Source organism: Pseudooceanicola sp. NS-SX8 (assembly GCF_057380755.1).
In genome coordinates, this window is sequence record NZ_CM170819.1 from 1,726,670 (window position 1) to 1,784,203 (window position 57,534).

Genomic DNA, 57,534 nt, shown 5'->3' on the forward strand with positions numbered 1-57,534 from the left:
CGCGCTTCGGCCTGCGTTCAGGAATCGGAGTATTTCAGGACCGCCGCGAAACGGGGGCGGGTGTAGACGAAACTGTGCAGGTTGAGGTCATCCAGGTCGATCTGGGAAAAGCTGATCTCGTAGTCGTACCAGGTTTCCACCAGGATCAGTTCATCCCCCGAGGCCAGCAGAGGCAGCTTGTCGTCCCAGTCCGCGATATCGCTCGTGGTCAGGGCCTCCTTGTCGCCGCGGGCTTCCGACCAGACGATCTCGTAATCCTCGTTGTCGTCATCGTAGCCGATGGAGCTGATGCGGATGGCGTTGTTGCGATCCACCAGCATGAGAAAATCGAACAGGCTCTTGGTGTTGTCGATGTAGGTGGGCGTGATGTAGTCCGTCTCCCGGGAGAGCATGTCGGAGATCACGTAGGCGGCCTTCTGGTGCTGCGCGCCGACGCGCATCATGTCGAAGAACACCCACATCGCCACGTAGGCCCAGACCAGCAGCGGGAAGACGATCAGGAATTCGACCGTGACGGCCCCGCGTTCCTCCCGGCGGAAGCGACGGCATATGCGGTGCAACAGGGTCATCATGGTTCGTTCACGAAGGCAGAGATGGCGTACATGATCGCATCGCCATTGGCGTCGGTGCCGAAGTTGCGGCCAAGCCCGGCGTTCGGGAAAAGCGGCGCGAACTTCAGGCAGGCCCGCAGCAGCATCAGTTCGTTTGCACTGCCGTTGGTGAAGTTGCGCACCGGGTTCACATCTTCGGAGCGGTCAACACAATCGAGGTCGTCGGGCAGGGTGGAGTACTCCCGCAGGTCGACGGGCAGCATCTCCAGCTTCAGCGCGTCTTCGCAGTCGGGCAGGAAGCCACCGGAATAGTCGCAGATCAGATCCTTGATGGTGTCGTGATCCACGTCCTCGGTCTCTCCGATCTGGATGTCACGCACCGTCAGGCTGAGCCCCATTTCAAGCATGGTCTGACGCACGGTGAGCAGGCCCAGTTCCGCCGTCGACATGAAGATCACCACGAAGATCGGGAAGAGAATGACGAATTCGACCGTCGGGTTCCCATCTTCGGCGCGGCAGAACCGCTGGATCAGTCGTGTCAGGCGCAGGGTCATTGAACGAGGTGCAGGGCGTTGAGCTGACGGGCGATGGATGCGAAGGCGTCTTCGATTTCGATCCCTTCGACCCGGTAGAAGTGGGAGGCGGAAGAGGCGCAGTTTTCCATCACCTCCGCCCCATGGTTGGAGACTTCGAACCCGATGGTCCAGACGATCACGCCGCGATCCTTGGCCGCATCGCAGACTTCTTCCAGCAGGTCGTCCCCCTCGGTCGAGGTATAGGCGTTCTCGTAGAAGTAATCGTCGAGGCTCGAATCCATGTAGTTGACGGCATAGGACAGCCCCTTACGCGCCCACATGTAGCGCATGTCAGGCGTTTCGTAGACGGCATCCTTCAGGCGATAGGTACGGACGTTGGCACCATCGGTCATCAGCACGATGGTCTTCAGGGCGCCGGCCCCCCAGGCAACCGGGCGACCGTCGAAGCTTTCGTCGATCAGGCCATCATCGACCATGTCGGCCACGACCGGCTGGAAGGCCGGGTCGAGCAGGGCGACGCCCCACTTCATGCCCAGGTGGATGGAGGTGTTCTGTCGCGCCTGCAGGTCCCCGATCTGTTCCTTCAGCGCGGTTGCGTCCTGGCTGAAGGGGGTGATCCGTTCATAGTCTTCCTGCGGGCAGCCCGGGTTGGTGATCAGCGAGGAGGAAGTGGACGACCCGGTCGAGAAATGCGCGAACTGGCGGTGGAAGGTCGTCGTGTCGAGCGCCGTGGTCGCGAAATCGGAGTCGTCGAATTCCATGCAGTGGGAATAGCCCTGCAGCTGCAGCACGTTGAGGCGGGACAGGATTTCGGGGCCGGCGTTCACCTGGCTGGTGTAGGGCACGATGGAGACGGAGACGGTGCCGGGGTTGTCGTCGGTGATGACGGTGTCGATGAAATCCTGCGCGGCGGTGCGCATGTTCACGATCCGGCTGTTGTTGCCCATCGACCCGGAGATGTCGAGCACGAGCGACACTTCGGCGTCGCCGATGGATTCCTCTGCCGTGCCGGATGCGTTCACGTCCAGGCTGGTGATCCCCAGCATCGAGATGAACTGCGTCTTCATCGGGTTCTGCGCGGTCGCCGACACGGTCCGGTAGCCGGTTCCCGAATCAACCGTGACCGATGTCAGGTAATCGGTCATGTCGGTCTTTTCGAAGTAGTCGCGCACGACGGTTTCCGGGTCCAGGTCGTTGCGGGTGTTCGCGGCGGCCAGGACGGCACGGTCGAGCACCGCCTGCAGCTTGGTCCGCTCCATCTCGTGGTGCATGAAGTCGATGCCCATGCCGCCGATGATGAGGGTGATCACGAAGAAGAAAAGGACCATGGGCATCATTGCCCCGTCCTCGGAACGGCGGAAATGCCGCAGGTGCCCGCGCGTGATCCGCCGGAGACGGGGGGCGCGGGGCGATGTCGATTTCTTGTCCATGTCTTTTCCCTACCCGCGCCTTGTCGGGACAGCGCTTTGAGTCATTCTGACTTCTAGGGGCCGAATCCGGCGGAAATGGGGCGGCTTTGGGGATCCTGTCAGGCGTAAGCGACGGAACCGGCGGGGTTTTCGCGGGCCCTGCGATTGCCGTCTTCAGCCGATGGGAGAGCCGTGAAAACGGTTTCGTGTTCCCGTTGTTAACGGATCTGGGCTAGACCGGGGGATGCACCGCCTGCGCGGCCGCAGACCGGAGGAGGCTGGCGGCGCGGGCTCAGCCAGGGAGGATGCCGTGCAACCGATCAAGGAACCCGGATTTCGCCGCAGTGTCGATCTGATGTTCAACCGCGCCGTGGCGCTGATGGATCTGCCCCCCGGACTGGAAGAGAAGATCCGCGTCTGCAACGCCACCTATACCGTGCGCTTCGGTGTCAGGCTGCGCGGCCAGATCCAGACGTTCACCGGATATCGCTCCGTTCATTCCGAACACATGGAGCCGGTGAAGGGCGGGATCCGTTTCGCCCCCAACGTCGACCAGGACGAGGTGGAGGCGCTGGCGGCGCTGATGACGTTCAAATGCGCGCTGGTGGAGGCGCCTTTCGGTGGCTCCAAGGGCGGGCTTTGCATCGACCCGAGGGATTGGGACGAGCAGGAGCTGGAACTGATCACCCGACGTTTCGCCTATGAGCTGATCAAGCGTGACATGATCAACCCGGCCCAGAACGTTCCGGCGCCCGACATGGGCACCGGGGAACGCGAAATGGCCTGGATCGTTGATCAATACGCCCGGATGAACACGACGGATATCAATGCCCGCGCCTGCGTCACTGGCAAGCCGCTGAATTCCGGAGGAATTGCCGGGCGGGTCGAGGCGACGGGCCGCGGCGTGCAATATGCTCTCAGGGAATTCTTCCGGGAGCCGGAGGACGTCGCCAGGGCCGGCTTGGCGGGGACGCTGGACGGCAAGAGGATCATCGTCCAGGGGCTGGGCAACGTGGGCTACCACGCGGCGCATTTCCTGCAGGACGAAGATGGCGCGCGGATCATCGGGATCATCGAACGCGATGGCGCGCTCTTCAACGAGGAGGGGCTGGATGTCCGTGCCGTCCACGACTGGATCGCCAGTCATGGCGGCGTCTCGGGCTTCCCGGATGCGCATTTTGTCGAAGACGGCGCAACCGTGCTGGAAGAGGATTGCGACATCCTGATCCCGGCGGCGCTGGAAGGTGTCATCAACATGGGCAATGCCGAGAGGATCCGCGCCCCCCTGATCATCGAGGCCGCCAACGGCCCGGTGACCTTCGGCGCCGATGAGGTGCTGCGCCGGCGCGGTACGGTCGTCATTCCCGACCTCTATGCCAACGCCGGCGGCGTGACGGTGTCGTATTTCGAATGGGTGAAGAACCTCAGCCACATCCGCTTCGGCCGCATGCAGCGCCGACAGGAGGAGGCGCGCCACCAGCTGATCGTGGATGAGCTGGAACGCCTTTCGGCCGACAGCGGGATCGGCTGGACCCTGTCGCCGGGGTTCAAGGAGAAATATCTGCGCGGGGCAGGGGAACTGGAGCTGGTTCGCTCCGGTCTCGATGACACGATGCGCATGGCCTACCAATCCATGCGGGAGGTCTGGCACGGACGGTCGGATGTGGAGGATCTGCGAACGGCAGGGTTCCTGGTCTCAATCGACCGGGTCGCCTCCTGCTACCGGGCAAAGGGGCTTTGACCGGCCGGGGCGGCGCGAAAGCGGTCAGGCGGATTGGCGATAGCGCACGACGCATTGGTCGAGGAAATGCTCGACCCGGCCTTTCCAGGTGCCCGCATCGATGTCCCCGTTGCTGACATGCAGCACGGCGACGGGGGCGTGACCGGTCAGCTGGGTCATTTCCTCCACCGCCTCGGCGGGGTAGTCGCCACGGTCCGAGGTCACCAGGAATGCGATGCGGTCGGGCAGGGCGGGCTGGCTTTCCAGCCACTGGCGCAGCGGCCGGGCGGTCTTGCCGTTGCACAGGGGAGTGCCGAGGATCAGCAGATCGCTGCGATCCCAGGGCTGGTCGGGCACCGCGTAGCCGGCTTGTCTGGGCAGCAGGGAAAACAGACCCGTCTTCATGCGGGACCAGAGCCCGGCCTCGTCCCCTGCGGATTCGATTTCATGAAGCTGTGCACCCAATTCCCAGGCAAGCTCTTCGCCAACCGTCTGGGTGTGACCCGCGTCGGAATAGAGCAGGATACGGCACGTCATTCCAATGTCCCCCAACCATTTGACGGTACTGTGTCAACGGGATGACCGTTTGTCATCGTTTCGGTTTCTGCTGTGCAGAAAAACTTGGCAGAGGGGCCGAAAAATGCCGACTTGTGAGGAAAAATTCATCAAAAACGAACCCCGGATTGCGCGAAACGCTCCGAGCGGCTTAGCTCGGGGCGGGTAAGAAGGAGCACGACATGCGGTTTTCCGGGCTTCGGGTTCTCAAAGAGGGACTCACCGGCAACCGGGGCTGGGGCCCCCATTGGCGCGATCCGGCGCCGAAGCCGGCCTATGACATCGTGATCATCGGTGGCGGCGGACATGGGCTCGCCACGGCCTTCTACCTGGCCCGGGAACATGGGCTGACCAACGTCGCGGTGCTGGAAAAAGGTTACCTCGGCGGCGGAAACGTGGGGCGCAACACGACCATCGTGCGGGCCAACTACTTCCTGCCGGGCAATTCGGAGTTCTACTCCCACTCGCTCAAGCTCTGGGAAGGGCTGGAAGGGGCGCTCAACTACAACGTCATGCATTCGCAGCGGGGCCTGATCAACCTGTTCCATTCCGATGGCCAGCGGGATGCGGCGGCGCGGCGCGGCAATGCGATGATCAATCAGGGCGACGATGCGGAGTTGCTGGATCGCGACGGCGTGCGCCGGCTGCTGCCCTACCTGAACTATGATCAGTCCCGGTTCCCGATCTACGGTGGGCTTTATCATCGCAGGGGCGGGACGGCCCGGCATGATGCGGTTGCATGGGGCTTCGCCCGGGGCGCGTCGGAACGCGGTGTCGACCTGATCCAGAATTGCGAGGTCACGGGGATCGACGTGGAAGGGGGCCGGGTGACCGGCGTGCAGACCTCTCGCGGGGCGATCCGTGCGCGCAAGGTGGCAATCGTGACTGCGGGGCGGTCCGGACAGGTGGCAGCCATGGCCGGGATGCGCCTGCCGATCGAGAGCCACATCCTGCAGGCCTTCGTGACCGAGGGGCTGAAACCGGTGATCGACCACGTGGTGACCTTCGGCATGGGGCATTTCTACATCAGCCAGTCCGACAAGGGCGGCCTGGTCTTCGGCGGCGATCTGGACATGTATCCTTCCTACGCACAGCGCGGCAACCTGCCCACGGCCGAACACGTGATGGAGGCGGGGATGGCGCTGATGCCGATGATCGGCAAGGCACGGGTGCTGCGCAGCTGGGGCGGGATCATGGACATGACGCCCGACGGCTCCCCCATCATCGACCGGACGGATATCGGCGGTCTCTACCTCGATTGCGGCTGGTGCTACGGCGGGTTCAAGGCGGTGCCGGGATCTGGATTTGCCTTGGCGCATCTTCTGGCCACCGATCGTCCGCACGACAGCGCTGCGGGCTTCCGGTTGGAGCGGTTCCGCGACGGGGCGGGGCTGATGGATGAGGAGGGCACAGGTGCGCAGCACAATCTTCACTGACCATCCTTCGATGCGATTTTACGGGGGCCATCCATGCGGCTGACTTGTCCGATATGCGGGGCCCGGGACCTGCGGGAATTCACTTATCGCGGGGCGGCCCTGCTGCGTCCTGCCGGTGATGACTGGAACGACGACTGGCACGACTACCTGCACCTGCGCGACAACCCGGCAGGTATCGCGGAGGAATACTGGAGCCATCACGCAGGTTGCCGCGCCGTCCTGCTTGTCCGGCGGGACACGCGCACCCACGAGGTACATTCGGTCACGCGGGCGAAGGGGGGCGGCGCATGAGACGGCTTTCGACGGGCGGCCGGATCGACCGGTCCGCGCCACTGACCTTCACCTTCGATGGTCGGGAATACCGGGGGTTCGCGGGGGACACCCTGGCATCCGCGATGATCGGGGCCGGGTTGAAGGTGGTCGGACGCAGTTTCAAGTACCATCGCCCGCGGGGGATCTTCTCCTGCGGCAGCGAGGAGCCGAATGCCCTGGTGACCCTTGGTGCCGGCGCGCGGTCGGAACCCAACATGCGCGCCACCATGCAGGAGCTTTTCGACGGGCTCGAAGCGCGCAGCCAGAACTGCTGGCCCTCGGTCGATCTGGACCTCCTGGAGGTGAATGATCTCTTCGCCGATTTCCTGGGGGCGGGGTTCTACTACAAGACCTTCATGTGGCCGAAGGCGTTTTGGGAAAAGCTCTACGAGCCGGCGATCCGCCGGGCGGCGGGTCTGGGGGCGCTTTCGGGGCAGCCGGACCCGGATTTCAACGAGAAGGCCTTTGCCCATTGCGACCTTCTGGTGATCGGAGGGGGGGCGGCCGGGATGATGGCGGCCTTGCGCGCTGCACTTGCCGGGGCCCAGGTGATCCTGTGCGAGGAAGGGCCGGAGTTGGGAGGGCGCCTTTTGTCCGAGGTCGAGGAGGTCGGAGGCCTTCCCGCGGCGGACTGGGTGGCGCAGGTGGCGACGCAGCTTTCCGGCATGGCGAACGTGCGCGTGATGACCCGCACCACGGTCACTGGCGCCTATGATCAGGGCACCTTCGGCGCGTTGGAGAGGGTGGGGCGGCACCTGAAGCACCGCTCCGGCGCGCTGCCGGTGGATTGTTTCTGGCGGATCGCGGCGAAGCAGTCCGTGCTTGCGGCGGGCGCCACGGAACGCCCCGTGGCGTTTCGCGACAATGATCGGCCCGGTGTCATGCTGGCAGGCGCCGTCAGGGCCTATGTGAACCGCTACGCCGTGTCGCCGGGGGATAGCGTGACGGTCTTCGGCAACAACGACGACGCGCACCGTACCGCGCGGGACCTTCTGGCGGCGGGCGTTCATGTGGCGGGCCTGGTCGATGCCCGGCCGGAGGCGGTGACGGACCTTGATCTGCCATTCTATCCGGGCAGCCTTGTCAGCCGCGCCCATGGGCGCATGGGGGTCGAGGCGGTGACGATCCGGACGCCGTCCGGTGAAGAAAAGCTGCAAAGCGATTGCCTTGCCGTCTCCGGGGGATGGAACCCCGCCGTGCACCTGACGTGCCATCTCAACGGTCGGCCGGTCTGGGATCAGGCCCTGTCTGCCTTCGTACCGGCGCCTGATGCCGTACCGGGAATGACCGTGGCGGGGGCTGCCGCCGGCGCATTCGCGACGGATGCCTGCCTGGCGTCCGGGGCCGGGGCTGCCGCGACGGCGCTCGATGCGCTTGGCCTGCCGGTTCCGGATCTGCCGCTGCCCGTGGCAGAAGCGCAGGGCTATGCCATTCGCCCGCTGTGGTCGGTGCCGGGCAAGGGACGCGCCTGGCTGGACCTGGCCAACGACGTGACGGTCAAGGACGTGCGCGGCGCCGCGACCGAGAATTTCCGCTCGGTCGAGCATATGAAGCGCTACACCACCCAGGGCATGGCGCCGGACCAGGGCCGGACGTCGAACCTAGGGGCGCTTGCGGTGCTGGCCGATGCGACCGGGCGGGACATTCCCGGCACCGGTATCACCACCTATCGTCCGCCCTTCGCGCCGGTGCCGATCGGGGCCATGGGCGCGGGCGGCAAGGACAAGGGCTTTGCGCCGGAACGGCTGACCACCAGTCACGGCCGCAGCCTGGCAATGAACGCGCCCATGGTGGAAGCGGGCCTTTGGTATCGGCCCAGTTTCTTTCCGCGCGCGGGGGAAAAGGTCTGGCGTCAAAGCTGTGATCGGGAGGTCGGGATGGTGCGGCAGGCCGTCGGTGTCTGCGATGTCTCAACCCTCGGCAAGATCGACATCCAGGGCGCGGATGCGCCGGCCTTTCTCGACTTCGTCTATACCGGCAAGTTCTCCTCCCTGGCGGAAGGGAAGGTGCGCTACGGGCTGATGCTGCGCGAGGACGGCCACGTGATGGACGACGGCACGACCGCCCGGCTTGGCCCCGGCCACTACGTGATGACGACGACGACCGCCGCCGCAGGGCAGGTGATGGACCACCTGGAATTTGCCTCCCAGGTGCTGAAGCCCGATTGGGACGTGCGGATGATCTCGGTCACCGAACAATGGGCCCAGTTCGCCGTTGCCGGCCCGAAATCCCGCGCCCTGCTGGAAGATCTGCTGGATCGGGAGCTTGGCAACGATGTCCTGCCGTTCATGGGCTGCATGCCGGTGCAGTTGGGCGGCGTCGAAGCGCGGCTATTCCGAATCTCCTTCTCCGGTGAACTGGCCTACGAACTGGCGGTGCCTGCGCGGTATGGCGAAAGCCTCTTCGGGCAGCTCGTCACCCGGGCAGAGGACATGGGCGGCGGCGCTTACGGCTTGGAGGCGCTCAACGTGCTGCGCCTTGAAAAGGGGCTGCTGACCCACGCCGAACTGCATGGTCGCACGACCGCCTTCGACCTGGGGCTGGAGCGTATGATGTCCCCGTCGAAGTCCTTCATCGGCAAGGCGGCTGCGGCGCGGCCGGGCCTGCTGGCCGAGGACCGTGAAAGACTGATCGGCCTGCGCCCTCTGGGCGCGGTGCAGATGATCCCGCCCGGCGCCTTCCTGTTCGAGCCGGAGGCAGAGCCGGTACGAGAAAATGCGCAGGGCTACGTCACCTCTTCCTGCTACTCTCCCACGCTGGGGCATACGATCGCCCTCGCGTTCCTGAAAGCGGGGCCGGACAGGATAGGAGAGCACATTCGCATGGTGGATCATCTGCGCGGGGTGGTGACCCTGTGTGAAGTCTGCGAACCCTGTTTCCTGGATCCCGAGGGGGGGAAGCTCCGTGTCTGATGTACGCCTGGTTGCCCGCAATGCCTTGCCCCAGGGAGAGGCGCTCCGTCTTGGCGACACCCGGATCGAGGTCTTGCCGATGCGGCGGATGACCTCCCTGATCCCCGGTGGTGATGGCGCAGCCCTGGCCCGTGCCTTGGCGAAACATCACGGCCTGTCCCTGCCGTCGCCCGGTGAAAGCAGCCGGGAGGGGGAGGCGGAATGCCTCTGGTTCGGCCTGGACCTCTACCTGTTGATCGGGCCGGCGCCTTCGCCCCTGCTTGTCGGGGCGGCCGCGATGACGGATCAGTCCGACGCCTGGGCAACTGTCCTGCTGGAAGGCCCGCTGGCGCAGCAGGTGCTGGCCCGCCTGACGCCGCTCGACCTGGGGGAGGCGGCCTTTCCCGTCGGGCACACGGCTAGGGGCGAGCTTGCGCACATGATGGGGGCGCTGACCCGGATGGGGCCGCAGGCCTATCGTCTGATGGTCTTCCGTTCGATGGCCGAAACACTGCTGCACGAACTGCGAACGGTGCTGGAAAGCGTGGCGGCCCGCGCCGCTCTCTGATAGGCGCTGCGGTCTGGGCTGTCGGGTGCCGCGATGCATGGGGCATCTGGACTCCGGCCGCCTGCAGAGGGATATTCCGTCCATGAAGCTGGACCCTTCGTTTCTCGACGAGCTGCGCAACCGTGTGTCCCTTGCCCAGGTGGCAGGGCGCAAGGTGCTGTGGGACAACCGCAAATCGGTTCCGTCCAAGGGGGACCTGTGGGCGCCGTGCCCGTTCCACCAGGAAAAGACCGCGTCGTTCCACGTCGATGACCGCAAGGGATTCTACTATTGTTTCGGCTGCCACGAGAAGGGCGACGCGATTTCCTTCGTCCGCAAGACCGAGAACGTGGAGTTCATGGAGGCGGTCGAGATCCTGGCGAGAGAGGCCGGCATGCCGTTGCCGGAACGCGATCCCGAGGCCAAGAAGAAGGCGGAAAAACGCGCCTCCCTGACCGAGCTGATGGAAGAGGCGGTGAAGTTCTTCTCGCTCTCGTTGCGGGGTGGGGCCGGGCGTGATGCCTCTGCCTACCTGACCCGGCGGGGCCTGGACGACGCCGCGCGACAGCGCTGGAACCTCGGCTTTGCTCCGGACGCCTGGCAGGGTCTGTGGGACCACCTGATCGGCAAGGGCGCCCGTCCGGAGGAGCTTCTGGCCTGCGGCCTGGCCAAGCCGTCCAACAAGGGCAAGCAGCCCTACGATACCTTCCGGAACCGGATCATGTTCCCGATCCGTGACCCACGGGGGCGCTGCATTGCCTTCGGCGGTCGGGCGATGGATCCCAACGACAACGCCAAGTACCTCAACTCGCCCGAGACACAGCTCTTCGACAAGGGGCGGACGCTTTACAATCACGGTCCCGCGCGGGAGGCCGTCGGCCATGGTCAGCCGCTGATCGTGGCGGAGGGCTACATGGATGTGATCGCCCTGTCCGAGGCAGGGTTCGGCGGCGCGGTGGCGCCGCTTGGCACCGCCGTGACGGAACATCAGCTCGACATGCTCTGGCGGGTGTCGCCGGAGCCGATCATCGCGCTGGATGGCGACAAGGCAGGTATCCGGGCCGCGCGTCGGGTGATGGACCTGGCCCTGCCGAAACTGACGGTCGGCCACAGCCTGCGCTTTGCGCTGATGCCGGAGGGGCAGGACCCCGACGAACTGCTGAAAGCCAAGGGCCGCGAGGGGATGCAGGCCAAGCTGGACGCAGCCCTGCCGTTGGTCGATCTGCTGTGGGAGCGCGAGACGGAGGGCCGGACCTTCGACAGCCCGGATCGCCGCGCGGCGCTGGACAAGGCCCTGCGCGATGCCACCCGCCAGATCCCGGACGAAAGCCTGCGCTATCACTACGACCAGGCGCTGAAGGAAAAGACGCGGGAGTTGTTCCGTCCGGCGCGCGGTGGCGCCCGGGGCGGCAACGGCTTCAGTGGCGGTTTCGGCGGCGGCAAGGGTGGTTTCGGGCGCGGTGGCGCGGGCCGGGGCGGTTTCGGACGCAACCTGCCCGCCGTCCCGATGCCCTCCACCAAGACCAGCCTTCTGGCCGCCCAGGACCTGGAAGCGACAGAGTATCTGCGCGAAGGCGTCATCCTGGCGTCGCTTATCGTCACGCCTTCGGTGGTCGATCAGTTCGAGGGAGCCCTTCTGCGCATGGACTGCAGGGATGCCGGGCACGCCCGGATGAGGGACCTGATTCTGACCCATTTCGACGAAGGCGCGGAAAATCTGTCGCAAAAGGTAACTGATGCGCTCGGTCCGGAAGCCCTTGACGAATTGCTCTCACGGACCCATGTGGCCCTTTGTCCGCCGGTGCGACATCCCGGCGACGAAGAACAGGCCCGCCTGACGCTGTCCGAGGAGTTTGCAAAGCTGCAGGCCTCGCGTGCCCTCAGGGACGAGATCGACGAGGCGTTGCAGGAAATGGATTATATCGAGGACGAGGCGGTCACCTGGCGCCTGGGCGACGCCGCCCGGTCGAGCCAGGCCGCCATTCGGGGGCTGCAGGAGGACACAGCAGAGTATGATGTTGGTGAAAACGGGGCCCAGATCAACCGGGACGAACGCAGCGCGCTGGACGCGTTGATGCAGACGATTCGCTTCGATAAGCCTCATCGGAGCAGCTGATCCTTAAGTCCCGTTGGGATTTCACAGGGATCCTCAAGAAAATCAGGGTAAACGGGTGTGCGAATCGGTGAAAGCAGGTATTGATTCGGTTCATTCGAATCAGACCGGTAGCACCGCCGCATCCAGTGCGCAGGAGTATCGCCATGGCCGCCAAGGACAACGACGAGAACCAGATGGAAGAGCAGGAGGCGGAAGTCTCCCTCGATATGAGCCAGGCGCAGGTGAAGAAGATGATCGCGGAAGCCCGCGAAAAAGGCTTCATCACCTATGATCAGCTGAACCAGGTTCTGCCGCCGGACCAGGTTTCCTCGGAGCAGATCGAGGATGTCATGTCCATGCTCTCCGAGATGGGCATCAACATCATCGAGGACGAGGAAGCCGAGGAAGAAGAGCAGAAGACCACGGCCGTCGCCACGACGAACCAGAACCGTGAAGTCGCGCTCGGCACCACCGGCCAGGAAAAGCTGGACCGCACCGATGACCCGGTGCGCATGTACCTGCGCGAGATGGGCTCGGTCGAGCTGCTGTCGCGCGAGGGCGAGATCGCCATCGCCAAGCGCATCGAGGCCGGCCGCAACACGATGATCGCGGGCCTTTGCGAAAGCCCGCTGACCTTCCAGGCCATCACGATCTGGCGCGACGAACTCCTGTCCGAAGACATCCTGCTGCGCGATGTCATCGACCTGGAAACCACCTTCGGCGACAGCATGGGCGACGACGAGGAAGAGCCGGTGGTGGATGCCTCCGCCGTGTCTTCCGCGCCCAAGAAGGAAACCGGGCCGGAACTGGACGCCGACGGCAACCCGCTTGCGCGCGAGGATGACGACGACGAGGACGACCAGTCCAACATGTCGCTGGCCGCCATGGAAGCCGCGCTGAAGCCGCGCGTCCTGGAAACCCTGGACCGCATCGCCGACGACTACGAGACCCTGTCGGAGATCCAGGACAACCGGATCAGCGCAACGCTGAACGAAGACGGCTCCTTCTCGGAGACGGACGAGGCGACCTATCAGAAGCTGCGGTCGGAAATCGTGCTGCTGGTGAACGAGCTTCACCTGCACAACAACCGTATCGAAGCGCTGATCGACCAGCTTTACGGCATCAACCGCCGGATCATGTCCATCGACTCCAGCATGGTTAAGCTGGCCGACCAGGCCCGTATCAACCGTCGCGAGTTCGTCGAGGAATACCGTGGTCACGAGCTGGACCCGAACTGGATGGACCGCATGGCCGCGAAGCCCGGCCGGGGCTGGCAGATGTTCATCGAGCGGTCTTCCGATAAAGTCGAGGAACTGCGGGCAGATATGGCCCAGGTCGGGACCTATGTGGGCCTCGACATCAGCGAATTCCGCCGCATCGTCCAGCAGGTCCAGAAGGGTGAAAAGGAAGCGCGCCAGGCCAAGAAGGAAATGGTGGAAGCCAACCTTCGCCTCGTGATCTCCATCGCCAAGAAGTACACGAACCGCGGTCTGCAGTTCCTGGACCTGATCCAGGAAGGCAACATCGGCCTGATGAAGGCCGTGGACAAGTTCGAGTATCGCCGCGGCTACAAGTTCTCGACCTATGCGACCTGGTGGATCCGTCAGGCCATCACCCGGTCCATCGCGGACCAGGCCCGCACGATCCGTATCCCGGTCCACATGATCGAGACGATCAACAAGCTGGTCCGGACCGGGCGCCAGATGCTGCACGAGATCGGCCGGGAACCCACCCCGGAAGAACTGGCCGAAAAGCTGCAGATGCCGCTGGAGAAGGTCCGCAAGGTGATGAAGATCGCCAAGGAGCCGATCTCCCTCGAAACGCCGATCGGCGACGAGGAAGACAGCCAGCTGGGCGATTTCATCGAGGACAAGAACGCGATCCTGCCGCTGGATTCCGCCATTCAGGAGAACCTGAAGGAAACCACGACCCGCGTTCTGGCGTCGCTGACGCCGCGTGAGGAGCGGGTGCTGCGGATGCGTTTCGGCATCGGCATGAACACCGACCACACGCTGGAAGAGGTGGGCCAGCAGTTCAGCGTGACCCGCGAACGGATCCGCCAGATCGAGGCCAAGGCGCTGCGCAAGCTGAAGCACCCCTCGCGGAGCCGTAAGCTGCGGAGCTTCCTGGACCAGTAAGGCCCCGGCAGAAATCAGAACGACAGAACCCGGCGTTTCAGGCGCCGGGTTTTTTCGTTTATCCGGGGCAGGGGGGTGGCGGGATAAATCCCGCCCTACCGCGTAGGGTGGATGCCAATCCACCTTTGGCGGCACGGCGCGAGAGGGCGGGGCTTGGGGGCGTCTTGAGGATGGTGTGAGGGGCGTCTGGGGATGATGTGGGGGGATGGCGGGATGAATCCCGCCCTACGTGCGGTGGGGTCAGGGGCTGTTCATCGAAATCGCCGGAAAGCGCGAAGGGCGGAAAAGTCATCCTGTTGAAAAGGCGCGACAAAAACGTCGGTATTACGTCGGTATCCTGTCGGTATCGCGACGGTGCATTTTCCCGATATTTTCCGGTGCGGTCCGTTCACCTGCCTTTCACCTTCCTTTCCCCGGGGGCTCTTCGGGCCGTCATCCGGGGTGGGAGGGATCGGCGGAAGCTCGCCAAAATTTGAATATGCGGTTAAGAATGCGACCGGTGTGGTTGTGCCGGGATATGCGACGGATAGAACCCGGTTCATCGAAGACAGACTACCAAGGACGATCCGATGTCATTTTCCAGCCTCTCCCCCCTTTGCCGTCCCGCCGTGGCGGCCCTGACGCTGCTTCCGGTCCTGGCGCTGAGCGTGGCCGGTCCGGCCCAGGCGAAATCCACCGGGGGCCTGCTGAGCGGTGCCGTCGGATCCGCCCTGCGGCACGCGGGTGGCGATGGTGACGACGGGGTCAGCGCCGCAGAGGGCCTGGTGTCCGCCGCTGCGCCCGAAACCATCGTGGCCGCCCTGCAGGATGCGGGCTACCGCGCCGAGCTGACGACCGATCAGGTGGGCGACCCGATGATCAACTCCGCCGCGGCGGGGGCCAATTTCGCCATCTACTTCTATGGCTGCGTCGACAACGCGGGCTGCGATTCCGTGATGTTCTCTGCCGGGTTCGACATGGATGACGGGCTGCCGCTGGAGGAGATCAACAGCTGGAACCAGCAGGCGGTCATCGCCCAGGGTTACATCGACGACGAGGGCGACCCCTACCTGCAGCAGTACATCCTGACGCGGGAGGGCCTTCCGGCCGGGGTCTTCGACTATGCGCTGACCGAATGGAACCAGGTGCTGGGCGAGTTCCAGGAGTTCATCGACTGGTGATCCGCTGAACGGGCTGTCGGGCGGGCCTCTCCGCCCGGCGGCCCCATCCTGCGACAGCCCCCTTCGGGCGGGCCTGTTTGTGGGCATACCTACAACAAACCGTCACATGGGGCTGCTAGGCACGCGCGAGATCCGCTTCCGAGTTTTCTGGAGAGACAGATGAAACGCGCCCTTCCCCTTGCCGCCGCCCTGACGCTGGCGATTTCCCTTTCCGGCACCGCCGCCCTGGCCGATGTGTCCGGCAAGCTGGTGCTTTACACCAGCCAGCCCAATGCCGATGCCCAGCAGACCGTCGATGCCTTCATGGCCGAGTACCCCGATGTCCAGGTCGAGTGGTTCCGCGATGGCACCACCAAGGTCATGGCCAAGCTGGCGGCCGAGTTCGAAGCGGGGGCGCCGCAGCCCGACGTGCTGCTGATCGCCGACAGCGTGACCATGGAGGGGCTGAAGGCCGAGGACCGGCTGATGGCCTATCCGGGGGCGGATACTTCTGCCTACGAGGCGGGTGTGATGGATCCGGAGCACTACTGGTTCTCCACCAAGCTGATCACCACCGGGATCATGTACAACACCTCTGCCCCGATGGTGCCCACGTCCTACGAGGACCTGCTGAAGCCGGAGGCCAAGGGGATGCTGGCGATGCCCTCTCCGCTGACGTCGGGGGCGGCGACGATCCACATGGATGCGCTGACGGCCAACCCCGACCTGGGCTGGGACTTCTACGCCGGGCTGGCCGATCAGGGCGCCAACCCGCAGGGTGGTAACGGCGGGACCTACAAGGCGATTGCCGGGGGTGAGAAGCTGTACGGTTTCGTCGTCGACTACCTGCCGATCCGGGAGGCCGTGAAGGGCGCGCCGGTGGCCTTCGTCTTCCCCGAGGAGGGCGTTTCGGCCGTGACCGAGCCCGCCGCGATCCTGAAGACCGCGCAGAACCCCGATGCGGCGAAGGCCTTCATCGACTTCCTGATTTCCGAAAAGGGGCAGGAGCTGACCTCCGCCATGGGCTACCTGCCGGCGCTCGGCACCGTGGCTGCGCCCGAGGGCTTCCCGGCCCGCGAGCAGATCAGGCTGATGGACTTCGACCCGGCCAAGGCGCTGGCCGAGGACCAGGCCAACAAGCTCCGCTTCATGGATATCTTCGGCGGCTGATCCCTTGGTGAAACGACTGCTGCGCGGCGAGCCCATGGCGCTCGCCGCGCTTTCTCTTTTCGCGCTGCTGCTTTTCGTGCTGCCGCTGGGGCTGCTGTTCCGGGTCGGACTGGCCCGGGGCGCAGGGGCCCTGGCCGAGGTGCTGGGATCGCGCGCCGTGCTGCGCGCGCTCTGGCATTCGCTGGAAAGCGCGGGCGTTTCGGCCTGTGGCGCGCTGGTGATCGGCACCGGCATGGCGCTGGTCATCGGGCTGACCGACCTGCGCGCCAAGGGCGCCTTCGTCTTTGCCCTGTTGCTGCCGATGATGATCCCGCCCCATGTCACCGCGATTGCCTGGATCCAGGCGCTTGGCCCTGCCTCGCCGGTGCTGCAGGCACTGCACCTGGCGCCGGAGGTGGGCTCGACCCATCCGCTTTACTCCGCGGGCGGTGTCTGGCTGCTGCTGACGCTGCAGCATGCGCCGCTGGTCTTCCTGGTGGTGCTGGCCGCCCTGCGTGCCCTGCCGCGTGAAATGGCGGAGGCCGCCCGGATCGCCGGGGCCCGGCCCGCGCGCCTGCTGGTCCGGGTGCTGCTGCCGCTGCTGGCGCCGTCGCTGCTGGCGGGGTTCGCGCTGGCCTTCGTCTCGGCCCTGGGCAATTTCGGCATTCCGGCGCTGCTGGGGATCCCGGCGCGCTACACCACGCTGCCGGTGCTGATCTGGCGCCGGCTGTCGAGCTTCGGCCCGTCGATCCTGCGCGATGTGGCGATGATGTCGGTGCTGCTGGCGCTGGTCGCGGTGGTGGCGATCTGGCTGCAGTCGGTGCTGCAGCGGCGCGCGCGGTCGCAGGTCATCGGCCCCGCGCAGGAGAGCCTGCGGATCGCCCTGGGGCGCTGGCGCCCGCTGGTGACGGGGGCGATGCTGGCCTATGCGCTGGCGACGCTGGTGCTGCCGCTGGCCTCGCTGGTGGCCACGGCGCTGGTGCCGACCTATGGCGTGCGGCTGACCCTTGAGACCCTGACATGGGAGAACTTCGCCGAGGTGCTGTTGCGCCAGGAGGTGACCCTGCGCGCCTTCGTCAATTCCGGCCTGACGGCGGGGGCGGCGGCGCTGGCACTGGCAGGGGCGGCCTGCCTGCTGGCCTTCTTCCTCAACGCGCGCAGCCGGGCGTCGCGGCGGCTGGCGCAGGGCGTGGCGGTGCTGGCGGAGGTGAGCTATGCCATCCCGGGGCTCGTCATCTCCATCGCCTTCATCCTGGCCTTCCTGCGGCCGGTGCCGGTGCTGGGCGTCTCCCTCTACAACACCATGTGGATCATCGCGCTGGCCTATCTGACGGCCTTCTTCTCCGTCGCGCTGAAGCCGGTGGCGGCGGCCTACGGGCAGCTGGATCCCTCGCTGGATGATGCGGCGCGGGTGTCGGGTGCGGGGTTCGGGCGGCGGATGGGGCGGATCTTCGTGCCGCTGACGGCGCCGGCGGCGGCTTCCGGTGCGATCCTGGTGTTCCTGACGGCCTACAACGAGGTGACGGTGTCGTCGCTTCTGTGGTCGACCGGGCATGAGACCATCGGGACGGTGATCTTCAACTACGAGGATGGGGGCTACACCGTGCTGGCCTCTGCCATGGCGAGCGTCACGGTGGCGGCGACGGTGGTGTTGATGCTGGGGCTGGACCTGGCGGGGCGGCGGTTGCCGAAGGGTGTGGTGCCCTGGCGGATGTGAGGGGGGCGCGCCAGGGGGGCGCCTTGTGGGAGAGCGCCGGGGGCGCTGCCCCCGGACCCCCGGGATATTTGGGAGCCAGAAAATGGGGGGGCGGTGTGCGGGTGGTCTTGGCGGGGGAGCGGGGCGGTGGATTGGCATCCACCCTACAAGCGCAGGGTGCGGCCTTGGGTGTGGGGTGTGTGAAATCCACCGTGGGTGGTGACATGGTGGATTGGCATCCACCCTACGGGTGCGGGGTGCGGGGTGCGGCTTTGGGCGTAGGGTGGATGAAATCCACCGTGGGAGGCGTGGGGTGGATTGGCATCCATCCCGCGAGGGCGCGTGGGCTGTGGCATTGGTCGTGGGGTGGGTGAAATCCACCTTTGGTGCCTTGGCGTGCGGGGGGCGGGGTGAACCCCGCCCTACTTGCGATTTGCGTAGGGCGGGGTTCGCCCCGCCGTCCGGTCCCGATCAGCCCGCGCGGCGGGCCTGTGTTGCGGCCATATCGGCCACGCCATTCGCGAAGATCACGCCGAAAAGCTCTGCGGCCTGCTCCTCGGTATAGCGGCCAAGACGGACGTCCTCGGCCACCGCCTCGACCGGGCGGGTCATCGGGTCGCCGTAGCCGCCGCCGCCGGGGGTGCGGACATGGACCACGTCGCCGGGGGCCATGGGGATGTCCTGTTCCTTGGACAGGTGGGGCGGGATGTGCACCTCTCCGCCGCGGATCACCCGGACCTTGTTGAGCGCCCCGTCGGCGCCGCCGAGCGCGCCCTGCGGGCCGGTGCGGCCATGGTCCATCACGAAGCTGGCCGTGGCCTGACCGCGGCGCAGTTCCACCGCGTAGTCGAGGCCGAAGCCGCCGCGGTGCAGGCCCGCACCGCCCGACCCTTCGTGCAGCGCGTAGTGGTGGTAGAGCACGGGGAACTGGCTTTCCATGATCTCCACCGGGGGTGCCTTGGAGATGCCGATGGTGGAGCAGCCGTTGGACAGCCCGTCGTGGTCCGCATTGCCGCCGTAGCCGCCGCCGGAAATCTGGTACATCACGAAATCGCGGTTCTTTTCCGGGTCGTGGCCGCCAAGGGCGAAGTTGCCGGAGGAGCCGGCGGGGGAGGCCGTCACGCGGTCGGGCAGCGCCGGGGCCAGCGCCGCGAAGACCGCTTCGGCGATCCGCTGGGAGACTTCGGCCGCGCAGCCGGAGACCGGGCGCGGGTACTGGGCGTCGAGGAAGGTGCCCTCGTAGCCCGTGACGTGGATCGGTTCGAACGCCCCGGCGGAGATCGGGACCTCCGGGAAGATGTGGCGCATGGCGAGGTAGACAGAGCTGAGCGTCGTCGCCAGGACCGAGTTCATCGGCCCCATGCAGGGTGCCGAGGAGCCGGAGAGGTCGAAGGTCACGTCGGTGCCCTCGCGGGTCACCGCCAGCCGGATTTCCAGCGGTTCGTCGACGACGCCGTCGCTGTCGATCCAGGCCGAGGCGGTATGGGTGCCTTCGGGGATCTCGGCGAGGTAGGTGCGCATCTGCTGGGCGGCGCGGGTGCGCAGCTCTCCGATGGCATCGGCCACGGTGGCATCGCCGTAGCGGCCCAGCAGTTCGTCCAGCCGTTCGGCGCCGACCTTCAGTGCCGCCGCCTGGGCCTGGACATCACCGATGCGCTGGTCGGCCACGCGGATGTTGGAGCAGATGATCTGGTAGATCTCCGTGTCCAGCACGCCTTCCTTGAAGAGGCGGACCGGGGGCAGGCGGAGGCCTTCCTGTTCGACGGAGGTGGCCGACGCCGAGAAGCCGCCGGGCACGGCGCCGCCGGTGTCGGGCCAGTGGCCGGTGTTGGACAGCCAGCAGAAGATCTTGCCGTCGCGCCAGTAGGGCATGGCGAAGCGCACGTCCATCAGGTGGGTGCCGCCGAGGTAGGGATCGTTGACGATGTAGATGTCACCAGGTTTCGGAGCCGCCGTCAGCCCCTTGGCGATGCCTTCGATCAGCACCCGGGTGGAGTACTGCATGGTGCCCACGAAGACCGGCAGGCCCATGTTGCCCTGGGAGATGAGGGCGCCGTCGACGGCGGAGTAGATCCCGTCGGAGCGGTCGTTCGCTTCTGCAATCACCGGGGAGAAGGCGGCGCGGGAGAAGGAGAGGTCCATCTCGTCGCAGACCTGTTGCAGGCCCGCCTGGATGACGGAGAGGGTGATCGGGTCGATACTCATTGGCGGGTCTCCTGAGCGCAAGGGCAAGCGGCGGCGGCGTGAAGACGGTGGGCCTGTGCCCGGCCGCGGGGGGGCGCATTGCGCCCGCCCGGGGGGGTGAGCCCCGATGGGGAAACGCTCCGGGGGAGCGTTTCAGGGGCGAACGGGCGGAGCCCAGTCGTTGGGCGCAGGCCGGGCCGCTGGCCCGGCCAAGTGCCTGCGGCGCGAGTATTTGGGGCCGTCGAATGGGAGGGGCGGGGCGCTGTCCGGCTCATGCGGCGCCTCCGATCTGGATCAGGATGTTGCCGATGGCATCGGTCGTCACGCGGTCTCCCGGGGGCACGAGGATCGTCGTATCCATCTGTTCAAGGATCGCCGGGCCGTCGAAGGTGGCATCGGCGGGCAGCAGGTCGCGGCGGTAGAGGGGCGTTTCGTAGGTTTCGCCGTCGAAGATGACCGGGCGGGTGGCGCGAAGGGCTTCCTCCATCGTGGCCTTGCGGCCTTCGACCGGGATCAGGCGTGCGGGGTCCAGCGTGTTGCGGGTGCCGATCACGGAGGTGTTGGCATTGACCACCGCCGCGCGGATCGCGGGCAGGCGGACGTGGAAGCGGTTCCAGTAGACCTCTTCGAAGGCCGCCTGAAGCGCCTCGCGGCTGATCTCCGGCCCTTCCAGTTCGACGCGCAGCAGGTGGGTCTGGCCGATGAACTGCATGTCGAGGGAATGGAGGATGCGGGTCTCGGTGATCTCGACCTTTTCGCGACCGATGAGGGCGCGGCCCTCTTCGGCCTGGGCGGTCAGCATGTCGGCCAGAAGCCCCATGTCGAGCGTGTCCAGCGGCTGGCCCACGGTGCGGGTGAAGTCGTGGCGCAGGTCGGCGACGAGGCAGCCGAGCGCATTGGTGATGCCGGGGCGGGCGGGCGTCAGCACCCTGGGCACGCCCAGTTCGCGGGCCAGCGAGGCGGCGTGCAGGGGCCCCGCGCCGCCGAAGGCGAAGAGGGCGAAGTCGCGCGGGTCGGCGCCGAGAGAGACGGAGACCATGCGGATGGCGCCGGCCATCTTGACGTTGGCGAGCTGGATCACGGCCTCTGCCGCCTGTTCCGGGGTCAGGCCCAGCGGATCGCCCAGCTTTTCGGCGAAGATCTGGCGGACGGTTTCCAGGGTGACGCCGCCTTCGACGGACTTCAGGCGCGCCGGGTCGAGGCGGCCCAGCAGGAGGTTGGCGTCGGAGATCGTCGGTTCGGTGCCGCCACGGCCATAGCAGATGGGGCCGGGGGTGGCGCCTGCGGATTCGGGGCCGACTTCGAGAAGGCCCGCCGCGTTCACACGGGCGATGGAACCGCCACCGGCGCCCACCGTGCGCACGTCCACCATGGGGACGTGGATCGGCATGGCGTATTCGACCTCGATTTCATTCGAGACGGCGGGCTGGGCGTTGCGGATCAGGGCCACGTCGGTGGAGGTGCCGCCCATGTCGTAGGTCAGCAGGTCGGGGATACCGGCGGCGCGGCCGGTGAAGGCCGCGGCCATGACGCCCGAGGCGGGGCCGGACATGACGGTGCGCGCGGCTTCCTCGGCCACGCGGCGGGCCGAGACCATGCCGCCGTTGCCGTTCATCACCAGCAGTTCGCCCGCGTAGCCGCCGCTTTCCAGCGAGCCTGCGAGGTTCTGCACGTAGCGGTCGAGGATCGGTTGCACCGAGGCATTGACCGCCGCGGTCACGCCGCGTTCGTATTCGCGGCTTTCCGACAGCAGGGCATGGCCGAGGGTGACGTAGGGGTTGGGCCAGACCTCTTTCAGGATCTCGCCCGCGCGGATTTCATGCGCCGGGTTGCGGTAGGCATGCAGGAAGTGGACCACCACGGCGGAGCAGCCGAGATCCAGCAGCTGCCGGGCTGCGGCGCGCAGGGCGTCTTCATCCAGGGGGGTGATGACGCGGCCTTCGGCATCCATGCGTTCGGGCACTTCGAGGCGCAGGTCGCGGGGGATGAGCGGTTTGAAATCGCCTTTCATCCCATAGGCTTGCGGGCGGGTGCGGCGGCCAAGTTCCAGCACGTCGCGGAAACCTGCGGTGGTGATGATGCCGGTCTTTTCCAGCTTCCGTTCCAGCACCGCGTTGGTCGTCGTCGTGGTGCCGTGCACGATCAGCGCGGTATCGGGCAGGGTCGCTTCGGCCTCTGCCACGGCATTCATCACGCCGCGCGACTGGTCGTCGAGGGTGGAGGGCACCTTGGCGATGCGGACCTCTCCGGTCGCCGGATCCATCAGGATCAAGTCGGTGAAAGTGCCGCCCACGTCGCAGCCGATGACCTGTCCGGATTCCATGTCTTACCCCTGATACTGCCGGTTTCGATATATTTGTGTGCAAATGAATTTCCGAAGCGCCGCACGATGTCAATTCCTCTTTGCATCCGGATCGGGGGAAGTTCTGACTTGCATCGGGAGGTGCTCAGCGCATGATCACGATACTTACGAAAGGCAGGGCAGGGGAGCCTTTGCGGACAGATCCGAAGACCTTTGGGAGCCTTGCGGCGCTGATGCTGCTGGCGGGCTGGCCCGGGATGGCAGCGGCGCATGCCTCCGAGGGGGGATTCGTCCTGCTGCTGCCGACGGATGCCTATATCGCGGGCGGCGTCGCCTCGGTCGTGGCGACCGTGCTGCTGATCGCGCTGATCCCCGAAGGGGCGGCGCGGGCGCTGTTCCGGGCGAAGGTGCTTTGCTCCGCGCGCGCGCCCCGGGGCCATGTGGTGATCTGCTGCCTTTCGGCGCTGCTGCTTCTGTGGGCGGTGTCGCAGGGGCTGGCGGGGACGCAGGACCCGACGCACAACCCCTTGCCGCTGCTGGTCTGGACGGGGTTCTGGCTGTTCCTCGTCACCGGAAGCGGGGTCTTCGGCGATCTGTGGCGCTGGCTGTCGCCCTTCCGGGCGAGCTGGGCCGTGCTGCGGCTGTTCGGGCTGCGGCCGCTGCTGCGCTACCGGCCCGGCTGGGGCTGCTGGCCGGCCTTCGCGGGCTTCCTGGCCTTCGCGGCGGTACTGATGGTCTCGGTCGCGCCGACGGATCCGGACAGGCTTGCCCGGCTGGTGCTGGGCTACTGGGCGGTGCAGGTGGCGGGGCTGGTCCTTTTCGGGCCGCGCTGGTTGCTGCGGGGCGAGGGGCTGGGCCTGCTGATGCATCTTTACGCGGGGCTGGCACCGCTGAAGCGGCGGGGCGCGCGCTGGCGCCTCGGCCTGCCTGGCTGGGACCTGGTGGCGCGGCCGCTGCCGTCGGTCAGCCTGGCCTGTTTCATGCTGATGACCCTGGCGCTCGGCTCCTTCGACGGGCTGAACGAGACCTTCCGCTGGTTCGGCTGGATCGGGATGAACCCGCTGGAGTTCACCGGGCGCAGCACGGTGGTGGGGCCGAACCTGACGGGGCTCCTGCTGGCGGGGCCGGTGCTGGTCGCGCTTTACGCGGTGTCGATCAAGGCAGGGCTGGTGCTGGTCGGGGAGGGGGGATTCGCCGAGAGTTTCCGGGCCCTGGCCCCGGCGATCCTGCCGATCGCCTTCGGCTACCACGCAGGCCACTACCTGACGGCGGCGCTGGTGGAGGGGCAGTATTTCTGGAACATGGTGGCGCATCAGCTGCATCTGCCGGAAACCACTGTCACCACGGGGTTTTTCAATCGGCAGGACAGCGTGCGGGTGATCTGGCTGACCCAGGCGGGGGCGGTGGTGCTGGGGCACATCCTGGCCATCCTGATGAGCCACGGCGCGGCGATTCGCCTTCACGGGAGCCATCGCAAGGCCGCGCTGAGCCAGGCGCCGCTGGCGTTGTTCATGATATTCTACACGCTCTTCGGGCTGTGGCTTCTGGCCTCGCCGAGGGGGGCGTGATGGGGCGCGGGGCCGGAACCGTGCCGCTGCCCGATCCTTGGGCATTGTCCGCCGGGCTTGGGCCGGGCGGCGTCGGGGAAGCGGGCAAAAGGCTGGACAGTTTGTTTGTGTGCCTACAGAGTTTACCGCAGGGTCAGCCGATAATGATCCGGCAATACATTAGTCAACAGGGAAAGTGGAAATGACCGAAACTCCCAGCAAGACCAAGAAAAGCGGGCTGATCCAGCCCACGCGCCGCGGGGCGCTGAAGACGCTGGCCATGGGCGCAGGGGCTGCGGCCACCATGCCGCTCTGGGCCCGTTACACCAGCGCGCAGTCGGCCGAGCCGATCCGCCTGGGCTTTGGCAAGCACGCCACCGGCATCGGCGCCGCCTATGGCCGCTGGTACGAGCGGACCTCCGTCGCTGCCGTGAAGAAGATCAACGACGAGGGTGGCATCAACGGCCGTCCGGTCGAACTGGTGACCGAAGATGACGGCACCGATCCCAAGCGCGCCGCCGAGGTGCTGGAGAAGTTCGCGAACCAGTCCAATTGCGACGTGGCCTTCGGCACGCTGTTCTCCCACGTGGTCGTCGGCGCCGCCCCCCGCGCCGGTGAACTGAAGCTGCCCTACTTCGTCTGCTCCGAAGGTCACCATGTCGCCTCCGGCATGCTGAACCGCTGGACCATGCAGCCGGGCATCACCGACGTGAAGAGCCAGATTTCCGCCATGGCGCCCTTCATCACCAACACCCTGGGCAAGAAGGTCACCATGATCTTCCCCGACTATGCCTTCGGCTACGACCACCGCGACAACCTCGCCCCGGCGATCGAAGCGGCAGGCGGCGAAGTGGTTGCCAAGATCGCGATCCCGCCGACCGAGACCTCCTTCACCAAGTACTTCCCCAAGATCCCGCGGGACACGGACGTCATCTATCACGTGATGATCGGCCCCGCCGTGCTGACCTTCGTGAAGGAAATGGGCGAGTTCTTCGGCCCGTCGCGCCCCGAGATCTTCGGCTTCATCGACTCGCTTGAGGCGACCGACCTCAGCTCGCCGGGCCTCGAATTCCTGGATGGCACCTACTTCTGGGAAGGCATGCCGCGCTACCTGCAGGACGATGCGCCGGACTACGTGAAGGCCTATCGCGATGCCGTGGGGCTGGACGCCAACGGCGCCTCGGTGGCCGATCCTTCGGACGTCTCGACCTCGGCGCACATGTTCTCCTGCTGGGAGACGCTGCATGTGATCAAGGCGGGCATGGAAGCGGCGGGCTACCAGTCCACCGCCGACCGCCAGAAGCTGATCGAGGCCGTGGAAGCCATGACCGACATGCCGGCGGGCCCCGCCCATCCGGGTGGCGCAAAGCTGTTCAACGGCAAGACCCACCAGGTCTTCGGCCCGCAGTACATCTCCAAGGTCGAAAGCTCCAAACTGGTGGTGCAGAAGGTCGTTCCCTACGAGGAGACGATGTACCCCGACGAGGTCGACTACACGACCATGAGCTTCTGATGAGCTGATCCCCGCGCCCGGCGGCCAGATGTCGCTCGGGCGCGGACTGTCCTGAATTTGAGTGTTCGGGGCCAAAGGAGGGGCAGGTCGCCCGGGCGACGTCCTTGGGGCGCGTCTGCTCCATTCGATGGCTGGAAATACTCCGGGGGACCGGGGGCAGCGCCCCCGGCGTCCGCAGCATGCGCCGGATCCCCGGTCATGCCCTGACATATCCAAGAGAGAGAAGATGGAATTCGGACCCTATCTGATGCTGGCCTGCCTGGAGGGCGCCGTGCTGGCGGCTGTCCTCGCGCTGATGGCCAGCGGGTTGAGCCTCGTCTTCGGGGTGATGCGTGTCGTGAACGTCGCCCACGGCGAGTTCTACATGCTTGGCGCGGTGATGGCCTGGGTCGTGACCCAGTTCTTTGCCGGAATGGGTGGGGGGCCGGCGGTCAACTTCATCGCCGCCGCCGTCCTGGCGCCGCTGATCGTCGGATCGATCGCCGCTGCCACCGACGTGGTGATCCTGAAGCGGCTGGACTATGACCCGGAGCGGGTGATCGTGGCGACCATCGGGTTGCTCTACATCATCCAGCAGGCGACCCTGATGGGCTATGGCCCCGATGCGAAGCCCGTGGTTGCGCCCTTCAACGAGCGGATCGCGCTGCCCTGGTTCGAATGGGGCGAGAACGGATTCGAGATCTATTTCCCCTGGGGCCTGTCCACCACCAGCTACAAGCTGTTCGTGATCGTGGCCGCCGTGGTCATCCTGGCCGCGCTGCGCCTGTTCATGACGAAGAGCCGTGCGGGGCTGATCATGCGCGCCACCCAGCTGGATGGCGAGATGGCCACGGCCTTCGGCATTCCGGTCGAGCGGGTCTATGCCATCGTCTTTGGCGCCGGTGCGGCGCTGGCGGCGCTGGCGGGCGTGCTGATCGTGCCGATCCAGCAGGCGCATTACCTGATGGGGGGCGACGCGCTGTTGCTCTCGTTCATCGTTGTCATCATCGGCGGGTTGGGATCGCTGGCGGGCACGGTGGTTGCCGCCGTGCTGATCGGCATGTCGGACGGCATCATTTCCGTCTTCTTCACGCCGACGCTGGCGAAGATCATCGCGACGCTGGCGGTGGCGCTGGTGCTGGTGTTCCGCCCGCAGGGCCTGTTCGGGGTGAAGCAACGATGACCCGGAAAGACCTTATGCTGCACCTCGGCCTGATTGCCGGGCTGTTCGCGCTGAACTTCATCCTGCCGGCCTATCACCATGGCGTCTTTGCCCGGGTGATGGTCATGGCGGTCTATGCCATCGGCTACAACATCGCCTTCGGCTACACCGGCCTGCTGTCGCTGGGCCACGCCATGTTCTTTGGCGCGGGCATGTACGGGGTGGGGCTGGCCAGCTACCACTTCGGCATTCCGGCGCTGCCCGCGTGGTTCATCGGCCTGGCCTGCGGGGCGGTGCTGTCGCTGGTCGTGGGCGTGCTGGCGCTGCGCACGCAGGACGTCAGCTTCATGATCGTGACGCTGATGTTCAGCCAGGCGGCCTACCTCATCATCCTTTACTTCAGCGAGTTCACCCGGGGCGATGACGGGCTTGTCGTGCCCGGCGACACGCGGGTGATCGGATCGCTGGATCTTTCGGAGGAGGGCACCCGCTACCTGGTGGCCTGGGCGCTGTTCTCCATCGTGTTGATGGTGTCGCTGTGGCTGGTGCGCCAGCCCTTCGGGCGGGTCCTGGTGGCGCTGCGCGAGAACGAGGAACGGGCGCGGCTGCTGGGCTATGACACGGGGCGGCGCAAGCTGGCCGCGCTGGTGATCTCCGGCACGATTTCTGCTGCGGCGGGCGGGGCTTACGCGACGATGTTCGGCTATGTGGGCGCCAGTTTCGCGGGCGTGCAGTATTCGATCTTCGCGCTGCTGTGGGTGCTGCTGGGCGGTGCGGGCACGGTGCTGGGGCCGTTCATCGGGGTGCTGTTCATGACCTATCTGAACGACGTGGCGTCCGGCGTGACCGAGGCCTACATGCTGATCGCGGGCGTGGTGCTGGTGCTGCTGACGCTCTTTGCGCCGCAGGGCATCGTGGGCGAGATCCGCCGCCGGTTCTGGAAGGATCTGCCATGAAACACGAAAGCGACGTGATCCTGTCGACCGAGGGGCTGGGCAAGTCCTTCGACGGTCTGCGGGCCAACAACGACATCGACTTCAAGCTGAAGAAGAACCAGGTGCATGCGCTGATCGGGCCGAACGGGGCGGGCAAGACCACCTTCGTGTCGATGCTGATCGGGCGGCTGGAACCGACGGACGGCGCGATCTGGTTCGACGGGAAGAACGTGACCCAGATGCCCGCGCACAGGCGCGTGGCGCTCGGCATGGGGTACACCTTCCAGATCACGAGCGTTTTCGCGCGGCTGACCTGCCACGAGAACGTGGCGCTGGCGGCGCGGCGCAAGCTGGGCCGTGACGTGAAGGCGGTGGATGCTGCCGTGGCAAGCGCGCTTGGCCGCGTCGGCCTGGGTGACCGGGCCTGGGACGTTGCGGGGGATCTGTCATACGGGCACCAGCGGCTGCTGGAGATCGCCATGGGGCTGGCCTCGGCCCCGCGGCTGCTGATCCTGGACGAGCCGACGCAGGGTCTGGCGGAGAGCGAGATCGCGGCCTTCAAGGCGCTGATCCGGGAGCTGTCGGCGGAAACGACGATCCTGCTGATCGAGCACAACATGTCGGTGGTGATGGAACTGGCCGATGCGATCACGGTGCTGAACTTCGGCGAGGTCCTGGCGCGCGGCACGGCGCAGGAGATCCACGACAATCCGGCGGTGCAGGCCGCCTACCTGGGTACGGAGACTGCGTGATGCTGACGATTGAAGGGCTGACCGCGGGCTATGGCCAGGCGACCATCCTGCGCGGGGTGAACCTGACGGCGCAGGCGGGGGAGATCACCGTGCTGATGGGCCGGAACGGCGCGGGCAAGACCACGCTGATGAAGGCGATCATGGGGCTGGTGAAGGCCGAGGAAGGCCGGATCGAGCTGGATGGCACCGACCTGGCGCAGCTGCCGCCGCACAAGGTGCCGGGCACCGGCGTGGGCTATGTCCCGCAGGGCCGCCGGCTGTTTTCCGAGCTGACCATCGCCCAGAACATCGAGATCGGGCTGGGTGCCGGGCCGAAGGACGCGAAGCTGCGGAAGGAGACCCGCGACGAGATGCTGGAGCTGTTCCCGCGCCTGGGCGAGCGGATGAACCAGCGGGCCGGGACGCTTTCGGGCGGCGAGCAACAGATGCTGGCCACCGCGCGGGCGCTGTGCCTCAGGCCGAAGCTGCTGCTGCTGGATGAACCGACCGAAGGTCTGCAGCCCTCGATGATCGAGGCGATCCGGCAGGTGATGATCCAGATGCGCGACAAGGGTCTGGCGGTGCTGCTGGTGGAACAGCGCATCGATGCGGTGCTGGAAATGGCCGACCGCATCAGCGTGATCGAGATGGGCCGCAATGCCGAGGATTTCGAGAAGGCGGAGATCCTCCCGGGCGAAGCACGCCTGCGCGCGCATCTTGGCGTCTGACGACCTGCCAACTGCCCGAAAACAGGCCGACTTCTGGCCGACTTCAGTACGCCCGACAAAAGAAAACCGCCCGGATCCATGGGGATCCGGGCGGGCTCCGTCACCCTCTGCCGGAAATTGGCGGGAGGGCTGACACACCTCGTTTACTCGTTACCAGAACATGTGCCGATGCCTGTCCGTGAGTGGTGGCATTTGCAGGCTGTCCGCAGGCCGGAGGGGGCCCGGGCGGATCAGCCGAGCTTGGCTAGCATCTGCAGGAGGAGCGAACGCTCCTTTTCGGTCAGCGGGGCGAGGGTCTCTTCGCTGATCTGCCGCGCGAGGGGGGCGACCTGTTCATACAGGGCGCGACCGGCATCGGTGGCGATCAGGTAATGGCGGCGGCGATCATCGGGATCGGGTTCGGCGGTGACCAGATCACGGGCGCGCAGGCGGTCGGCCACGCCCTTGATCGTGGCGGCATCCATCGAGGTCGCGCGGCCGAGCGCGTTCTGAGAGGTCGGCCCGAGTTCGCACAGCTTGGCCAGGGCCGCGAACTGGGTCGCGGTGAGTTCCGGCATCTGCTGGGCGAAGATGGACAGGTGACGCTGGCTTGCCCGACGCATCAGGAAACCGACCTGCTCATCAAGGCGGTAGCTGGCCGCGTCCTGGTCGGCGAAGTCGTAATGCATGAAAATCAATCTCTCTGGCGTTTCGGTCTGGCGGCAATTTCGAAAGCCATTGACACTTGGCGGGCTTCCGAGTCAATACCGTTTGTATGCGAATGAAATTCGCGTGACGTAACGGAACGAACAGGGGTGTTCTTCCGGTCTTTCGGATCGCGAGTGGTTGCGAGCAACCCGAACCTGGAAAGGATGTCCCTGATGGCGCCCGTGGACAAGATCAGATGCGATGCCTGCCCCGTCATGTGCTACGTGGCCGAGGGGCGGACCGGCGCATGTGACAGATATGCCAATGAAAACGGCAAGATCGTCCGGTGCGACCCGGTGACCGTGCTGGATCGCAGCCTGGCCGCCGGGCAGGAGGTGCGCCCCTTCCTGGCACCTGCGGGCGACTGGAACGGCGAGATGGTCACTGGCAAGGAACTGTTCGTTTCGGGCGTGGGGGCGGGAACCACCTATCCGGATTTCAAGCCGGCGCCCTTCATCGTCAGCCGGGAGCTGGAAGGCGTGGACACGGTCACCGTGGTGACCGAGGCGATCTATTCCTACTGCGGCGTGAAGGTGAAGATCGACACCGACCGCCACCTGGGCGACGAGGCCGCGGCCGTGCGCGCGGATGGCGAGGTGATCGGCCATGTGACCACCGGCGAATACGGCAGCCAGATGCTGTCCCTGGGTGGGGTGGATCACCTGACGGGCGGATCGAAGGCCGAGGGCCGGGCGACCTGCAACAACCTGATGGCGCTGTGCAACGGCGAGGCGGTGGAGCTGTCGATCGACGGCGGGTCTTCGGTGGTCGTGCAGGCGGGCCGCGCCCCCATCGTCGACGGCAAGCCCGAGACGCGGATGCGGGTCGGCTGCGGATCGGCCACCATCGGCATGTTCGCAACCCAGTGGCAGGGCCATGTGGACGAGGTGGTGGTGGTCGATGACCATATCACCGGCGTCGTCAGCGAACACCAGGCGGGCAAGGTCATCGGCTGGGAAGACACGGGCATCCGCATCAAGGGCCGCCGGTCCACGCCGGGCCGGTATTTCCAGGTCGCGGAGCCGGGGCTCGGCTGGGGCGGGACGGATATCGAGGACCCGCTGACGATCCTCGACAAGTGGCTGGAGAAGAAGGGCGCGCGGCCCGGACTGCGGCTGCTGATGGTCTCCACCACGGGGGAGCATTCGGCCTATTACGTGCTGGACGAGAACCTGGAGCCGCAACCGGCGGAGATGCCGGAGGCGCTGCAGGCAAGCGTCGCGCTGATTGAGGAGAACTGCGAGCCGGCGCTTTGCACGGTGATGTTCTGTGCCGGGGCCGGCGGGTCGCTGCGGTCTGGCGTGACGAAGAACCCGGTGCGGCTGACCCGCGCGGTGCAGTCGGGCGACGTGAAGGTGACGCTGGGCGGGGCGGAGGTGTTCCTGTGGCCGGGCGGCGGCATCACGGTGATGGTCGACGTGCTGGACATGCCCGCGGGCAGCTTCGGCTATGTGCCGACGCCCGCGCTGGTGGCGCCGCTGGAATTCACCATGCCACGCGATCTCTACGTCGGGCTGGGCGGTCATGACGGCGCCATCCGGCCGATCCGGGACGTGCTGGAAAACGGCGGGGAATATCACAACGAGTTCCGTGCCCTGGGTCAGGATGCGGCGGCAGGGCCGAAGATCGCGCCTTTCCCGGGTGAGGCGAAGAAGGCCTGCTGATGCGGATCCAGGCGGGTCTGCTGCCGGACGGGGTGCGGTTGCACCTGAATGCGGGGCCGATCGACCTGATCTGTTTCGCCCCCGAGGCGGGGCGGGAGGCGGCCTACGGGGCCGCCTGTCGCCGTTTCGACGGGCTGCTGGAAGAGCTGGTGGCCGAACTGCCGGAGCTGCGCCGCGAAGGCGGGCTGGGCCGGGGGCCGGTGGCCGCAAGGATGAGCCGGGCGGTGGCGCCCTTTGCGCCGGAGTTCATCACGCCGATGGCCGCCGTGGCCGGATCTGTCGCGGAGGAGATCCTGGGCGCGATGGCGGGGGCGGTGCCGGACGGCAAGCTTTGGGTCAACAACGGTGGCGACATCGCCTGGCGACCCGGGGCGGAGCCGATGCGGCTGGCCCTGCCGGGCGGCGTGCTGGAGGTGCCGGGGACGGCGCCCTACAGGGGCTGCGCCACCTCCGGTCGGGGCGGGCGGAGCCATTCGTTGGGCATCGCGGATGCTGTGACGGTGCTGGCTGCGGGCGCGGCGCAGGCGGATGCGGCGGCGACGATGATCGCCAACCGGGTCGATCTGCCGGGCCACGGGGCGGTCGTGCGGATGCCGGCGGAGGAGCTGTCGCCCGACAGCGACCTGGGCGCGCGGCTGGTCACGGTTGACCTTGGCCCGCTGAGCCGGGATGAGGTGGATGAGGCGCTGGCGCGCGGGGCGGATTATGCCGAGGCGCTGCGCGGGCGGGGCCTGATCGGCGCGGCGCACCTGGCTCTGAACGGGCAGGGCCGCGTGGTGGGCCCGATGACGGATTTGCTGCCGGGGTGATCCCGGGGGCATGGAGCAAGACAGCCGGGGCGGCCCGGCGGAGCTGTGGAACGGAGGGCCCGATGGCCGAATTTACCCTGCGCAAGACGCAAATCATCCTGGAAGAGGTCTATCACGACGGCGGCCCGCTGCGCGACAGCGGCCCGCGCATTCGCGGTGCGGTGCTGGCGCTGGTGAAGAACCCCTATGCGGGGATGTACCAGGAAGATCTGACCCAGGCGCTGGAAGACCTGAAGCCGCTGGGCCTGCTGATGGCGCAGAAGCTGGTCGATGCCATGGGCGGGGTCGAGGGGATCGATGCCTATGGCAAGGGCGGCATCGCCGGCGAGGCGGGCGAGCTGGAACATGCGGCGCTGTGGCATGTCGCGGGGGGCTATTCCATGCGCGAAGTGCTGGGCGAGAGCCTGGCCATCGTGCCCTCGTCCAAGAAGCAGGGCGGCCCGGGCACGCGGCTGGACGTGCCGATGGGGCACACCAACGCGGCCTATGTGCGCAGCCATTTCGACGCCATGGAAGTGGGCCTGCCCGAGGGGCCGCGCGCCGACGAGCTGCTTTATGCGCTGGTCATGGCCAAGGGGCCGCGCGTGCATGCCCGCCTGGGTGGCCTGGCTGCCGATGAGATCAGCAAGTTCGACGGTCTGCGCTGAGCCGCGACGGCCCCGCGCGCGGGGTTTGCAAAGGAAAGACGCCCGGGGCTTTGCAAAGTCCCGGGTGTTCGTTTTTACGGGGTGCGGCACTGTCCCGCAGCGCGGGAGGCGCCCCGCCCCCCGTCCCTTATCTCTGGCCCCAATTCTCAGCCCTGCACGGCGCGGTCGATGGAGCGCAGCAGCGCCGTGGCCAGTTCCAGGTTGGGGCAGGGGATGCCATGGCTTCGGGCCACGGCAATGGTGGCGCCGAAGATCGGTTCGATCTCCATCGGGCGGCCCTTTTCGAGGTCCTGCAGCGTCGAGGGTTTGAAGGGGGCTGCGCCTGCGGCATCGGCGATGCGTTCCGCCGGGGTGATGCCGGTATCCGCCTTTTCGGCGTGGGCGATGGCGAAGACCTCTTCCATGATGGAGCGGGCGAAGACCGAAAGCACCGGATCCTGCGCCATGGTGCAGACCTCTGCCCGGGAAAGGGCGCAGACGGAGTTCAGCGCCGCATTGCCCAGGAGCTTGCCCCAGATCGCGTTCTGGAAGGGCTGCGGCTGCGTCGTTTCGATCCCGGCGGCGGCAAAGATCTGCGCCACGCGTTCCACATCCGCGCGGTCCTGCCCGGGCAGGCGGCCGAGTTCGTAGAAGCCGGGGATCGGGATGTCGACATGGCCGGGCTCGGGCACTGCCGCGCCGACCTTGGCCACGCAGCCGATGGCCCGCTCCGGCCCGATCAGCCGCCAGAGGTCACCGCCCGGGTCGACCTCTTCCGCGCCCTTGAAGCCGCCCTTGCCGTCGCGGATCGGATACCACCAGGGGATGCCGTTCACCACGGCCATCAGGCGCCCGTGCGGCGCCAGCAGGCGGGAGAGCTTTTCCGCCATGGCGGAGACCTGGTGCCCCTTGAGCGCGCAGATCACCAGATCCTGCGGCGGCAGGTCGTCAGGATCTTCCAGGGCGGTGACGCGGGCGGTGATCTCTTCCCCGGCGCTGGTCAGGCGCAGGCCCTTTTCGCGGATTGCGGCCAGGTGCGGCCCGCGGGCGATGACGGAAACGGAGGCCAGCCCGGCTGCGGGGCCGGCGGCGGCCAGGTGGGTCGCGATCATGCCGCCGATGGCGCCCGCGCCCACGATACAGACCGAAAGCGGGCGGTCGGGCAGGGGCGGCAGCGGCGTGGCAGGAGCATGGGTCATGACGGGTCCTTCGGTGTTTTGCCCCTTCGAAGTGGCATGTGGCGGGCAGAGGAGCAAGGCGAGGCTTGACAGCGGCGGATGGAGGGCGGATTTACAGGGGGCTTTCGCCACTGGCACCGGCACCCGCGCATCGGATCGGCATTTGTCGCACCGCTACGCAGGGCAGGGGCCGTCACGGCGACAAGCGGCATTCCGGCCCCTTCGGGCCCAGGAGAGGAAACGGGCAATGCTCGGGAAGCGATGGCAAAACTGGCCGCTTTCCTGGCGATGGTAACTCCATCGTCCCGCTGACCCTTTCCCCATTCCCGGCGGCCCCGGCCCGAGTGCCCTGCGCAAGAGCGTTGCGCGCCGCCCCTGCCAAGAGAAGCTGACATGACCGATCTTACCTTCCGAACCAAGGGGGGCGTGACCGTCACCCGAAAAGAGCTGCCCGGCACCTATCCGACGGATACGGAAGCCCTGGCGCGGCGGCTCGATTCGCGCCGTGGCGTGCTCTTGTCCTCCAACTACGAATACCCGGGCCGCTACACCCGCTGGGACTTCGGCTTTGCCGAGCCGCCGATCGCCATCGAGGCGCGGGGCCGGGCAATGCGCATCGCGGCACTGAACGGGCGTGGCGAGGTCCTGCTGAAGATCATCGCGCCTGCGCTTGAGGGCCTGGACGCGGTGGAGCGGACCGAGATCAGCGCCACCGAGATCACCCTGCAGATCCGCCAGCCCACCCGGGTGGTGAGCGAGGAGGAGCGGTCGCGTGCGCCTTCCGTCTTCTCTGTCCTGCGCGCGCTGGTCGATCTGTTCTTTACCGACGAGGACGGGCACCTGGGTCTTTACGGTGCCTTCGGCTATGACCTGGCCTTCCAGTTCGAGCCGATCGATTTCAGCCTGGACCGTAGCGACGGCCAGCGCGACCTGGTGCTGTTCCTGGCCGACGACATCATCGTCAGCGACCACTATTCCACCGCCACCATGCGCTATCACTACGAGTTCAGCGCCGGGGGGCTGACCACGGAGGGCCTGGCGGGCGGTATCCCGGAGGAGCCCTTCGTGAAGGGGCCCGAGGATCTGCCGCGCGGCGACCATGTGCCGGGGGAATATGCCAAGCTGGTGGTGGCAGCGAAGGAGAGCTTCCGCCGGGGCGACCTGTTCGAGGTGGTGCCCGGCCAGGTCTTCTACGAGCCTTGCAAGGACAGCCCTTCGGCCATCTACGAGCGGCTGAAGAAGATCAACCCGGCGCCCTTCGGCTTCATCATGAACCTGGGCGAGCAGGAGTACCTGGTGGGCGCCAGCCCGGAGATGTTCGTGCGGGTCACCGGCCGCCGGGTGGAGACCTGTCCGATTTCCGGCACCATCAAGCGCGGGCGCGATGCCATCGAGGACAGCGAGCAGATCCTGACGCTGCTGCAGTCCAAGAAGGACGAGAGCGAGCTGACCATGTGTTCCGACGTGGATCGCAACGACAAGAGCCGCGTCTGCGAGCCCGGGTCGGTACGGGTGATCGGCCGGCGCCAGATCGAGATGTACTCGCGCCTGATCCACACGGTCGACCATATCGAGGGGCGCCTGCGGGAGGGGATGGACAGCATGGATGCCTTCCTCAGCCACGCCTGGGCGGTGACGGTGACCGGGGCGCCGAAGCTCTGGGCGATGCGGTTCATTGAAAAGCACGAGAAATCCACCCGCAAATGGTATGGCGGTGCCGTTGGCGCGGTGCAATTCAATGGCGACATGAATACCGGGCTGACGCTGCGGACGATCCGCATCAAGGACGGTATTGCCGAGGTGCGCGCGGGGGCTACGCTGCTGAACGATTCCGACCCGGACGCGGAAGAGGCGGAAACCGAGTTGAAGGCCAGCGCAATGCGTGCCGCGATCCGCGGCGACGTGAAGAGCAATCAGGACGGCGGAGACGGGACGCGCCTGAAACGCGGCGCCGGGCGGCGGATCCTGCTGGTGGATCACGAGGACAGTTTCGTGCATACGCTGGCGAATTATTTCCGCCAGACGGGAGCCACGGTGATGACCACCCGAACCCCCGTGGCCGGGGAATTGCTGGATGAATTCGCACCGGATCTTGTGGTTCTTTCGCCCGGTCCCGGCAGCCCGTCCGATTTCGGAACGGCGGATACGATCGACAAAACGCTGAAGCGCGGGCTGGCGCTATTTGGCGTCTGTCTTGGCCTGCAGTCCATTTGCGAACATGCTGGTGCTGAATTGCGTCAGCTGGAAGAGCCAATGCACGGCAAGCCGAGCCGCATTAAGATTTGCGATCCGGGAACCGTTTTCGATGGCCTTGGTGATGAAGTCACCATCGGGCGCTACCACTCGCTGCACGCGCTAGAGGCGAGCCTGCCGCAGGATCTGAGGGTTACGGCCCGGTCTGATGACGGGATCGTGATGGGCGTGGAGCATCGCAGCCTGCCGATCGCGGCGGTCCAGTTTCACCCGGAATCCATCATGTCCCTTGGCCAGGAAGCGGGGATGCGCATGATTGAAAACGTTGTCGAAAAGCTGGGCGTGCTGAACCGCTGAAAACAGGAATGTCGCGCAATAGCGTCGCTTCGTAAAAATGAACATCGGTTCCATTTCGCCGAGCGCCCCTGGTCGCTCGGCGTTTTTTTGCCTATCGCAGCGTTGTTGAATGGCGAGAAACCTATTCGGGACAGTATGTGAAGCGTATTCTCGGCATTGTTAATTCATTTTTAGATGATGATGTTGCCAATTGAAAAAGTATCAGTGTAAGTAGCCGAATGGACGGAGGGTGACTCCTGCCCGAAACGTAAAGGAAGACAAACGATGCTGGATATTGATTTGGACGCCCTGTCCCTTGGTGATCTGAAGAAGCTCCAATCCCAGGTGAACACGGCAATCAAGACCTACGAGGACCGTCAGCGTAAAACGGCCCTGGCAGAGCTTGAAGCAAAGGCCGCAGAGCTGGGTTTCTCTCTTTCGGAATTGACCGGACAATCCGGCCGCAAGGCCAAGGTCAATCCGCCGAAATACCGCAACCCGGAAGATGCGACCCAGACCTGGTCGGGCCGCGGCCGTCAACCGGCCTGGATCAAGGATGCGCTGGCACGGGGTGAATCCCTGGATGCGTTCCTGATCGTGAAGTGAACCGCAACTGATCCGATCGCGTGGCGCAGGGACCTGGCAACAGGCCGCGCCCGGAGACGTCCGGCCTGATGGCCGGTAAGGGGCCTTCGGGCCTCTTTTGCGTTTTCAGGGGAGGTGGTCCGGGGATGGCGGATCCGTGGCGGTGACCTGCGGGCAGATTGATGGGCAGATTGATGGGTAGATTTCTGGGCGGATCGGCGGTCATCAGCGGCCGGACGCAAGATGTGATCGCTTGATTGCTTAAAATTTGAACAAAATTCTGGACCAGACGGTCGAAAAGCAATTTTATACCGTTTGGTAAACAATTTACCATTTGATAAAAATCAACCTGTGTCAGCCTGAGTTCAGACAGGAACAACGGGACGAAAGGCGTGACCGAAGCTTCCACGACCTCAGGCAACCGGCCTCTATCCTTCGGCTGGCGCGGGTGCCGGCTTCGGGGCTGGAAGGTCCCGGTGGCGTGAAGGCGCAGCCGGGCAGGAGCCACGCCAACCCGGGGAGACACGGAATTGCCTTCGCGGCCGCAACGGCGGCGGAGCAGGGTTAAACAGGGGCCACCCCACCCATCGGCCCCACGGAAGGCGCCGCCTGAAAGGGCGGCGCCTTTTTTTCGTCTTTGCGGTTGGCGTCCCTGTTGGTGTCCAGGGTCCGCAGGACCGATCACGCGCCCTTTCGTCGGTCCTGAAATGCCCTGGCTCCGGGCCGCAGGAGGCTTGCCAAGCGCGCGGCGCCGGGGCAGGGGTGGGGCATGACGGATTTGCGGATACTGGATGGCGTGCTGAGCGACCGGGGGTCGAAATACGCCGTGGCGGGTGGGCCGGCGAACAGCCGGGCCGAGGCGGAAGCGCTGGTGAAAGCGCTGAAACGGAAAAAGAAATTCGCCAAGGCCACCCATAATACCTGGGCGTTGCTGCTGCCGGGGGACCCGGTGAAGGCCGATGACGGCGAGGCGGGCGCCGGCATGGTCATCCTGCGGATGCTGGAACGCGCCGGGCTGGAGAACCACGTGATCGTGGTGACCCGCTGGTTCGGCGGGACCCACCTGGGCGGCGACCGCTTCCGCCATGTGCAAAGCTGCGTGCGCGCCTACATGGAAGAGATCGGCGTCGATCCCGGCGGCGCGGGGTGAGGGAAGTGTCCCTCAGACCTTGAGCATGCGGGTGAAGAGCAGGGTCAGGTAGGCCTCTGCCTCCGGGAAGGGATCGGGTTTTTCCGGGCCGAGCACCGCTTTCACCTGCACGTCGAAATCCGCGTAGTGCTGGGTCAGCGACCAGATGGAAAAGATCAGGTGGTAGGGATCCGCCGGGGCGAGCTTGCCCGCGTCCATCCAGCCCTGGATGACGGCGGCCTTTTCATCCACCAGTTCCTTCAGCTCCGTCTCCAGCATTTCAATGATGCGGGGGGCGCCCTGGACGATCTCGTTGGCGAAGAGGCGGCTTTCGCGGGGATGGTCGCGGCTCATCTGCAGCTTGCGACGCATATAGGTCAGGATTTCTTCCAGCGGCGTGCCGTCCTGATCCATCTCGCGCAGCGGATCGAGCCAGGTGTCCATCAGGGTGGAGAGAAGGTGGCGGTGGATCGCCTCCTTCGAGGGGAAGTAGTAGAGCAGGTTCGGCTTGGAAAGATTGGCTTCTTTCGCGATCTGATCCACGGTGGAGCCGCGGAACCCATGGGTCGAGAAGACCGAGAGGGCAGCTTCGGAGATGAGGGCGATGTTCTTGCGCTGGATCCGCGTGCGGGCGACCGGTTTCGTCATGCGGTGATTCTGCTCCTTCGGCCCCCCGACACCCGGATCGGGCATCGGAGTCGCTGTCTTCTCAATTGTTTTTCTGGAACATATTTTTTGACCGCATGGACAGCGATGTCCAGCGCTGATCGAATAGGCAGATGCACCTGGCACCCGGGGGTGACGCATGTTTGCGCAGTGGATTTCTTGACTGGGCAAGGCGCGCTGCTAGGCTCGCGTTTGACCAAAAGGTCAAAACGACGACGGCAAGTGACGCAATAGAATACGGAGGCAAGCCATGCCCGCGCCCGGAGAAAACCTTAAGATCAACGGGGAGAGGCTGTGGGACAGCCTGATGGAAATGGCGAAGGTGGGCCCCGGTATCGCGGGTGGCAACAATCGCCAGACGCTGACCGACGAAGATGCCGCTGGCCGTGCCCTGTTCCAGGAATGGTGTGAGGCCGCGGGCTGCACCATGGGTGTCGACAAGATGGGCACCATGTTCATGACCCGCCCCGGGGAAGACCCCGATGCGCTGCCGGTCTACGTGGGTAGCCACCTGGACACCCAGCCGACGGGCGGGAAATACGACGGGGTGCTGGGCGTTCTGGCCGCGCTGGAACTGGTCCGGACGATGAACGACCTGGAAATCAAGACCAAGCACCCGATCGTCATCACCAACTGGGCCAACGAGGAGGGCGCGCGTTTCGCCCCCGCCATGCTGGCCTCGGGCGTCTTTGCCGGTGTCCACACGCTCGACTATGCCTACAATCGCACCGACCTGGAAGGCGACAGCTATGGCGCCGAACTGGAACGGATCGGCTGGAAGGGTGAGGAGGAAGTGGGCGACCGCAAGATGCACGCCTATTTCGAATACCACATCGAACAGGGCCCGATCCTGGAAGCCGAGGAGAAGAGCATCGGCGTGGTCACCCATTGCCAGGGCCTGTGGTGGCTGGAATTCACGCTGACCGGGAAAGAGGCGCATACCGGCTCCACCCCGATGGAAATGCGGGTGAACGCGGGCCTCGCCATGTCGCGGATCCTGGAGATGGTGCAGGAGGTCGCGATGGCGGCCCAGCCCAATGCCGTGGGCGGCGTGGGCCAGATGAAGTTCACCCCCAATTCGCGCAACGTGCTGCCGGGCAAGGTGGTTTTCACCGTCGACATCCGCACCCCCGATCAGGCCAAGCTGGACGGCATGCGGGCCGAGATCGAAAAGCGCGGCGCCGAGATCTGCGAAGAGCTGGGCGTGGGCTGCTCGATCGAGCCGGTGGGCCACTTCGATCCGGTCACCTTCACGCCGGAGCTGGTGGAGAAGGTGCGCAATGCGGCCGAGACCCTGGGCTACAGCCACATGGATATCGTTTCGGGCGCCGGCCACGACGCCTGCTGGGCCGCCAAGGTGGCCCCGACCACGATGATCATGTGCCCCTGCGTCGGCGGGCTGAGCCACAACGAGGCCGAGGAAATCAGCAAGGAATGGGCGACGGCCGGGGCTGATGTGCTCTTGCATGCGGTCGTCGAAACGGCTGAGATCGTGGAATAACAAGAAGGGGGCTCTGCCCCCGCCCGCGCCTTCGGGCGCGGCCTCCCCCGGAGTATTTGAAGCCGTCGAATGGATGGTGCCGGGTGCGAGACAAACAGGGAGACGACCAATGACCAAGGTAATCAAGGGCGGCATCGTGGTGACCGCCGACCGCCAGTGGAAGGCCGATGTCGCCATCGAGGGCGAGACGATCAAGGAGATCGGCGAGAACCTGACGGGCGATGAATATATCGACGCCGAAGGCGCCTATGTGATCCCGGGCGGGATCGATCCGCATACCCACCTGGAAATGCCCTTCATGGGCACCACCGCCGCCGAAACATTCGAGACCGGCACCTGGGCCGCCGCCGCGGGCGGGACGACCATGCTGGTCGATTTCTGCCTGCCGGGCGCCGACGGGTCGATCAAGAACGCGATCAACGAATGGCACCGCAAGTCGGCGCCGCAGATCTGCACCGACATCGGCTATCACATGGCGATCACCGGCTGGAACGAGCTGATCTTCGACGAGATGAAATATGCCGTCGACAATGGTGTGAACAGTTTCAAGCACTTCATGGCCTACAAGGGCGCGCTGATGGTCGAGGACGACGAGATGTTCGCCTCCTTCGCGCGCTGCCGCGAACTGGGCGCGCTGCCGATGGTCCATGCCGAGAATGGCGACCTGGTGGACCTGATGCAGAAGAAGTTCCTGGCAGAGGGCAAGACCGGGCCGGAATGGCACGCGCGGTCCCGCCCGCCGGAGTTCGAGGGCGAGGCCGCCAACCGCGCGATCACCATCGCCGATGCCGCCGGCACGCCGCTCTACATCGTGCACGTCAGTTGCGAACAGGCGCATGAGGCCATCCGCCGTGCGCGCCAGAAGGGCATGCGCGTCTATGGCGAGCCGCTGGCGCAGTTCCTGACCCTGGATGATGACGAGTACCTGAGCGAGGACTGGCTGCATTCGGCCCGTCGCGTGATGTCTCCGCCGTTCCGCGGCAAGGAGCACCAGGAGGGCCTGTGGGCCGGCCTGCAATCCGGGTCGCTGCAGGTCGTCGCCACCGACCACTGCGCCTTCTCTTCGGATCAGAAGAAGATGGGCCTGGAAGACTTCACCAAGATTCCCAATGGCACCAACGGCCTGGAGGAACGTCTTGCAGTGCTTTGGACCTATGGTGTGGAAACCGGCCGCCTGACGCCGGAGGAATTCGTCGCCGTCACGTCCTCCAACATCGCCAAGATCCTGAACATCTACCCCAAGAAGGGCGCGCTGATGCCCGGGGCGGATGCCGATGTGGTGGTCTGGGATCCGAAGATTTCCAAGACGATTTCCGCCGCGAACCACAAGTCGATCATCGATTACAACGTCTTCGAAGGCTACGAGGTGACCGCCCAGGCGCGTTACACCCTGAGCCGGGGCGAGGTGATCTGGGCCTGGGGGCAGAACAGCCAGCCGCAGCCGGGCCGGGGCCGGTTCGTGCCGCGTCCGGCCTTCAGCTCTGCCGCGAAGGCGCTGTCGAAGTGGAAAGAGCTCAACAGCCCGCGCTCCGTGCAGCGTGATCCGCTGAACATTCCCGCCGGGATCTGAGGTAACAACGTGACGCAAGTACCAGTGATCGAGGCAAAACACCTCGATCTGACGTTTCAGACCAACGACGGGCCGGTCCAGGCGCTGAGGGACGTGAACCTGCAGATCTCCAAGGGGGATTTCGTCAGCTTCATCGGCCCTTCGGGCTGCGGCAAGACAACTTTCCTGCGCTGCATCGCGGCGCTGGAAAATCCGACGGCCGGGACGCTGACCGTGAACGGGATGAGCCCGGAAGAGGCGCGCCGGGCGCGGGCCTATGGCTATGTCTTCCAGGCGGCGGGGCTGTATCCCTGGCGCACGATCGCCGGCAACATCAAGCTGCCGCTGGAGATCATGGGCTTTTCGAAGTCGGACCAGGAGGCGCGGGTCGAGAAGGTGCTGGAGCTGGTCGACCTGGCCGGTTTCGGCAAGAAGTTCCCCTGGCAGCTGTCGGGCGGCATGCAGCAGCGGGCCTCCATTGCCCGGGCGCTGGCCTTTGATGCCGATATCCTGCTGATGGACGAACCCTTTGGTGCGCTTGATGAAATCGTGCGCGACCACCTGAACGAAGAGCTTCTGAAGCTCTGGGCCAGGACGGAGAAGACCATCGGTTTCGTCACCCATTCGATCCCGGAGGCCGTCTACCTGTCGACCAAGATCGTGGTGATGAGCCCGCGGCCGGGGCGGATCACCGACGTGATTGAAAGCCCGCTGCCGAAGGAGCGCCCGCTGGACATCCGCGACAGCCCGGAATTCCTGGAGATCGCGCACCGCGTGCGCGAGGGGCTGCGGGCGGGGCATGCCTATGACTGACGCGCCGATCGAGATGCGGCGGGCCACGGAAGCGGATATCCCGGCCTGTGCCGCCGTCGCCAGCGACTGGATCGACGAGACCGGCTGGATGCCCCGGATCCATTCGCGGACCGACCTTGAGGGGCATATCCGCGAGGCCTTTCCCCAGCGTGAAATCTGGGTGATCGGAGAGCCGGTTGCCGCCTATATGTCCGTCGATCCGGAGGCGGGCCATGTCGGCGCGCTCTACTGTCGCGAACGGGGCCGGGGCTGGGGCAAGGCCTTCCTCGACAAGGCCAAGGAAGGGCGGGAGAACCTGTCGCTGAACACCCATGTGCCCAACGTGGATGCGCAGCGGTTCTACGCCCGGGAAGGGTTCGTCGAAGTGGGGCGGCGCATGCCGCAACCGCCTGAGGTCGTGATGGAAATGCGACTGGAGTGGAGCCGATGAAACAGGTGCTGCTTCCCGTCATCACCCCCGTCCTGACCGTGGTCGCGGCGATCATGCTGTTCTGGTATGCCGCCTGCATCCCGATGAACATCAAGTTCGCCCTGATGACCGCAGAGCGGGCAGGGGAACAGGTGACCCCCATGGGCATGCAGGAGCAGCGCACCACGCCGGTGGCCCTGCTGGTGGCCAAGAACCCCGCCCAGTGGGCCGATACCTGGACCCAGGCCAAGCCGCGCCTGCCCGCGCCGCACCAGATCGTGACGGAGCTGTGGAAATCCACCATGGAGGTGAAACCCACCTCGAAACGCAGCCTGGTCTTCCATGGCTGGATCACCCTGTCGGCCACGCTTTTGGGCTTCGTCATCGGGTCGGGGCTGGGCATCCTGCTTGCCGTGGGCATCGTGCACAGCCGTGCCATGGACATGTCGGTGATGCCCTGGGCCATCGCCAGCCAGACCATCCCGATCCTGGCCATCGCGCCGATGATCATCGTGGTGCTAAATTCCATCGGGCTGCAGGGGCTGATCCCCAAGGCCATCATCTCGGCCTACCTGTCGTTCTTCCCGGTCGTGGTGGGCATGGTGAAGGGGCTGCGCAGCCCGTCGCCCATGGACCTGGACCTGGTGAAGACCTGGTCGGCGACCAAGGCGCAGACCTTCTGGAAGCTGCGGCTGCCGGCCTCGGCGCCCTATCTTTTCGCCTCGCTGAAGATCGGCGTGGCGTCTTCGCTGGTGGGCACGATCGTGGGTGAGCTGCCGTCGGGCACGGGGCAGGGGCTGGGCTTCCGCCTGCTGTCGGGCAGCTACTACGGCCAGACCGTGCAGATCTGGTCGGCGCTTTTCGCCACGGCGATCCTAGCGGCCTGCCTGGTGGCGATCATCGGCCTGATGGAGCGCGGTGTGCTGAAACGGATGGGGCTGTCGTGATGAGCGGTTTCATTCTTGAAAACAAGGGCCTGCGCCCTTGGAAGGGGAGGCTCGCATGGCCCTCGTGATCGGAGCTTTCATCCTTTGGGGCGCGCTGTGGTACGCGAATGTACAGCTGGCCAATGGCCGGGGCAGCGACACCCGGGGCGTGCGCCTGGCGGTGCCGGTGATCTTCGGCCTCTGCCTGCTGGCAATGTGGGAGATGATCGTGCGCGGGCTGGACCTGCCGCTGGTCATCCTGCCCGCGCCTTCGGTCATCGCGGCGCGGTTTGCCGCCTCCATCCCGACGCTCTGGACCGACTTCGTGCAGACCTTCGTGAAGGGCGCGCTGTCGGGCTTCGTCATCGGCGGGCTGGCGGCCTTCGTGGTGGCCATCCTGGTCGACCGCAGCGACTTCCTGCGCCGGGGCATCCTGCCCGTGGGCAGCTTCGTCGCGGCCCTGCCCATCGTCGGCACCGCGCCCATCCTGGTGATGTGGTACGGCTTCGACTGGCAGTCCAAGGCCGCCGTCGTCACCGTCATGGTCTTCTTCCCGATGCTGGTGAACATTACCGCCGGCCTGCAGGAGACGACCGCGATGCAGCGCGACCAGATCAAGACCTGGGCCGCAAGCTACTGGCAGGGCTTCTGGAAGCTGCGCCTGCCGGCCGCCATGCCCTTCATCTTCAACGGGCTGAAGATTTCATCGACGCTGGCCCTGATCGGCGCCATCGTGGCGGAGTTCTTCGGGTCACCGATTGCAGGCATGGGCTTTCGTATCTCAACATCGGTCGGGCAGCTCGCCCTGGACATGGTCTGGGCCGAGATCGTCGTGGCCGCTCTGGCGGGATCTCTTTTCTACGGGGCGCTGGCCCTGATAGAACGCTGGGTGACCTTCTGGCACCCGTCACAGCGCTGAAAGGCGCAACCAATAAAATGAAGACCAAACAGGGAGTTAATTGGATGAAAAACTGGATCGCAGGGGCCGTTGCCCTGACCGCGACCGCGGCCGCCGCACAGGCCGCCGACGAAGTGACGCTGCAGCTGAAATGGGTCACCCAGGCGCAGTTCGCAGGCTACTACGTGGCGCTGGAGAAGGGCTTCTACGAGGCCGAGGATCTGGACGTCACCATCAAGCCGGGCGGCCCCGACATCGCGCCCGAACAGGTGATCGCCGCAGGCGGCGCCGACGTCATCACCACCTGGATGGCCGCAGGCCTGGCCGCGCGCGAACGTGGCGTCGAGCTGGTCAACATCGCCCAGCCCTTCAAGACCGGCGGCCTGCAGGTCAACTGCCTGAAATCGGCGGGTATCGAGACCCCGGCCGACTTCCCCGGCCACACCATGGGCGTCTGGTTCTACGGCAACGAATATCCCTTCTACGCCTGGATGGCGAAGCTGGGCATCGAAACCGACGGCGCGGATGAAAACGGCGTGACGGTGATCAAGCAGGCCTTCTCGGCCGATCCGCTGATCAACGGCCAGGCCGACTGCATCTCCACCATGACCTACAACGAATACGGTCAGATCCTGGATGCGGGCATCACCGAGGACGAGCTGGTGACCTTCAACTACCTCGAAGAAGGCGTCGGCATGATGGAAGACGGCCTCTACGTGCTGGAGGACGAGCTGGAAGATCCGGCGTTCAAGGACAAGATGGTCCGCTTCGTGAAGGCCTCCATGGAGGGCTGGAAGTACGCCGAGGCGCATCCGGACGAAGCTGCTGAAATTGTTCTGGAATATGACGAGACCGGCGCCCAGACCCTGGAGCACCAGGAGTACATGATGGGTGAAGTCGCCAAGCTGACCGCGGGCTCCGACGGGACGCTGGACCCGGCCGATTACGAGCAGACCGTGGCCACGCTGCTGAGCGCCGTCAGCCCCGACAACCCCGCCATCACCAAGGAGCCGGAAGGCGCCTGGACGCATGAGATCACCGACCTGGCCCTGCAGTAAGGCCGTCGGACAGAGCTGGAAAAGGGCCGGGCATTGCGTCCCGGCCCTTTTTGCTGCAGCCTGCCTATCCATCATGAGAAATTCGCCCGGAGGCCACCGCGAGGGACGCGGGGCGCGACAGGGCGGGACGGGAAGCGGGGCCTATGAAGGACGGGGAGAAGGACGCGGACAGCAAGGGCAGTGCTGCCGGCAATGCAGCGGGTCCGGCGCGGCCGGCGGCGGGGATCGAGCGGCGCTCTCGCCCGGTGCAGGTGGCCGAGGCGATCAAGGATTACGTGGTCGAAAAGGGCCTGCGCATGGGCGACCGCCTGCCGGCGGAGGCCGAGCTGATCGAACGTTTCGCCATGTCCAAGGGCACCATCCGGGAGGCCACCCGCATCCTGGAGGCACAGGGCCTGGTGAAGACACGCACCGGGCCGGGCGGCGGGGCCTTCGTGCATGAGGTCAGCCGGGAACGTGCCTCCGCCCTGCTGGGAAATTACTTCTATTTCAGGGACCTGACCCTGAAGGATATCTACCAGATGCGCCGCTGGCTGGAGCCGGAGCTGGCCGCCTCGCTGGCGGGCAAGCTGACCGATGCGCAGCTGTCGCGGCTGGATGCGGTGGTGGAAATGTACGATCGCCCCTCCGCCAGCATAGAGGAGGAGCGTGAACAGCACGTCGCCTCCCTGCGGTTCCACCAGCTGCTGGCGGAGTTCGCCCGCAACGAATTGCTGGGCTTCGTCATCGGCTTCATGGCGCAGATCCTGAGCGATCTGACGGTCTACCGCAGGCTTTATGAACCCGCGAACCCAGAGCTGTGGGAGCGCGGGCGCGCCTACCAGCTGGAATTGCTGGAGGCGCTGCGCCGGGGCGATCCGGATCGCGCGCGGCTGGTCATGGCCGATCACATGGCCACCGCCGAAGCCCTGATGGAAGGGCAGGAGGCGGAGATGCTGAAGCGCTTCCTGGTGACCTGAGAGGGGTCACCTGAGGGGGCCGTTTTCGGGGCGGGTGCTACGGGCCCGGGTTAAGGCTTTCCTGCGCCCCCGGTCCAACGTCGGTACTGCACTGCGGCGACTCACCTTGCGAAACCCAGGGTTAACAGGCGTTTCGGGGCGAAATCGGCACGTCGGTATCACGTCGGTATTGCGTCGGTATCGCGGCGGTGCGGCAAGGCCGCATCGGCCGGGGTTAACGCTGCGCGCGGTGGGGACGTAGGAGACGTGCGGGATCCGGGGGGAGTTTGTTTGCGGGTTGGGTTCGGGCCGGGTTTGGGGCGGGGTTGGGCCGGGTTTGGGCTTGCCGCCGGGGTTGGTGGATTTCATCCACCCTACGGGGCGTCGCGCGTCAGCCGGGGGCGTCGCGCGTCGGCCGGGGGCGTTGCGGGTCAGCCGAGGCGGGCGAAGTCCTCTTCCGTCGGGGCACGGAAGGGTGCCTCTTTCGTGGGCACAAGATGGGCCCATTCGGCATAGAGCCCGCCCGTCGCGCGGTCGTGCAGCCGGCGGAGGTCCGCCAGGGGCGAATCGGAGGCGTCGATCCGCAGGGTCAGCGGAGAGATGTCGGCGCCCAGGCAGAGCAGCGCGGCGGAGAGAAGTCCGCGGCTGTCGGAGCCCGCGGCCTCCCCCGCTTCGAGCGCGGTGATCAGCCGCTGGGGCATCGTCCCGCTGGCGGCGAGATAGGCGTCGCGGATCGCGTCCAGCACCGCTTCGGAGGTCAGCATGTTGCCCGCGACGACGATGTTGTCACCCGTGCGCCCGGCGCAGGCGGGGACGGAAGCGGCGCCGGTGAAGCTGGCCGTTCCGCCCATCAGATCAAGGGCCGAAAGCTGCCTGTGGGCGCGGCCGGTGTCCGGCGATGTGACCTGTTCCACCGCCCGGGCGGCGGAGGTTCCGGCCTGCATCCGGTCCAGCACCGCCTCTCCCCAGAGGGTCGATGGCGCGGTGCCCTGGCTGGCGGACATGCCTGCCTCGACCCGGCCGCGCAGGACCCAGCCCCCCACGCAGAGCGAGCCCGTGGCCGCCGCGCCGCCGATCCTGCCTGTTTCCGCGTCACGGACGAGAATGGAAAAGGTCATGTTGCCTCCGGTCGTTTCTTGCCTCTTGAATTTATCATGAGAATTTGAATGACTGCAATTTATCATGATCAATAAGGCCGCTTTGGAAGAGGAGAGGCTCGAAATGAAACAGGGAAGCAAGATGGGACTTCTGAACTGGACCCGCCGGGGGCTGCTGGCCTCGGGCACGGCGCTGACGATGGCGCTGGCATTCGGCGGCAGCATGGCGGAGGCGCAGACCCCGCCGGGCGTCCTGGTTGTCGGTCAGATCGCCGAGCCGAAGGCGCTGGACCCGGCGGCGGTCACCGCGGTGAACGACTTCCGCATCCTGATGAACGTCTACGACGGGCTGGTGCGCTACAAGTCCGGCACGCTGGAGGTCGAGCCCGCGCTGGCGGAGAGCTGGGACATCAGCGAGGACGGCACGACCTATACCTTCCACCTGCGCGAGGGCGTGAAATTCCACGACGGCAGCGATTTCGATGCCGAGGCGGTGAAGTTCAACTTCGACCGCATGCTGAAGGAGGATCACCCCTACCACGACACCGGGCCCTTCCCGCTGGCCTTCTTCTTTTCCTCCGTCGAAGAGGTGACGGTGGTGGATCCGCTGACGGTGGAGTTCAAGCTGAACGCGCCCTTCGCGCCCTTCCTGTCGAACCTGGCCTATCCGACCGGGCTGATCGTCTCCCCCGCCGCGGTGGAGGAATACGGCGCCGATTTCGGCCGGCATCCGTCGGGCACCGGGCCGTTCAAGTTCGCCGAGTGGGCGTCGAACGAGCATGTGATCCTGGAGGCCAACAAGGACTACTGGGATGGCGCGCCGGCGCTGGATACGGTCGTATTCCGGCCGATCACCGATGCCAACACCCGCACGGCGGAAATGCTGGCGGGCGGGATCGACCTGATGGTCGAGGTGCCGCCGGTGTCGCTTTCGAAGTTCGAGGGGGATGATTTCAGCGTGGTGGAACAGGCCGGGCCGCACGTCTGGTTCGCGATCCTGAACGCCAAGGAAGGCCCCTTTGCCGACAAGCTGGTGCGCCAGGCGGCGAACTATGCCGTGAACAAGGAAGCGCTGGTGGACAACGTGCTGGAAGGCACGGCCGCCGTCGCCGCGGGCCCGATCCCGCCCGCGTTCAACTGGGCCTACGACGACAGCCTGTCGCCCTATCCCTACGATCCCGAGAAGGCCAAGGAACTGCTGGCCGAGGCGGGCCAGGAAAACCCCGAGCTGACCTTCTACGTCACCGAGGGCGGTTCCGGCATGCTGGATCCCATCGCCATGGGCACCGCGATCCAGGCGGATCTGGAGGCCGTGGGCTTTGACGTGAAGATCGAGACCTACGAGTGGAACACCTTCCTGGGCGAGGTGAACCCGGGTCTGGAGGGCAAGGCGGACATGGCCGAGATGGCCTGGATGACCAACGATCCCGACACGCTGCCCTACCTGGCGCTGCGCACCGATGCCTGGCCGGACAAGGGCGGGTTCAATTCCGGCTACTATTCCAACCCGGAGGTGGACGAGCTGCTGGAGAAGGCCCGCGTGTCGACCAGCCAGGAGGAGCGTGCCGACCTCTACAAGCAGATGCAGGAGATCGTGCAGGACGATGCGCCCTGGCTCTTCGTGGCGAACTGGAAGCAGAACGCGGTGACGAGCGACAAGGTGGAGAACTTCGCCCTGGAGCCCTCGTTCTTCCTGCTGCTGAAGGACGTGGTGAAGAACTGATCCGGCGCGGGTAATGCGGGGCAGGGCGGAGCGATCCGGCCTGCCCCTTGCCCCCGGCGCATGCCATGGTGATGGTCGTGGGGCGGTCCTTGTCATGGTCGTGAGGACGGTGGATTTCATCCACCCTACGGCCGTGGCGCTGCCTCGTAGGGTGGATGAAATCCACCGATCGCGCACCAGTGAGGCGGCGATGAGCGTCGCAAGATGGGGCAGTCCCGTGCCGGCGTAGGGTGGATGCAATCCACCGATCACACACCAGAGAGGGCGGCGATGAGCGCCGCAAGATGGGGCGGTCCCTTGCCCCGCGTAGGGTGGATGCAATCCACCGATTGCGCACCAGAAAGGCGGCGATGCGCGCCGCGAGAGGGGGCGGGCCCGTGCCCCGCGCAAGGGGATGAAATCCACCGATTGCGCGATGCGGGCGGGAGCGGTCCCGTGGGCGAGGCCCGAACCCGTCCAGCCAGGCAAACCCAGCGGAGTGAGAGATGACCGGATATATCCTCAAGCGACTGTTGTCCGCGATCCCGGTGCTGTTCGGCATCACGGTGATCGTCTTCCTGATCATGGCGATGATCCCCGGCGATCCCGCGCTGGCGATCCTGGGTGCCTATGCCACGCCGGAAAACGTGGCCAAGATCAACAAGGACCTCGGCCTGGATGCGCCGCTGGTGCAGCGGTATTTCATCTGGCTGGGCAACATGCTGAGAGGTGACTTCGGTACCTCCTTCAGCCTCAACCGCCCCGTGATCGACGAGGTGCTGGACCGTTTCAGCGCGACGCTGCTGCTGGCGGGGACCTCCTTCCTGCTGTGTACCCTGCTGGGCATCGCGGCGGGCGTCGTCAGCGCGGCGCGGCAGTACGGCTGGGCCGACAAGGGGATCACCTTCGTGGTCCTTCTGGGCATTTCGATCCCGTCCTTCTTCCTCGGCATGATGATGATCCTCATCTTCGCGGTGGACCTGCGGTGGTTCCCCGTCTCCGGCATGAAGATGGCCTATGGCGGCGGCGGGTTCAGGGACGTGGCCAACCACCTCGTCATGCCCGCGCTGGCGCTGGCCGTTGTGGCCACGGGCGTGGTGGCGCGGCTGTCGCGCTCGGCCATGCTGGAGGTGCTGCGGCAGGACTTCATCCGGACCGCCCGCGCCAAGGGCGTGAAGGAGGGGCGCGTCATCTGGGGGCATGCCCTGCGCGCGGCCATGGTCAGCATCATTCCCGTGCTGGGCATCCAGGCGGGCTTCGTCCTGTCGGGGGCGGTCTACATCGAGATGGTGTTCCAGTGGCCCGGCGTGGGCCGGATGCTGGTGGATGCGATCCTGAAGCGGGACATCCTGCTGGTGCAGGGCGGCGTGGTCTTCGTCGCCGCCTGCTACGTGCTGTTCAACATCGCGGTGGACGTGGCGCAATCGCTGCTCGACCCCCGGATCAAGACCTGAGGAGACGACCGACATGCAATTCCTGAGCCTTCTCCTGCGCAACCGGCTGGCCGCCATCGGCGGGGCGGTTCTGCTGGTCGTGGTCTTCCTGGCGCTGATCACGCCGCTGCTGCCGCTGCCGAACCCCGATACCACCGATACCGCCAACCGCTTCCTGCTGCCCGGCGCGCCGGGGCACCTTCTGGGCACCGACCACCTTGGCCGGGACCTGCTGGCGCGGCTGATGTACGGCACCCGGCTGTCGCTGGCCGTGGGCTTTGCCGCCGCGATCTTTGCTGCCGTCATCGGGGCGGCCATCGGCATCGTCGCCGGCTACTTCGGCGGGCGGACCGACAACCTGATCATGCGCGCCGTCGACATGCTGATGGCCTTTCCCTACATCCTGCTGGCCCTGGCCATCGTTGCGGCGCTGGGCCCCGGCTTGGTGAATGCGCTCATCGCTGTTGCGGCAGTGAACATCCCCTTCTTTGCCCGCAACATCCGCGGCGTCACCGTCGGGCTGGCGCACAAGGAATTCGTCGATGCCGCGCGTCTGGCCGGGCTGGGCCACACCCGGATCATCCTGACGGAGATCCTGCCCAACGTGATCCCGGTCATCGTCATCGCCATGTCCACCACCATCGGCTGGATGATCCTGGAAACCGCGGGCCTGTCCTTCCTGGGCCTGGGCAGCCAGCCGCCGCAGGCGGACCTGGGCTCGATGCTGGGCGAGGCACGCTCGGCGCTGATCACCAACCCGCATACCTCTGTCGTGCCGGGCGCGATGATCCTGGTCATCGTCATGGGCATCAACCTGCTTGGCGACGGGGTGCGCGACGCGCTGGACCCGCGCCTGCGGTCGGGCGCGCTGACCCGGCCGATGCCCGCGACCCGGGTGAAGCGCGAGGCGCCCGCGCCCAAGTCGGCCGATGCCGAGGCGGTGCTGGAGCTGCAGGACCTGCAGACGCAGTTCCACGTCAAGAACCGCGTCTACAAGGCCGTGGGCGGTGTGTCGTTGAAGGTGAACCCGGGCGAATGCCTTGGCATCATCGGGGAAAGCGGATCGGGCAAGTCCGTGACCGCGCTGTCGGTGATGGGGCTGGTCGCCTCGCCTCCGGGCGTGATCACCGGGGGGGCCGCGCGCTACAAGGGCGAGGACCTGGTGGGCGCACCCTATGAGCAGCTTCGCAGCCTGCGCGGCGACCGGGTGGCCTATATCTTCCAGGATCCGCTGGCGACGCTGCACCCGCTCTACAAGGTGGGCGACCAGCTGGCCGAGGCGATCCTTGTGCACCACAGGATCGGCAAGGGCGAGGCGAAGCGCCGGGCCGTCGACCTGCTGAAGCAGGTGCGCATTCCCAATGCCGAGAGCCGGGCCGAGACCTATCCGCACGAGATGTCGGGCGGCATGCGGCAGCGGGTGGGCATCGCCATGGCGCTGGCCAATGACCCCGATGTCATCATCGCGGACGAGCCGACCACGGCGCTGGACGTGACCGTGCAGGCGCAGGTGCTGTCGTTGCTGAACGACCTGCGGCGCGAACGCGGGCTGGCCATCGTCTTCATCACCCATGACTTCGGCGTGGTGGCGCAGCTGTGCGACCGGGTGGCCGTCATGTACGCCGGGCGCATCGTCGAGACCGGCCCGACGGAGGCCGTTCTGGAAGCGCCGGCGCATCCCTATACCGCGCGGCTGATCGCCTGCGTGCCCGAGCTGGGCGGCGGCCGGCGCAAGCTGGAGGCCATTCCGGGTCTGCCCCCGGCGGTGGACCGGCTGGACCCCGGATGCGCCTTCGCGCCGCGCTGCCTGAAGGCCACCGAGGCCTGCCGCGCGGGCGAGATCGCGCTGGAAGGGCAGGGCCTGCGCGCCGTGCGCTGCATTGATCCCGAAGCGGACGTGAAGGAGGCCGTGGCATGACCGAAGTTCTGAAACTCGACGGCCTGAAGAAGAGCTTCCCGGTGGGCAAGCGCCTGCTGGGCGCGCCCAAGGGCATGGTGCATGCGGTGCAGCCCGTCGATCTGGTGGTCGAGCAGGGGGAGACCCTGGGCATCGTGGGCGAGAGCGGCTGCGGCAAGTCCACGCTGGCGCGGATGCTGGTGGGGCTGCTGCCGCCGACGGAAGGAACGATCGAGATCAACGGCGCGCCGCTGGACAATGCCGACCCGTCGGAGTTCGGCAAGAAGATCCAGTACGTCTTCCAGGATCCGATTTCGTCGCTGAACCCCCGCAAGACGATCCGGCAGGTGATGGAGGCGCCGCTGAAGCGGCTGCACGGCATGGACCGCGCCCAGCGGGAGACGCGGATTTCCGAGATCTTCGCCAGCGTCAACCTGCGCGAGGAGTTCCTGGACCGCTACCCGCATGAATTCAGCGGCGGGCAGGCGCAGCGGATCGGCATCGCGCGGGCGCTTGCGGCGGAGGCGAAGATCCTGATCCTGGACGAGCCGGTGTCGGCGCTGGACGTGTCGGTGCAGGCGCAGGTGCTGAACCTGCTGGCGGAGCTGAAGCGGGAGCTGGGCCTGACCTATCTGTTCATCAGTCACGACCTTGCGGTGGTCGAGGCGGTGTCGGACCGGGTGGCAGTGCTCTACTTCGGGTCGGTGGTCGAGGTGGGCCGGGCGGAGGACATCTTCCGCGCGCCGCGCCATCCCTACACCAAGCTGCTGGCCGGATCCGCGCCGGTGGTGGGCCGCCCCCTGACCGCGCCGGAGGGGCGGGAGACCGAGCTGCCCGATCCGCTGAACCCGCCGAAGGGCTGTGCCTTCAAGGCGCGCTGCCCCCATGCGACGGAGATCTGCGGGCAGAGCGTGCCGAAGCTGGAGGGCGGGGCGCAGCACCAGGCGGCCTGTTTCCACCCGCTGGGCTGAAGCCCGCCTTTGCAAATCGCGGGGCCCTGCTTTGCAAAGGGGCCCTGCTTGGCAAGGGGTGGCGGCAGTCGGAGGTCAGCCGGGGAAGCGGCCCTGGGCGTCGGCCAGGGTGACGGCATCGGCCAGCCAGGGATAGGCGCCCGCCTTGGGGGTTTCGCCCATGCTTTGCAGCAGCTCGCGCAGCTCTGCCGCGATGCGCGCGGGCAGGTCCGACAGGATGCCCTTGCGCGCGGTCAGCACGATGGTGCGGGTCAGCGGAGAGAAGGGCAGGGGGTGCACGTCCAGCCGGGGCATCAGCCGCCGCGCCCGCAGCAGCGCCAGCGGCGGCAGGATCGTCCAGCCGGCGCCGGCGCTGACCAGGGCCAGGATGGCGTGGTAGCTGTCCAGTTCGAAGCGGTGATCCAGCTTCAGGTTCTGCTGCGCCAGGTGCGTGGCGATCAGCCGGCCCATGTAGTGCCGTGTGGTGTAGCGGATCATCGGCTGCGCCTTGAGCTGCGCCAGCAGCGGGCGCGCCGGGTCGACGGTGCCGCGCCCGGTGGCCACGACGAAACCTTCGCGCAGGATCGGATGCACCTCTGCCCAGTCTTCGGGTTCGCCCATGGCGGTGGCGATGACCACGTCCAGGGCCTGGGCATCCAGCTGATCATGAAGGTAGTGGGAGGCGCCGGTTTCCAGCAGGAAGCGGCAATCCGACAGGTCCCGTGCCATGCGGGTCAGCAGGTCGGGGGTCACGTCGGCCTCGAAATCCTCGATCACGCCGAGGCGGAGCCGGGTGAGGGAGGGGGCGCCCGCAAGGGCCAGTTCGGCGCGGGCCTGGGCGGCCTCCGTCAGGATCGCCTCTGCCCGGCGGCGGAAGGATTCCCCGGCCGGGGTGAGGGTGACGGGACGGGCCGAGCGCAGCAGGAGCGTGACGTCCAGCGCGGTTTCGAGGTTCGTCAGCTGTTGGGACACGGCGGAGGGAGAGGCGCCGAGCCGCCGGGCGGCGGCGGTGATCGAGCGTTCCTCGGCCGTGGCCACGAAGACCTCTATCCCCCAGAGCGTGATCCGCCCGGGTGAGGCTGTGGAGGATTTCTCGGCCATGGGGCGCCCGCCTTGATTGGCATGCCGGCCCCGGACGCCGCGCCGCCTGCTTCCCTCCTCCGGAAGCGGGCAGGGGACGGGCCCGGGGGGCTTTTCGTCAGCTCAGCTTGGACAGCTTCGACTGCAGGTCCGCCAGCTGCTTCTTGATCGCGTCGAGGTCGTCGGAGGCGGTTTGCTCCTCCTCTCCCTCTGCGGCGGGACCGGACCAGTTGCCGGAGAAGCCGGAGGTCATCGCCTTCAGGAAGGCGGCCTGCTGGGCCTGCATGGCTTCGATGCCCGGCATGTTGGCCATCATCGGGTTCATCTTTTCCATGTTCTCCATCATCTTCGACTGCCCGTCGCGGAGCATTTCGAAGGATGCGGCCAGGAATTGCGGCACCACGGACCCGGCGGAGCTGGTGTAGCTGCGCACCAGATCGGTCAGCACGTTCAGCGGCAGAACATTTTCGCCGCGGCTTTCATGCTCCGCGATGATCTGCAGCAGGTACTGCCGTGTCAGGTCGTCCCCCGACTTGAGATCGACGATCTGGACCTCGCGACCGTCGCGGATGAAGCCCGCGATGTCCTCCAGGGTCACGTAATCGCTGGTCTCCGTGTTGTAGAGCCTTCGCGACGCATAGCGCTTGATGAGAAGCGGAGATGCTTTGTCTGCCACAGGTTATCCCTCCCGTCGTTGCAGTGCTGGCGGAAAGCGTAGAGGGGATCCGTGCAAAAAGGAAGCATTCTCCGCATCTTCGCTGAGGCTTTGACGCCTGCGGGGAAAGGCGGGGGGGCAGCGGCAGGGGCCGGAATGTCCGCGCGGGGTACCAGAGGGGCAGCCCTGGGGCTGCGGGAAGCACCTGTCGCGAAGCCTGGGCGGGGAGGCTGGGCAGGGAGGGTGGGCGGCTTTGCCGGGCGATTTTCCGGGGCGATCGGGGGGGGCGTCACCGGGTTGCCGGGGCTGCCACCGGAGGGGCCGGGATCGCCCGCTGGCCGCCGGAGCAGTGCCAGTGGGGCGCGGTGCGGGGGCCGGAACGGAACAGGGCGGGTCCTTTCGGACCCGCCCTTCTTCATCACGCCCCGCTTCGAGGGGAGGAGCACTGGGGGCGCGAAACGCGCGGGGCAGGGGGGACGCCCCGGCGGGGTCGTTACTTGGCGGCTGCGGCCTTCTTGGCGGCTGCGGTCGCGTCCTTGGTGGCCTTCTGCATGGCAGCGGAGGCTTCCTCGGTCATGTCCTTGCCGGCGGCCATCATCAGCTCGACCGTGTCGGTCTGGACCTTCTTCGCGATCTCGGCGAAGGCGGCCATGTGCTCTGCCGAGGACTCGGCGCAGGCAGAGGCGAAATCGGTCATCGCCTTGGCGTAGTCGGCCGGATCAGCCTTGACCTTGGACAGCTCGGTCATCTTGGTCAGGGTGTCCTTGGTCCACTTGGTGGAGAGGTCGGTCGACTTGGTGGCAGCGTCGATTGCCACGGCGGAGAACTTCTCGCTCAGGGCAGCCTGGGTCTTGAACGCGTCTTCCATGGAAGTCGTGTCGACCGGGAATGCGCCCATGAAGTCCTTCATGATCGCGGTGAAGTCTTGGGTCTTTGCCATTAGTCCATCCTCTTCTGGCGGTGGGGCCAGTGGTCGGCCCCGGGAACTCGTCTTGCCATAGAGTATGAATGCTGCAGTGCAGCAAATCAAGGTTTTTTCTGCGCTGCGGCAAAAACGGGAGGGGCCGTATGGATTAGGAAGCCTTGCCAAGTGCTTGCCGGGCGACGTTACGGAAACGTATTGCCCGCCGCCCGGGGAAGCGTGTCTTTTCAGAAGGGAAGCGGGGCCGCGACATAGGTTCCGGGGGCATCGCAGAGCGCGGGGTGAGTCGCGTCACCGGGGTCGCGCGGGGCGATCATTCTGCCGGAGCGGGCATGCAGCCAGCGTTCCCAGCGGGGCCACCAGGAGCCGGCCGTGAACTCCGCCCCCTGCATGAAGGCCTCCGGCGTGTCGGGCAGTTCGGCGTTGGTGTAATGGCCGTACTTCTTCTTGGACGGCGGGTTCACGATGCCCGCCACATGGCCGGACTGGGACACGATGAAGGTGCGGTCCTTCGAGCCGGTCTTCAGGAAGCCGCGGTAGGCGGGGATCCAGGGGGCGATGTGATCGGTCTCGCAGGT

The 57,534-nt window shown here is 66.2% G+C and carries 48 protein-coding genes (1 of these 48 running past the window's edge); 34 read left to right on the forward strand and 14 right to left on the reverse strand.

From position 1 onward, the window contains the following. Positions 1–17: 17 nt before the first annotated feature. From AC2IR1_RS07880 to AC2IR1_RS07890, 3 genes are read right to left on the reverse strand one after another with little or no spacing between them, the layout of a single operon-like run. Positions 18–572, reverse strand: coding sequence for a TadE/TadG family type IV pilus assembly protein (locus AC2IR1_RS07880; protein ID WP_486475732.1), 555 nt, complete (start codon positions 570–572; stop codon positions 18–20). Next, a complete protein-coding gene (locus AC2IR1_RS07885; protein WP_486475733.1) occupies positions 569–1,105 on the reverse strand; it encodes a TadE/TadG family type IV pilus assembly protein in 537 nt (178 codons plus the stop codon). The genes AC2IR1_RS07880 and AC2IR1_RS07885 overlap by 4 nt, the downstream gene beginning before the upstream one ends. Further along, positions 1,102–2,424: a TadE/TadG family type IV pilus assembly protein gene (locus AC2IR1_RS07890; protein WP_486475734.1), complete on the reverse strand. Its 1,323-nt coding sequence runs from the start codon at positions 2,422–2,424 to the stop codon at positions 1,102–1,104. The genes AC2IR1_RS07885 and AC2IR1_RS07890 overlap by 4 nt, the downstream gene beginning before the upstream one ends. Before the next feature lie 427 nt (positions 2,425–2,851). On the opposite strand from AC2IR1_RS07890, the gene AC2IR1_RS07895 reads away from it, so the two are divergent. Then, entirely contained in the window at positions 2,852–4,237 is a 1,386-nt protein-coding gene (locus tag AC2IR1_RS07895; protein WP_486476382.1) for a Glu/Leu/Phe/Val family dehydrogenase, read from the forward strand. 24 nt (positions 4,238–4,261) lie between these two features. Here the strand turns inward: AC2IR1_RS07895 and AC2IR1_RS07900 are convergent, their stop codons facing one another. Then, a complete protein-coding gene (locus tag AC2IR1_RS07900; RefSeq protein WP_486475735.1) occupies positions 4,262–4,753 on the reverse strand; it encodes a hypothetical protein in 492 nt (163 codons plus the stop codon). A gap of 200 nt (positions 4,754–4,953) precedes the next feature. Here AC2IR1_RS07900 and AC2IR1_RS07905 point away from each other — a divergent pair, with 200 nt between their 5' ends. From AC2IR1_RS07905 to AC2IR1_RS07945, 9 genes are all read left to right on the forward strand, one after another. Continuing rightward, positions 4,954–6,207 carry a sarcosine oxidase subunit beta family protein gene (locus tag AC2IR1_RS07905; RefSeq protein ID WP_486475736.1) on the forward strand — a complete coding sequence of 418 codons (1,254 nt, stop codon included), beginning with the start codon at positions 4,954–4,956 and terminating at the stop codon, positions 6,205–6,207. Between the two features lie 33 nt (positions 6,208–6,240). Then, positions 6,241–6,498, forward strand: coding sequence for a sarcosine oxidase subunit delta (locus tag AC2IR1_RS07910; protein WP_486475737.1), 258 nt, complete (start codon positions 6,241–6,243; stop codon positions 6,496–6,498). After that, positions 6,495–9,431 carry a sarcosine oxidase subunit alpha family protein gene (locus AC2IR1_RS07915; protein WP_486475738.1) on the forward strand — a complete coding sequence of 979 codons (2,937 nt, stop codon included), beginning with the start codon at positions 6,495–6,497 and terminating at the stop codon, positions 9,429–9,431. The genes AC2IR1_RS07910 and AC2IR1_RS07915 overlap by 4 nt, the downstream gene beginning before the upstream one ends. Continuing rightward, positions 9,424–9,978, forward strand: a complete 555-nt coding sequence (locus AC2IR1_RS07920) for a sarcosine oxidase subunit gamma (protein WP_486475739.1) — start codon at positions 9,424–9,426, stop codon at positions 9,976–9,978. The genes AC2IR1_RS07915 and AC2IR1_RS07920 overlap by 8 nt, the downstream gene beginning before the upstream one ends. Positions 9,979–10,060: 82 nt before the next feature. Next, complete coding sequence (dnaG, locus tag AC2IR1_RS07925) at positions 10,061–12,073, forward strand: DNA primase (protein ID WP_486475740.1); 2,013 nt, start codon at positions 10,061–10,063, stop codon at positions 12,071–12,073. Positions 12,074–12,216: 143 nt separating this feature from the next. Further along, positions 12,217–14,190, forward strand: a complete 1,974-nt coding sequence (gene rpoD / locus AC2IR1_RS07930) for an RNA polymerase sigma factor RpoD (protein ID WP_486475741.1) — start codon at positions 12,217–12,219, stop codon at positions 14,188–14,190. Between the two features lie 569 nt (positions 14,191–14,759). Next, positions 14,760–15,350, forward strand: a complete 591-nt coding sequence (locus AC2IR1_RS07935; RefSeq protein ID WP_486475742.1) for a YbjN domain-containing protein — start codon at positions 14,760–14,762, stop codon at positions 15,348–15,350. 159 nt (positions 15,351–15,509) lie between these two features. Next, complete coding sequence (locus AC2IR1_RS07940; protein ID WP_486475743.1) at positions 15,510–16,499, forward strand: ABC transporter substrate-binding protein; 990 nt, start codon at positions 15,510–15,512, stop codon at positions 16,497–16,499. A gap of 7 nt (positions 16,500–16,506) precedes the next feature. Then, positions 16,507–18,195, forward strand: a complete 1,689-nt coding sequence (locus AC2IR1_RS07945) for an ABC transporter permease (protein ID WP_486475744.1) — start codon at positions 16,507–16,509, stop codon at positions 18,193–18,195. Between the two features lie 450 nt (positions 18,196–18,645). On the opposite strand, the gene AC2IR1_RS07950 is transcribed toward AC2IR1_RS07945, so the two are convergent. Further along, entirely contained in the window at positions 18,646–20,379 is a 1,734-nt protein-coding gene (locus tag AC2IR1_RS07950) for a hydantoinase B/oxoprolinase family protein (RefSeq protein ID WP_486475745.1), read from the reverse strand. A gap of 250 nt (positions 20,380–20,629) precedes the next feature. Beyond that, a complete protein-coding gene (locus AC2IR1_RS07955; RefSeq protein ID WP_486475746.1) occupies positions 20,630–22,681 on the reverse strand; it encodes a hydantoinase/oxoprolinase family protein in 2,052 nt (683 codons plus the stop codon). A gap of 131 nt (positions 22,682–22,812) precedes the next feature. Here AC2IR1_RS07955 and AC2IR1_RS07960 point away from each other — a divergent pair, with 131 nt between their 5' ends. The 6 genes from AC2IR1_RS07960 (at position 22,813) to AC2IR1_RS07985 (ending at position 29,255) form a co-directional block, all read left to right on the forward strand. Continuing rightward, the gene (locus AC2IR1_RS07960; RefSeq protein WP_486475747.1) at positions 22,813–24,228 is read left to right on the forward strand and encodes a hypothetical protein; all 1,416 of its coding nucleotides are present in this window, start codon (positions 22,813–22,815) and stop codon (positions 24,226–24,228) included. Positions 24,229–24,409: 181 nt separating this feature from the next. Beyond that, positions 24,410–25,720: an ABC transporter substrate-binding protein gene (locus AC2IR1_RS07965; RefSeq protein ID WP_486475748.1), complete on the forward strand. Its 1,311-nt coding sequence runs from the start codon at positions 24,410–24,412 to the stop codon at positions 25,718–25,720. A 226-nt stretch (positions 25,721–25,946) separates the two neighbouring features. After that, a complete protein-coding gene (locus tag AC2IR1_RS07970) occupies positions 25,947–26,882 on the forward strand; it encodes a branched-chain amino acid ABC transporter permease (protein WP_486475749.1) in 936 nt (311 codons plus the stop codon). Next, on the forward strand, positions 26,879–27,817 hold the full coding sequence (locus AC2IR1_RS07975) for a branched-chain amino acid ABC transporter permease (RefSeq protein ID WP_486475750.1): 939 nt from the start codon (positions 26,879–26,881) through the stop codon (positions 27,815–27,817). The genes AC2IR1_RS07970 and AC2IR1_RS07975 overlap by 4 nt, the downstream gene beginning before the upstream one ends. Next, the gene (locus AC2IR1_RS07980) at positions 27,814–28,548 is read left to right on the forward strand and encodes an ABC transporter ATP-binding protein (protein WP_486475751.1); all 735 of its coding nucleotides are present in this window, start codon (positions 27,814–27,816) and stop codon (positions 28,546–28,548) included. Before AC2IR1_RS07975 ends, AC2IR1_RS07980 begins: the two co-directional genes overlap by 4 nt. Next, positions 28,548–29,255 carry an ABC transporter ATP-binding protein gene (locus AC2IR1_RS07985; protein WP_486475752.1) on the forward strand — a complete coding sequence of 236 codons (708 nt, stop codon included), beginning with the start codon at positions 28,548–28,550 and terminating at the stop codon, positions 29,253–29,255. The genes AC2IR1_RS07980 and AC2IR1_RS07985 overlap by 1 nt, the downstream gene beginning before the upstream one ends. A 230-nt stretch (positions 29,256–29,485) precedes the next feature. Here AC2IR1_RS07985 and AC2IR1_RS07990 read toward each other — a convergent pair whose 3' ends face one another. Then, positions 29,486–29,923 carry a MarR family winged helix-turn-helix transcriptional regulator gene (locus AC2IR1_RS07990; protein WP_486475753.1) on the reverse strand — a complete coding sequence of 146 codons (438 nt, stop codon included), beginning with the start codon at positions 29,921–29,923 and terminating at the stop codon, positions 29,486–29,488. A 192-nt stretch (positions 29,924–30,115) separates the two neighbouring features. On the opposite strand from AC2IR1_RS07990, the gene AC2IR1_RS07995 reads away from it, so the two are divergent. The 3 genes from AC2IR1_RS07995 (at position 30,116) to AC2IR1_RS08005 (ending at position 33,062) form a co-directional block, all read left to right on the forward strand. Beyond that, the gene (locus AC2IR1_RS07995; protein ID WP_486475754.1) at positions 30,116–31,606 is read left to right on the forward strand and encodes a 6-hydroxynicotinate reductase; all 1,491 of its coding nucleotides are present in this window, start codon (positions 30,116–30,118) and stop codon (positions 31,604–31,606) included. Further along, complete coding sequence (locus AC2IR1_RS08000; RefSeq protein ID WP_486475755.1) at positions 31,606–32,415, forward strand: UPF0280 family protein; 810 nt, start codon at positions 31,606–31,608, stop codon at positions 32,413–32,415. The genes AC2IR1_RS07995 and AC2IR1_RS08000 overlap by 1 nt, the downstream gene beginning before the upstream one ends. Before the next feature lie 62 nt (positions 32,416–32,477). Continuing rightward, positions 32,478–33,062 carry an amino acid synthesis family protein gene (locus tag AC2IR1_RS08005; RefSeq protein WP_486475756.1) on the forward strand — a complete coding sequence of 195 codons (585 nt, stop codon included), beginning with the start codon at positions 32,478–32,480 and terminating at the stop codon, positions 33,060–33,062. 146 nt (positions 33,063–33,208) lie between these two features. Here the strand turns inward: AC2IR1_RS08005 and AC2IR1_RS08010 are convergent, their stop codons facing one another. Continuing rightward, positions 33,209–34,240, reverse strand: a complete 1,032-nt coding sequence (locus tag AC2IR1_RS08010) for a ketopantoate reductase family protein (protein ID WP_486475757.1) — start codon at positions 34,238–34,240, stop codon at positions 33,209–33,211. A gap of 372 nt (positions 34,241–34,612) precedes the next feature. Between AC2IR1_RS08010 and AC2IR1_RS08015 the strand changes: the two genes are divergently transcribed. From AC2IR1_RS08015 to AC2IR1_RS08025, 3 genes are all read left to right on the forward strand, one after another. After that, the gene (locus AC2IR1_RS08015) at positions 34,613–36,769 is read left to right on the forward strand and encodes an anthranilate synthase (protein WP_486475758.1); all 2,157 of its coding nucleotides are present in this window, start codon (positions 34,613–34,615) and stop codon (positions 36,767–36,769) included. A 264-nt stretch (positions 36,770–37,033) separates the two neighbouring features. Continuing rightward, the gene (locus AC2IR1_RS08020; protein WP_486475759.1) at positions 37,034–37,354 is read left to right on the forward strand and encodes an H-NS histone family protein; all 321 of its coding nucleotides are present in this window, start codon (positions 37,034–37,036) and stop codon (positions 37,352–37,354) included. 757 nt (positions 37,355–38,111) lie between these two features. After that, on the forward strand, positions 38,112–38,483 hold the full coding sequence (locus AC2IR1_RS08025) for a YigZ family protein (protein ID WP_486476383.1): 372 nt from the start codon (positions 38,112–38,114) through the stop codon (positions 38,481–38,483). 12 nt (positions 38,484–38,495) lie between these two features. On the opposite strand, the gene AC2IR1_RS08030 is transcribed toward AC2IR1_RS08025, so the two are convergent. Next, entirely contained in the window at positions 38,496–39,110 is a 615-nt protein-coding gene (locus AC2IR1_RS08030) for a TetR family transcriptional regulator C-terminal domain-containing protein (protein WP_486475760.1), read from the reverse strand. 268 nt (positions 39,111–39,378) lie between these two features. On the opposite strand from AC2IR1_RS08030, the gene AC2IR1_RS08035 reads away from it, so the two are divergent. The 8 genes from AC2IR1_RS08035 (at position 39,379) to AC2IR1_RS08070 (ending at position 47,241) form a co-directional block, all read left to right on the forward strand. Next, on the forward strand, positions 39,379–40,629 hold the full coding sequence (locus AC2IR1_RS08035; protein WP_486475761.1) for a Zn-dependent hydrolase: 1,251 nt from the start codon (positions 39,379–39,381) through the stop codon (positions 40,627–40,629). 109 nt (positions 40,630–40,738) lie between these two features. Next, positions 40,739–42,199 (forward strand): dihydropyrimidinase, encoded by a 1,461-nt coding sequence (hydA, locus tag AC2IR1_RS08040; protein WP_486475762.1) that lies wholly within the window; start codon positions 40,739–40,741, stop codon positions 42,197–42,199. 9 nt (positions 42,200–42,208) lie between these two features. Then, positions 42,209–42,991 (forward strand): ABC transporter ATP-binding protein, encoded by a 783-nt coding sequence (locus AC2IR1_RS08045; RefSeq protein WP_486475763.1) that lies wholly within the window; start codon positions 42,209–42,211, stop codon positions 42,989–42,991. Further along, positions 42,984–43,421: a GNAT family N-acetyltransferase gene (locus AC2IR1_RS08050; RefSeq protein WP_486475764.1), complete on the forward strand. Its 438-nt coding sequence runs from the start codon at positions 42,984–42,986 to the stop codon at positions 43,419–43,421. The genes AC2IR1_RS08045 and AC2IR1_RS08050 overlap by 8 nt, the downstream gene beginning before the upstream one ends. After that, positions 43,418–44,347: an ABC transporter permease gene (locus AC2IR1_RS08055; protein WP_486475765.1), complete on the forward strand. Its 930-nt coding sequence runs from the start codon at positions 43,418–43,420 to the stop codon at positions 44,345–44,347. Before AC2IR1_RS08050 ends, AC2IR1_RS08055 begins: the two co-directional genes overlap by 4 nt. Before the next feature lie 55 nt (positions 44,348–44,402). After that, a complete protein-coding gene (locus AC2IR1_RS08060) occupies positions 44,403–45,245 on the forward strand; it encodes an ABC transporter permease (protein WP_486475766.1) in 843 nt (280 codons plus the stop codon). 44 nt (positions 45,246–45,289) lie between these two features. Further along, a complete protein-coding gene (locus AC2IR1_RS08065; RefSeq protein WP_486475767.1) occupies positions 45,290–46,282 on the forward strand; it encodes an ABC transporter substrate-binding protein in 993 nt (330 codons plus the stop codon). A gap of 245 nt (positions 46,283–46,527) precedes the next feature. After that, the gene (locus tag AC2IR1_RS08070; RefSeq protein ID WP_486476384.1) at positions 46,528–47,241 is read left to right on the forward strand and encodes a FadR/GntR family transcriptional regulator; all 714 of its coding nucleotides are present in this window, start codon (positions 46,528–46,530) and stop codon (positions 47,239–47,241) included. A 410-nt stretch (positions 47,242–47,651) separates the two neighbouring features. Here the strand turns inward: AC2IR1_RS08070 and AC2IR1_RS08075 are convergent, their stop codons facing one another. After that, positions 47,652–48,338, reverse strand: a complete 687-nt coding sequence (locus AC2IR1_RS08075) for a DUF1028 domain-containing protein (RefSeq protein WP_486475768.1) — start codon at positions 48,336–48,338, stop codon at positions 47,652–47,654. A 121-nt stretch (positions 48,339–48,459) separates the two neighbouring features. Between AC2IR1_RS08075 and AC2IR1_RS08080 the strand changes: the two genes are divergently transcribed. From AC2IR1_RS08080 to AC2IR1_RS08095, 4 genes are all read left to right on the forward strand, one after another. Next, a complete protein-coding gene (locus AC2IR1_RS08080) occupies positions 48,460–50,040 on the forward strand; it encodes an ABC transporter substrate-binding protein (RefSeq protein ID WP_486476385.1) in 1,581 nt (526 codons plus the stop codon). A 485-nt stretch (positions 50,041–50,525) separates the two neighbouring features. Continuing rightward, complete coding sequence (locus AC2IR1_RS08085) at positions 50,526–51,473, forward strand: ABC transporter permease (RefSeq protein WP_486475769.1); 948 nt, start codon at positions 50,526–50,528, stop codon at positions 51,471–51,473. A gap of 13 nt (positions 51,474–51,486) precedes the next feature. Further along, on the forward strand, positions 51,487–53,370 hold the full coding sequence (locus tag AC2IR1_RS08090; RefSeq protein ID WP_486475770.1) for a dipeptide/oligopeptide/nickel ABC transporter permease/ATP-binding protein: 1,884 nt from the start codon (positions 51,487–51,489) through the stop codon (positions 53,368–53,370). Beyond that, positions 53,367–54,320, forward strand: a complete 954-nt coding sequence (locus AC2IR1_RS08095) for an ABC transporter ATP-binding protein (protein ID WP_486475771.1) — start codon at positions 53,367–53,369, stop codon at positions 54,318–54,320. The genes AC2IR1_RS08090 and AC2IR1_RS08095 overlap by 4 nt, the downstream gene beginning before the upstream one ends. 75 nt (positions 54,321–54,395) lie before the next feature. Here the strand turns inward: AC2IR1_RS08095 and AC2IR1_RS08100 are convergent, their stop codons facing one another. The 4 genes from AC2IR1_RS08100 to AC2IR1_RS08115 all read right to left on the reverse strand — a co-directional run. Further along, complete coding sequence (locus tag AC2IR1_RS08100) at positions 54,396–55,400, reverse strand: LysR family transcriptional regulator (protein ID WP_486475772.1); 1,005 nt, start codon at positions 55,398–55,400, stop codon at positions 54,396–54,398. 97 nt (positions 55,401–55,497) lie between these two features. Continuing rightward, positions 55,498–56,055 carry a polyhydroxyalkanoate synthesis repressor PhaR gene (gene phaR / locus AC2IR1_RS08105; protein ID WP_486475773.1) on the reverse strand — a complete coding sequence of 186 codons (558 nt, stop codon included), beginning with the start codon at positions 56,053–56,055 and terminating at the stop codon, positions 55,498–55,500. A 472-nt stretch (positions 56,056–56,527) separates the two neighbouring features. Then, positions 56,528–56,974, reverse strand: coding sequence for a phasin family protein (locus AC2IR1_RS08110; protein WP_486475774.1), 447 nt, complete (start codon positions 56,972–56,974; stop codon positions 56,528–56,530). Between the two features lie 209 nt (positions 56,975–57,183). Continuing rightward, on the reverse strand, positions 57,184–57,534 hold the 3' end of the coding sequence (locus AC2IR1_RS08115; protein WP_486475775.1) for a PHA/PHB synthase family protein. Its footprint extends 1,458 nt past the window's final position; 351 of the gene's 1,809 nt are visible here — the last part of the coding sequence; its start codon lies beyond the right edge, outside the window; the stop codon is at positions 57,184–57,186.

Bases quoted from the DNA above. Each gene is read 5' to 3' on its own strand.
- AC2IR1_RS08010 (WP_486475757.1), bottom strand. From the start codon at position 34,240: ATGACCCATGCTCCTGCCACGCCGCTGCCGCCCCTGCCCGACCGCCCG.
- AC2IR1_RS08090 (WP_486475770.1), top strand. From the start codon at position 51,487: ATGCAATTCCTGAGCCTTCTCCTGCGCAACCGGCTGGCCGCCATCGGC.
- AC2IR1_RS08075 (WP_486475768.1), bottom strand. From the start codon at position 48,338: ATGACCTTTTCCATTCTCGTCCGTGACGCGGAAACAGGCAGGATCGGC.
- AC2IR1_RS07995 (WP_486475754.1), top strand. From the start codon at position 30,116: ATGGCGCCCGTGGACAAGATCAGATGCGATGCCTGCCCCGTCATGTGC.
- AC2IR1_RS08100 (WP_486475772.1), bottom strand. From the start codon at position 55,400: ATGGCCGAGAAATCCTCCACAGCCTCACCCGGGCGGATCACGCTCTGG.
- AC2IR1_RS07965 (WP_486475748.1), top strand. From the start codon at position 24,410: ATGACCGAAACTCCCAGCAAGACCAAGAAAAGCGGGCTGATCCAGCCC.
- dnaG (WP_486475740.1), top strand. From the start codon at position 10,061: ATGAAGCTGGACCCTTCGTTTCTCGACGAGCTGCGCAACCGTGTGTCC.
- AC2IR1_RS07960 (WP_486475747.1), top strand. From the start codon at position 22,813: ATGATCACGATACTTACGAAAGGCAGGGCAGGGGAGCCTTTGCGGACA.
- AC2IR1_RS08050 (WP_486475764.1), top strand. From the start codon at position 42,984: ATGACTGACGCGCCGATCGAGATGCGGCGGGCCACGGAAGCGGATATC.
- AC2IR1_RS07970 (WP_486475749.1), top strand. From the start codon at position 25,947: ATGGAATTCGGACCCTATCTGATGCTGGCCTGCCTGGAGGGCGCCGTG.
- AC2IR1_RS07890 (WP_486475734.1), bottom strand. From the start codon at position 2,424: ATGATGCCCATGGTCCTTTTCTTCTTCGTGATCACCCTCATCATCGGC.
- AC2IR1_RS08085 (WP_486475769.1), top strand. From the start codon at position 50,526: ATGACCGGATATATCCTCAAGCGACTGTTGTCCGCGATCCCGGTGCTG.
- AC2IR1_RS08035 (WP_486475761.1), top strand. From the start codon at position 39,379: ATGCCCGCGCCCGGAGAAAACCTTAAGATCAACGGGGAGAGGCTGTGG.
- AC2IR1_RS08060 (WP_486475766.1), top strand. From the start codon at position 44,403: ATGGCCCTCGTGATCGGAGCTTTCATCCTTTGGGGCGCGCTGTGGTAC.
- AC2IR1_RS08110 (WP_486475774.1), bottom strand. From the start codon at position 56,974: ATGGCAAAGACCCAAGACTTCACCGCGATCATGAAGGACTTCATGGGC.
- AC2IR1_RS08015 (WP_486475758.1), top strand. From the start codon at position 34,613: ATGACCGATCTTACCTTCCGAACCAAGGGGGGCGTGACCGTCACCCGA.
- AC2IR1_RS07880 (WP_486475732.1), bottom strand. From the start codon at position 572: ATGATGACCCTGTTGCACCGCATATGCCGTCGCTTCCGCCGGGAGGAA.
- AC2IR1_RS07895 (WP_486476382.1), top strand. From the start codon at position 2,852: ATGTTCAACCGCGCCGTGGCGCTGATGGATCTGCCCCCCGGACTGGAA.
- AC2IR1_RS07915 (WP_486475738.1), top strand. From the start codon at position 6,495: ATGAGACGGCTTTCGACGGGCGGCCGGATCGACCGGTCCGCGCCACTG.
- AC2IR1_RS07950 (WP_486475745.1), bottom strand. From the start codon at position 20,379: ATGAGTATCGACCCGATCACCCTCTCCGTCATCCAGGCGGGCCTGCAA.
- AC2IR1_RS07985 (WP_486475752.1), top strand. From the start codon at position 28,548: ATGCTGACGATTGAAGGGCTGACCGCGGGCTATGGCCAGGCGACCATC.
- AC2IR1_RS08000 (WP_486475755.1), top strand. From the start codon at position 31,606: ATGCGGATCCAGGCGGGTCTGCTGCCGGACGGGGTGCGGTTGCACCTG.
- AC2IR1_RS08080 (WP_486476385.1), top strand. From the start codon at position 48,460: ATGGGACTTCTGAACTGGACCCGCCGGGGGCTGCTGGCCTCGGGCACG.
- AC2IR1_RS08095 (WP_486475771.1), top strand. From the start codon at position 53,367: ATGACCGAAGTTCTGAAACTCGACGGCCTGAAGAAGAGCTTCCCGGTG.
- hydA (WP_486475762.1), top strand. From the start codon at position 40,739: ATGACCAAGGTAATCAAGGGCGGCATCGTGGTGACCGCCGACCGCCAG.
- AC2IR1_RS07910 (WP_486475737.1), top strand. From the start codon at position 6,241: ATGCGGCTGACTTGTCCGATATGCGGGGCCCGGGACCTGCGGGAATTC.
- AC2IR1_RS08030 (WP_486475760.1), bottom strand. From the start codon at position 39,110: ATGACGAAACCGGTCGCCCGCACGCGGATCCAGCGCAAGAACATCGCC.
- AC2IR1_RS07940 (WP_486475743.1), top strand. From the start codon at position 15,510: ATGAAACGCGCCCTTCCCCTTGCCGCCGCCCTGACGCTGGCGATTTCC.
- AC2IR1_RS07975 (WP_486475750.1), top strand. From the start codon at position 26,879: ATGACCCGGAAAGACCTTATGCTGCACCTCGGCCTGATTGCCGGGCTG.
- AC2IR1_RS08005 (WP_486475756.1), top strand. From the start codon at position 32,478: ATGGCCGAATTTACCCTGCGCAAGACGCAAATCATCCTGGAAGAGGTC.
- AC2IR1_RS08055 (WP_486475765.1), top strand. From the start codon at position 43,418: ATGAAACAGGTGCTGCTTCCCGTCATCACCCCCGTCCTGACCGTGGTC.
- AC2IR1_RS07935 (WP_486475742.1), top strand. From the start codon at position 14,760: ATGTCATTTTCCAGCCTCTCCCCCCTTTGCCGTCCCGCCGTGGCGGCC.
- AC2IR1_RS07980 (WP_486475751.1), top strand. From the start codon at position 27,814: ATGAAACACGAAAGCGACGTGATCCTGTCGACCGAGGGGCTGGGCAAG.
- AC2IR1_RS07990 (WP_486475753.1), bottom strand. From the start codon at position 29,923: ATGCATTACGACTTCGCCGACCAGGACGCGGCCAGCTACCGCCTTGAT.
- AC2IR1_RS07905 (WP_486475736.1), top strand. From the start codon at position 4,954: ATGCGGTTTTCCGGGCTTCGGGTTCTCAAAGAGGGACTCACCGGCAAC.
- AC2IR1_RS07955 (WP_486475746.1), bottom strand. From the start codon at position 22,681: ATGGAATCCGGACAGGTCATCGGCTGCGACGTGGGCGGCACTTTCACC.
- rpoD (WP_486475741.1), top strand. From the start codon at position 12,217: ATGGCCGCCAAGGACAACGACGAGAACCAGATGGAAGAGCAGGAGGCG.
- AC2IR1_RS07885 (WP_486475733.1), bottom strand. From the start codon at position 1,105: ATGACCCTGCGCCTGACACGACTGATCCAGCGGTTCTGCCGCGCCGAA.
- AC2IR1_RS07900 (WP_486475735.1), bottom strand. From the start codon at position 4,753: ATGACGTGCCGTATCCTGCTCTATTCCGACGCGGGTCACACCCAGACG.
- AC2IR1_RS08065 (WP_486475767.1), top strand. From the start codon at position 45,290: ATGAAAAACTGGATCGCAGGGGCCGTTGCCCTGACCGCGACCGCGGCC.
- AC2IR1_RS08020 (WP_486475759.1), top strand. From the start codon at position 37,034: ATGCTGGATATTGATTTGGACGCCCTGTCCCTTGGTGATCTGAAGAAG.